This window comes from Novosphingobium sp. 9 (genome assembly GCF_025340265.1).
In the GTDB taxonomy this organism is placed as follows: domain Bacteria; phylum Pseudomonadota; class Alphaproteobacteria; order Sphingomonadales; family Sphingomonadaceae; genus Novosphingobium.
The window spans coordinates 1,017,501-1,072,900 of the sequence record NZ_CP022708.1 but is presented as its reverse complement, the minus strand read 5'-3'; the positions used below and the strand labels follow the sequence as shown (position 1 = coordinate 1,072,900).

Below are 55,400 nucleotides of genomic sequence, written 5' to 3'. Positions count from 1 at the left end.
GCGTCATCGTCCAGGGCCGCTACGACATGGCCTGCCCGGCGGAGACCGCCTGGGCGCTCCACCGCGCATGGCCCGAGGCACGCTTCGAGATGATCGAAGGCGCAGGCCACGCCTATAACGAGCCGGGCATACTGGATGCACTGATCCGCGCCACCGATGAGTTCGCGCGCTAGAGTTGATCGTCGCCCTCTGAATGCCGATCAACCCTAAGGCGGCGTGGACAAATTCCGCATCACGAAGGTTGTCCTGTAAAGCCCTTGGGGAGGCGCGAGGACGCAGGAAGAGTGGGCCTCTTTCAAGGCCGAGCAAGGCTGCTAGGCCTTAACAGGATACCCCCTTTGGGGCTGGAGGCAAAACCGCCATTTCAGTGACGGCTCGGCGCGCAATATTCTCGATATTTCGCTACCTCGACTTCTTGAACTGGCGGTTTTTGCCTCCAGCCGTGGTGATGTGGAATTTATCCGCACCGCCTAGAATCAATCTTGAGGTGGCTAACGACTTTTATTGCCGTTCAGCCACCGATCTTTTTGGTCCTCGAGAGCGTACTGATCGCTTCCCCATCATCTTTGGGCGGCCCAAGACAAGTCGCTTGCGAAGCTATTTTTTGGTAGGCCGGGTCTGACTGGTGTACGTTCCGTTAATCGCCCTATCATGACAGTTTAGATGAGTTGTTGTTGTAGAATATTGGCCGCATTGTAACAATGAAAGGCGGTCACCTTGCCGTCTTTCATATGGAATACGTCGCAACACGGTACGTCGATTCTCTTGCCGGTGGCGAGCATAGGGCCGGCGGGCGTCACTAAGGTGCCTTGATGCTCGCCACGAATAGCCAGTTCGACAACGACAAGATCATCGGTCGCAGCGATATGGAAAATCTCCCGGTGCACGTCTGGAAAGGCCTCAACCATTCCACTGGCGACCAGGGCGATGTCCTCGCCGTGAAAGTCTATCCCGGCAGGGACATTGCGCGCATAGCCGTCTGACGCAAAGCAGGCCAGGAAGCCGGGGATATCCAGACTGTTGCCTTCAGCCGCAGCATAGAGTTTTTCGATGGTCTGAATATTGCGTGTCATCCAGAGTTTCCTTCCTTGCGAGAGGCTGGCACCAGCCCTGTCCAGGCAACGTTCGAAATCCAGATAGACATTAAGTTACAATAAGGGCAGTACCTACCTAAAGGTAAGTGTGAAATCGTACGTGGACATGATGGATAGCCCCTGCGGTCTTGACGTTTCGCTGAAGGTGATGGGCGGCAAGTGGAAGCCGTTGATCCTCTATCACCTCCAAGGCGGCCCAACCCGGTTTTCCCAGGTGAAGCAGCGCGTCGCGGGCATTAGCGAGAAAGTTCTCATTCAGCAGCTGCGAGAACTGGTCGCGATGAATGTACTCATCCGCCGGGACCACCAGTGTGTGCCGCCGATGGTGGATTACGCGCTGACGCCGTTTGGCGAGACCTTGGTCGAGGCGCTGCGGCCCCTGTGCGAATGGGGAACGACAAATCGCGCGCATGTGGCGGCAACGCTGGAAGCGGGGACGACCTCGACCTCAGGCTGAACTTTTGTGCACGGCCTGGACCGATAGGGGCGCGAATCTGGCCGTCATGCCATTGGCGGTTACTCCCATCCGGCACTTATACCAGGACCTGTGGAATCTGACTCATGGAAGGTATCCGGCCGGGGCATGACGTGATTCACCATCGCAAACGGTTGGAGTTTTGCGATGGCAGCGCCGGTCAGACTTCGAGGTAATTTCAGTTCTGCGCAGGTTCGGGTCTTTGCTTGCCACGCCAAGGATGCAGACCAAGTCCGCCGTCTTCTGGCGATTGCGACGATCCTGGACGGCGGAAGTCGAAGTGACGCAGCCAAGGTTGGCGGGGTCACGCTGCAGATTGTCAGGGACTGGGCGCTGCGCTTCAACGCGCAGGGCCCTGATGGTCTGGAAACCCGCAAGGCGCCGGGGCCAGATACCATCTTGGACGACTGTCATCGGCGCGCGTTGGCAGATGCCTTTGAGGCTGGCTCCATTCCCACCGTTCATAGCGTTGTTCGTTGGCGGACCATCGACCTCGTCCAATGGCTATGGGATTACTTCGAAATCTCGATCAGCAAGCAGGCGCTGGGGCATGAACTTCGGACCATGGGCTATCGCAAACTCTCGGCCCGACCAGGCCATCAGGGGCAACGCCCTGAAGATATTGCCGCTTTTAAAAAGCCTTCCCCGCCCGTCTGGCGCAAATCCAAAGACGCCTGCCCAAAGGCACAGCAATAGAATTCTGGTGGCAAGACGAGACCCGGATCGGTCAAAAAACGCAGATCACACGGCGCTGGGCCAAGAGCGGAACAAGCCCTGTCGCGCTCCGTGATCTGCGCCGGGCATCGGCATGGATCTTTGGAGCGATTTGTCCCGCAGAAGGCAAAGGCGCCGCATTGGTCATGCCTCGTTGCAACGGCGAAGCAATGAACATGCATCTCGCCGAGACGTAGTCCAGCGCAGCTAAATCAGCAGCCAGGTCGCACCCGGCGCTCACGCCGTGCTCATGCTCGATCAGGCCGGGTGGCACATGTCCGGCAAACTCGACATCCCGGCCAACATCACCCTCTTGCCTCTGCCGCCCAAATGTTCTGAACTCAATCCGGTCGAGAACGTGCGGCAGTTCGTGCGCGACAATTGGCTGTCGAACCGCATCTTCTCCTCATACGACAACGTCGTGGACCACTGCTGCCACGCCCGGAACCGCCTCATCGATCAGCCATGGCGCATCATGTCCATCGGCTTGCGCCAGTGGGCGCATGGGGCATGATCAGAGGGGCTTGGTATTAGCCGACTGTCACGATCGAATATTCAAGCCGCACGTCATCAAGCATGCGTTCGATCACAGCGCGTTGTGTATCAGTACCACCAAGTCTGACATCCCAGTTGCAATGGGGATAGGTCTTTGTGTCTCGCACGATGATCTTGCCTAGCGCTTGCCGCCAAGTCTGCGAGGAGCCACCTTTTTCCCGGACGAGGCGAGCTATAAGCAGGTATTCGAGGTCAGATGCTGTCATGCCCTCCGTTTAGCCGCGGTAGGCGGTTAATCAAACAGAGCGTCGCACCCCGGCTTGATTGATCAACACCAGGTGTCGAGGCTCCCACTCCGGAGCGCCAATCTGCCCAGCATGGCCATTAGGGTCAGGACCCATTACTCGCACCGTCGAGGCGCCCGAATGGCGAACATATCGGGCCAAATCGCTCGCCGGAAAGGCTGGTTGCCTTTCCAAGGACGGTTTGGTTCGAGATGGAAGCCATTCGGGCGTCCCGTAGGGATTTGACCAAAATGGCCCCGCACTTCGTCGGGAAGTCTTGAAATATCGACATATTCCTGCGCTTTCCCTTCTCGTGCCGAGCCATTTTGCTTCAAACCTCGATGGTGGGAGTAATGGGTCCTGACCCTAAGCAGCCAATTTTCGCTTCTAGGTCCGATCGGTCTGGGCCTCCTTCCACTCTGCAGCCCGGACTTCAACTCGATCGAGAAGGCCTTCTTCCGACTCAAGGCCCTGCTCAAGAAAATCTGCAAGGGGAGGGCTGCGACTTTTGGAGATTCATCGTCGAATCTGCCGGTATTTGATAATTGGCAGAATGCACTAAGTAATATTGAAATTATATATGTATATATAATTTCAATTAATGAGGTGTTTCGGATGTCTTCACATGTCGCTGCGCAATCGCTTCCAGCCGATCCTGATCCCGCTGATGGAGAGGATCAGCCCCGGCAGCGACATCGCCCAGATCAGCCATTGGCGGAAAGTATCGTGCCTTGTGAGCCAACTGGCATCCCAGCGGTGCAGGAAATCGTAGAGCCAGCGATATGTGCGGTGGCGGGAGTCCAGGCGTTCGAGAATCTCCCCGGTTGCAGGGTCCAGTTCCAGCCAGGTCCTTGCAGGATCGTCGAATTTCAGGCGCAGGACGGGGAGTTGCGGGAGGCCTTCAAGCGAGTACCAATAGGCATCGGGCGCGCGCAGCCATTGCGCTTCCACCGGCTTCCCGTCCGGCACAAGTTCCGACGCAAGCCTTTCGATCTGCACGATTTTACCCGATTCAACAGCGCGATTGTCCAGCGTCAGAACCGTGCGCGTGCCATCGGGGTGAAACGCACTGAAGCGGGGTAGAGAAGCCTTGAACGTCAGTTCAACGCCGCTCATCCCGTTCGAGTCCTGCCGCCAGCGGGCGAGCGGGACACGCGGCAGGGGAGCGTTGCCGCCGCCATACCGGAACAGCGCATCAGGTGCTGTTTCGCTTCCGCTGAACACTCGCCCCGGATCGACCGAAAGCCAGCCGCTGAAGATCCATGTCAGCAGGAACAGGCCGCCCAGCATCCCTGCCGCGTGGTGCCACAGCATCCACCCGCGATAGGGGGTGACGCGCCCGCCCTTGTAGCGTCGCTGTCCCAGCCGGGTGCGCAGTACGCCTACCCAGATGCCGGTGAGCGCGGCGGCGATGCAGGGGCCGGAGACCCACATCACCACCTGCCGCCACAGCGCATTGTCCTGCCGCAGCAGCGTGGGATAGATCCAGTGCGGGATCGCGCCGAGCCAGTTCCAGAACCGCTGATGCGCAGTGGTGCGCTGGACCACCGCGCCGCTGGTCGAGGAGATGTAGAGCTGCGTGCCTGCCGCATCGGCAAGGCTGACCTTCCACAGCGGTCGGTGCCGGTCGAACCCGCTCGCGACCGTCCACTGATCACGCGCGATCTCCTCGACATCGCGTGTCTTCGCATGCCCGAAACGCGCCGCCACGCGCGCGGCATAGGCGGCATCGACCGGTGCGGGCACGCGCCCTCGTATTGCCGGGGGTGTGCGCAATGTCCCGTCCCAACCCTCGATCCGCCACACCGGTATGCCGTCGCGCATTTCCAGCCGCAGCGACTGCGGCATGGTCATGACGGGCGGCGGCACATCGATCAGCCGCGCGTCGATCGGCTGAGCGCCTGCGGCCTTCTGCGACGCCGAAAGGCTGGGTAGGGGACGTAGAGCATCACCAGCCCCGAGGCGAACCACATCGCAAACAGCAGGCAGGCGGCAATGCCGATCCAGCGATGGATCAGCATTACCCACCGCCGCACCGCCTTGTCGGTGACGAGGCCGCGAACTGCGCCGGTCTTCCTTCCGAAAGACCGGCGCACGAGGGGATCAGAAGCCCGCACGAAGCGTCACGTCCACCGAGCGCGGACGCCCCAGAATCCACTGCTCGTCGTTGTAGCTCGTCATCGCGTACGCCTTGTCGAGCAGGTTGTAGACGCGCAGGTCCAGCGCCAGCTTGGGCGTCAGTGCCCAGGACAGCGTCGTATCGACGGTGGCGTAACCGGGAATGCGGAAGGCGTTCGCATTGTCCGAATAGGTCCGCCCGACATAGCGCAGGCCCGCGCGGGCCTGAAGCTGGCGTGTGGCATTCCAGCGCAGCCACAGGTTGGCCATGCGTTCGGGCACGTTGGGCGGCGTGTTCCCGGTGTAGCTGACCCCGCCCGAAACGAAATCGTCGAAGCGGGCATCCAGCACCGAGCCGTTGGCATCGATCCCGAAGCCGCGCGGCAGGTCCAGCGAGACCGACGCCTCGATCCCCTTTGCCGAACGCTGGCCGACCTGCTCGATCGGGCTGGTCAGCGTCTGCTGGGCCAGCAGGTGCTTCTTGACGATGCGATAGGCGGCCAGCGTCGCGGTGCCGTGGCCGTTCAGGAAGCTGGCCTTGGCACCCACTTCCACCTGATCGCCGGTGGCATTGCTGAAGGCGACCTGATCGGTGGAATAGGTCGTCAGCGTTCCCAAAGGATCGACACCGGTGGCGTACTGGGCATAGAGCGAGACGGTGGAGATCGGCTGATAGACGCTGCCCACGCGCCATGTGGTGTTGTGCAGCCGCTTGTCGAGCACGAAGGTATCGCTGCGGCTGCCGTCATTCGTATAGGCAATCGTCCAGCGCTTCACCTGATCGTGTTCATAGCGCACGCCGCCGACCACTGAGAGATGCTCACCAGCGCCAGCCGGTCCTCGGCGAAGATCGCGTATTCGTTGGTGCGGGTGCGATAGCGCGGCGCGATACCCTGTGTGTCGAGGAACTGACCGGGATCGAAAGCGTAGGGATCGACCTCGCTCACCTGCACGTCCGATCCGAAATCGTTGCCGTGGGTGAAGCCGATGGTGTTGACGTCGAACCCTGTAACCAGCGTGTTCGACAGGCCTGCCGTCAGCGGGGTTTGCAGCGTCATGCTGCCCTGATCGCCCCACTGGGTCTGGTCATGGTCGATGCCGAAATTGTCGGTGCGATAGATCGTGCCCGGTGTCGCGGCCTGTGCATTGTAGCCATTGGGGCAGAAGCCGTCGGCGCCGACCCAGCAGTAGCTTTCCAGATCCTGCCAGTGCCGCTTCGTCGTCAGGCGATAAGCGGTGTTGGAGAAGGTCAGCGTGTTGGACGGGTGCCAGTCCACCCGCAGGGTGGTGCGGTTGTCGTGGAACCACACGCTGGCATCGTCCACGTTGTAGTTGCGATGGCGGATTGCGGTATCGAGCTTGCCGTCGATCAGCGGGGTGCCGAAGTATTTGGAGGGATGATTGTCGCCCCAGTCGTCACGCAGGGTCACGGTCAGGCGGTCGCTCGGTGCCCAGCGCAGCGCGCCAGACAGCGCGAGGCTGTGCGATCCGCCGCGATCGACATAGCCGTCCGAGCGGCGATAGCTGGCATCGACGCGGTAGGACAGTTGATCCGCGAGTGGCCCGCCGATCCCGGCGGCGGCGTGGAAGGTGTTCTGCGAGCCATAGCCGATCTCGGCCTGGCCCTCGGTCTTCTGCGCATCGGGCGCGCGCATCACTACGTTGACTGCACCGCCCAGCGCGGCCTGCCCATAGAGCACCGAGGCGGGGCCGGAGAGCACGTCGATCTGCTGGACCATCCACGGATCGGTGGGGAAAGTGATGGTGCCCGCGCCGGGATAGAGGCGCACGCCGTCCACCAGTTGCAGGACCGAGCCCTGACCGCTGAAGCCGCGCGCGGCGAGCGCGGTGCCGCCGTTACCGAGATTGGCGACGCTGGTGATGCCCGGCGCGCGCGATTCAGCCTCGGCGATCGACATGTCGCCACGGGCGCGTACGGTGTCCCCATCGAGCACGGCAATGCTGGCGGGGGTCTGCAACGGGGTGAGGTTCAACCGGCTGCCGGTGCCGTTGGGCGTGGTCAGCGTGGTGCGGTCCTTCGCACCCAGAACGAGGATATTTTCGGCAGAAGTATCCTGCGGCTCGGTTTGCGCGAGCGCCGGCAGCGTCGCGCCGAAAGCAGGCAGCAGAACAGCGCCCGAAAGCGCGAGACGGGTCTTGGAAAACAGCATTGGATAGTCCCCGGCGTCTGGCGAACCGGCAGGAACCCTCCGCGCGCACGGCAGCGACAAAGTCGGCACCCACGACGGCGACAGCCGTGCCCGCCGGACGCCCCTTTGCGACCGGCACGACCGTCCATGCGGTTCCTACCGCACACGTGTCGTCGCTCAGACGGATAGTACCGTGCCCTGGCCATCCCCTGGACCCAGGCAAGAGCGACCGAACGCCGGCAGGTCTCCTGGCTCGCGGGTCATCGCTCGAAACACGGCCTTCCCGGGCCTCGCAGGATTTAGCGTCCGGCCCAGTGGCTGGCGGCTCGGGGGTATGTCGCCCGTCCGCGCATGTGCATCTCGCTCACCGCTTACAGTTGCAGGGACAGCCCCGGATTCGGATGGCCGGGGCCATCCTCACCGCGTTCCCTATTAAGCCCCTTTCGGGGCACCGGCGCGATCATGCCTGCGGATGAACCGCAGGCGCTCGCTTGCTAGATCGTGGGGATCGGTCTGGCAACCGGCATTGTGCAATCCACCGATGCAGCGCTTTCCTTCTTCGCGATCCGCAGGGGGCAGCGCCGAACAGCCAGGCGCACGGCATAAAGGTTGGCAGGGTTGAGGCTGGCAGTTCTGTTTTCCAGCCCTGATCTTACGAACAGTCGGAGTCTTCCGGACATTTCGGAGGGCTCCGTTTCGTCTGGAATGACCGCTGTGTCCATGAAGGCCCGCGCAGTTTTTCCGCGACACGCGCGAGGGAAGTGATAGGCGTGAATGACGTCTTCACGCCTGCAAGAATTAATCGAGATCGTTGATGAGTTCCGCCCCTAGAGCTTCCGGCATGCACGGTTTGGCGAATCCGGCTCGTTTTTTGCGTCTGGCGCGGGTTTTGCTGCCGGTGTGCCTGATCGGCGGTGTCGTGCTGGCGGGCGGGGCGTTGGTGTTCGGGCTGTTTTGTGTTCCGCCGGAGCGGCTTCAGGGGGACACGGTGCGGATCATTTTCCTGCATGTGCCTGCGGCGTGGCTGGGCATGGCGGGGTGGTCGGGGATTGCGGCGGGGAGTTTTTCGCAGGTCGTATGGCGCCATCCGCTGGCACCGGTGGCGGCGCGGGCCTGCGCGGTGCCGGGGGCGGTGTTTACCGCCGTGTGTCTGGCGACGGGCTCGTTGTGGGGGCGTCCGGCGTGGGGTGCCTGGTGGGTGTGGGACGGTCGGCTGACCAGTATGCTGGTGCTGCTGCTGCTTTACCTTGCGTGGATTGCGCTGGCGCGGGCGAGCGATGAGGCGTCGGTGGGCGGTGAGCCGCCGCTGGCGCCTGCCCTGTTCGGGCTGGTGGGCACGGTGAACCTGCCGATCATCCACTATTCGGTGATCTGGTGGAACAGCCAGCATCAGCCGCCCAGCATCACGCTGGGCAAGTCGGCCATCGCGCCGATCTTTCTCTATCCGCTGTTCGCAGCGACGCTGGGCTTCACACTGATCTTTGCAGCCTGCGTGCTGGCGCGGATGCGCGCGATCCTGGCGGACCGGCAGGCCGATGCGCGCCTGCGCCGCATGGCGCTGGGCGAGGAGGCGGCCTGATGCGCGCGGCCTTCGATGCTTGGCCCTATGTGATCGCCGCCTATGGCGTGGCGCTGGGCGCGACGATCGCGCTGGTCGCCTGGTCGCTGTGGACGATGAAGCGGGCCGAGGCGCGCCGCGACAAGATCAAGCGCCGTCGCTGATGCGGGTATCGGCTCTGAAGGCGCGCAACCAGCGCATGGTGCTGGTGTTGCTGGCGATCGCGGCGCTGCTGGGGGCAGGGCTGCTGGCGGCCTGGGCGCTGCGCAGCGAGGCGAGCTATTTCTATCTTCCGGCAGAGATCCTTGCCCATCCGCCCAAGCCCGATCAGGAGGTTCGCCTTGGCGGCATGGTGCGGCGCGGCTCGCTGCACACGCTGGCCGATGGCGTGACGGTGGCCTTCGATGTGACCGACGGCAAGGTGCGGGTACCCGTGCGCTTCACCGGCATCGTGCCTTCGCTGTTCGTCGAGGGATCGGGCGTCGTGGCGCAAGGGCATATGGAGGCGGGAGCAGCAGGTCATGACCTGTTCGTGGCGACGCAACTGCTGGCCAAGCATGACGAGAAGTACGTGCCGCGCGAGATGGCGAGCATGAGCGCGAAGGAGGCACACGACCTCGTGGAACACACGCAATGATCGCCGAACTGGGCCTTGCTGCCCTGTGGATGGCCGCCGCGCTGGCGCTGCTGCAACTGCTGGCGGGCGTGCTGTCGGCGCGGGGCGGTGACAATGAGGAGAGTGCAGCCTTCGGCGCGCTCGCCCGTCCGGCAGCGGTCGTGCAGGGGGTGCTGGTGCTGGCGGCCTTTGCCTGCCTTGCCTGGTGCTTCGTTCAGACGGACCTCTCGGTGGCGCTGGTCGCCAGCGATTCGAGCGCGGACAAGCCGCTGATCTTCCGGCTTGCCTCGACCTGGGGCAACCACGAGGGCTCGATGCTGCTGTGGGTCTCGGTGATGGGCCTTGCCGGCGCGCTGGTCGCGCTGCTGGAGCATCGCCTGCCCGAACGCACGATGCGCATGACGCTGGCGGCGCAGGCCTTCGTCAGCCTTGGCTTCTATGCCTTCCTGCTGCTGGCCTCGAACCCGTTCGCCCGGCTCGATCCGGCGCCGCCTGCGGGCATGGGGCTCAACCCGCTGTTGCAGGACATGGGCCTCGCGTTCCATCCGCCCACGCTGTACCTCGGTTATGTCGGGCTCTCGATCGCCTTCAGCTTTGCGGTGGGCGCGTTGGCGAGCGGGGAGGCGGGGCGCGCCTTTGCCGTGGCGATGCGGCCCTGGGTGCTGGGCGCGTGGATCTTCCTGACGCTGGGCATCACCTTCGGCTCGTACTGGGCCTATTACGAGCTGGGCTGGGGCGGCTGGTGGTTCTGGGACCCGGTGGAGAACGCCTCGCTGATGCCATGGCTCGCGGCGACCGCGCTGTTCCACTCGGTGAATGTGCTGGCCTCGCGCGATGCGCTGCGGGTGTGGACGGTGATGCTGGGGGTGATCGCCTTCTCGATGTCGATGATCGGCACGTTCCTGGTGCGCTCGGGCATCCTGACCAGCGTCCATGCCTTTGCCGTCGATCCGACGCGCGGCACCTTCATCCTCGCCTTGCTGGCGCTCTATATCGGCGGCGCGCTGCTGCTGTTCGCCCTGCGCGCCGTGCGCATCCACGAAGGTGCGCGCTTCGAGCCGGTGAGCCGCGAGGGCGCGCTGGTGCTCAACAATGTGCTCTTGACGGCGATCCTGGCGATCGTGCTGTTCGGTACGCTCTATCCGCTGGTGGCCGAGGCCATGGGCGAGCGGGTCTCGGTGGGGCCGCCCTACTTCAACCCGGTCTCGGCACTGTTCGCGGTGCCGATGCTGGTGGTGCTGATGGTCGGGCCGCTGCTGCGCTGGCGCCGCGACACATTGCCGCGCGTGCTGCCGCTGCTGACCGGCGCGGCGATCATGATCGCGCTGGCCGTCATCGCCGTGCTGGTGTGGGGCGGGGCGAGCGTGCTGCCGTTCCTCGTGCTGGTGCTGGGGGCAGGGCTTGCCGTGGCTTCGTGGATGCCGCTGGTCTCGCGTCGCCGCCTGAAGGCGCCGCTGCCGCTGTGGGGCATGGTGATCGCGCACTTCGGGATCGGCGTCGCGCTGATCGGCATGGGCTGCGAGAGCACCTGGACCATCGAGCGTCTCGTTGCCCTGAAGCCCGGACAGAGTACGCAAGTAGGCCCGTGGAGCGTGCGGCTTGCCGCCATTGAGCCGCAGGCCGGGCCGAACTGGACCGCGCTGGAGGCCGAACTCGACGCACGCTATCGCGGCGGGGCGCCTGTTCACCTCCAACCGCAGGCGCGCATGTTCTGGGCGCCACCACAAGGCACCAGCGAGACGGCGCTCCATACCCGTTGGAACGGGCAGCTCTATACCGTGCTGGGTGAGCAGACCGACGATGGCCGCTGGCAGCTGCGGCTGTGGTGGAAGCCGTTCGTGTCGCTGATCTGGCTGGGCGGGGTGCTGGTCGCGCTCGGCGGTCTGCTGGCCTTGGCCGGACGCGTGGGGAGCGGATGGCGGCGCGGCCGGATCGTGCGACGGATCGAGGAACGCCGGGAAGAGATGGGGCGATGACGACGCCTTCGACACCCTCCGCGCGCGTCTCGAACTGGGTGATCTGGCTGCCGCTGGCGCTGTTCGCAGGCGTTGCCGCGCTGGCGCTGGCAGCGCTGCTGCGGCCGCAGGACACGGCGGTGCGCAGCGCGATGGTCGGCAAGCCGCTGCCCGCTTTCTCGCTGCCCGCAGGCTTACCTAAAGGGCCGAGTGCCGGAACCGGCCTCGACAGCCGCGCGCTCGCCGATGGCCATGTCCATGTGGTGAACGTCTTCGCCTCGTGGTGCCTGCCGTGCCGGGTGGAGGCGCCGCAACTGGCGGCCCTGCGTGCCGCAGGCGTGTCGCTCGTCGGCATCGCGGTGCGCGACGAGCCTGGCGATCTGGCGAAGTTCCTGGCTACCAACGGCAACCCGTTCGAGACGATCGGGCGCGACGACAGCGGGCAGGTGCAGCTTGCGCTCGGCTCTTCGGGCGTACCGGAAAGCTACATCGTCGATGGGCACGGGGTGATCCGCTACCAGCATATCGGCGAGATCCGGACAGAGGACATGCCGGGTCTGCTGGCACAGATCCGCGAGGCCGGGCGATGAGGCGGACACTTGCCCTGATGGCGATCACCGCAGCGCTCGGACTGGCTGCGCCCTCACTGGCGCAGGAGCTTCAGGGCACCGCGCCCTATGCCTGGCGCCAGCTCGACGACCCGCAGCAGGAGGCCAGGGCCAGGGCGCTGATGGCAACCTTGCGCTGCCTGCAGTGTCAGGGGCAGTCGATCGCCGATTCCGATGCGCCGATCGCAGGCGCGATGCGATCGCTGGTGCGTGAGCGGATCGCGCAAGGACAGACGCCCGCGCAGATCCGCAGCTGGCTGATCGGGCGCTATGGCGATTACGTCAGCTATGCCCCGCCGCTCGATGGTGCGGGCTGGCCGCTCTATGCGCTGCCGGTGGTGCTGGTGGTTCTGGGCACACTGATAGCCCGCACGCGTCTGGGCAGGAGAGCATCATGATCTGGCTGGCGGTTCTGATCCTTGCAGGCGCGATCTTCGCCCTTGCGGTCTGGCGCCTGCGGGTGCCGCGCAGTGCATACGGCGCGCTGGCGGCAGCGCTGGCGGTGGGGCTTGCAGGCTATGCCGTGCAGGGCCGACCCGACCTGCCAGACCGTCCTACCGATCCCGTGCAAGCCGATGCCGACAATCCGGGACTGCTGGTCGATCTGCGCCGCAAGGTGACGAACAGTACGATCCCGCCGCTCAACCGCTGGGTGATCGTCTCCGACGCGCTGGCCCGCAACGGCGACTATGTGAGCGCAGCGGGCATCCTGCGAGGCGCCATCGAGGAAGACCCGAAGAACAGCGAGGCCTGGCTGGCGCTGGGCAATGCCCTGCTGATGCACGCCCACGGCTTCCCTCACCGGCCGCCTTCTACGCCTATCGCCGCGCAGGACAGGCCGATCCCAAGGCGCCCGGCCCACCGTTCTTCACAGCCCTCGCCCTCGCAACCTCGGGAAAACTGCCGCAAGCCGCAAAGATCTGGGCCGATCTCCTCACCCACGCACCCCACGACGCCGCCTGGAAACCCCTCGTCCAGCTCCAGCTCGCCCACATCGAAAGCAGCCTTACGACACAGCCCCCCACGCAACCCGAAAGCTGACAAGGGCGCACATCGTGCATCTTGGGACAAGGGTGACTCCGAAAGTTCCCACATATGCAGGTCTTTCCGGCGATGCCGGAAACGTTTCCTGCAGCGGGGCGAATGGACTGGAGTGTAGCCGGAGTGATCGCGTGCCTCTGAGAAGGCTGGCCTTGGCGCTGAAACCCGGCGCGGCGGTGCACCTGATTGCTGTGAATGGAATAAGAAAATTCAGTATGTTGCGTATTCTGGTGAGGTTGGTGAAGCCGATGGCCGGAACATTGAAGGTCAAAGGTCAGATCGGGCTGCTCGACGGCAAGACTATGCTCGATAGTAATCTTTCCGCGCCCCGGTCGCTGACATTCTGGAGGCGATTGGACAATGCCCCTCCAGCAATGATGAGTCTGCACTGATATGTATGGGGTTCGATGTCCTGCGTGACGTGTCTATCGGTTATCTTTCACTGGGCAGGCACGTCGCACCTGCTGAACTTGCACAGACTATGCTAGCGGAGCTTTTGCGCAGGCGGACCGCTGCCGACCAGGTCGGGACCGAGAAGGCGCGGCAGGTCAAAGCCAGGTTCGCCGCCATGGCCAGCCACTATCTGTTCGAGCCCGATTTCTGCAATCCGCCTTCTGGCTGAGAGAAAGGGCAGGTTGAGAAGAGCGTTCAGAACGCTCGACGCCGGTTGTGGCAACCGATGCCCAGCTTCCGCGATCTGGCTGAGTTGAACGCTTGGCTGGAAGAGCAATGCATTGCCCAAAAGACCTTGAACCGGTCCGGCCAACTGACAGAACGCCTGCTACGCCTTGACCTGCTCATCCTCGATGAGCTGGGCGACCTGCCCTTCAGCCCATCGGGTGGCGCCATGCTATTCCATCAGCACAGCAAGCTGTACGAGCGCACCAGCGTCGTCATCACCACCAACCTGAGCTTCAGCGAATGGGCTGGCGTGTTTGGCGATGCCAAGATGACCACTGCGCTGCTCGATCGGCTAAGTCACCACTGCCACATCCTGGAAACCGAAACCAATCGCTTCCGCGCCAGCACCGCTGCTCTCATATCCATATTCGACGCGAACCTACTTTTTCATGCTTCGCTTAAACCCCAGAGCAATGTCTGCCGGGCATGGGCGATACGTGGCTCACGCAAGGCGCTGGGTGCCCAAATCAGGAAATACTGCTGAAGGATATGGCCGACCGGCGCGCGTATCTGCGCCAGTTCGCCCCGATCCAGATAACGCCGGCATAGATACTCCGGCATCACTGACCACCCGAAGCCATCCCGCAATATGCGACACAATCCGCGCAGGTCCTGCCCGGCAATGGCGGGCGGGGGCAGCTTGATGGCCTGCATGCCGTTATGGCGCAGCCAGTCGTCGAGGACCGGACGTTCCACACCATAGGCGACTGCCGGTTCCCGACCGAGCGCTGCTCCGAGATTGTCCGCCGCGTTGAGCCTGTCCGCCACGGCAGGTGCAGCGACCGCCATCATGGCGACATCCCGAACGTGCTCGCCGCGCAGGCGTCGATCATGGACTGGATAGGCGGCAATGCCCAGGTCGCATTGGCCGTCGAGGACCATTTCCTCGATCCGTGAGCGATTGCCCCATGCAGGCGAATGCGCATGCCGCGATCCAGCAGCGGGCGGAACAATGGGCCTACGACTTCGGCGAGGAAGTCCAGATGTCCGGCGATCTGAATGGCGCCTGCCAGTTCCTCGGAGCGTGCCCGCACGGCAGCAAGCGCGGCTTCCGCAATATCCAGACTGTCACCCAGTTGTGCTGCCAGTTCTTCTGCCGCGACAGTTGGCAACACCCCGGTTGCGGTGCGCTCGAACAACTGGCGACCGATCGTCGCCTCCAGCCCTGCAAGATGTTGCGATGCAGCGGGTTGGGTAATCCCCAGCGAACGCGCAGCGGCGCTGATGGAGCGCTGTCGATAGACTTCGATAAACGTGTGCAGACGCTGGAGCATCATAAATGGCCCATAATTAATTTTATGGGCACTGGTCGTAAGGCTTTGAGGCCCTGCGGGCAACACAGGTCTATACGCCTGATCACGGCGCTGAGGCGCGGCACAGGCTGGAGATAGGCCATGATCAGCAAAATACTTTACGAAACCGAAGCAACCGCCACCGGTGGACGCGATGGACGCGCACGTACCACCGATGGCGCGCTCAACGTCTGGCTGGATATGCCGGTCGAACTGGGCGGAAAGGGCCATGGGAACAACCCGGAGCAGCTCTTCGCTGCCGGCTATGCGGCCTGCTTCCTGTCCGCGATGAAGGCTATCGCCCACGCTCCGCACCCTGCGGTTCCGCACGATGCGAACGTGACGGCTCGTGTGGCTATTGGCCCGCGCGAAGGGGGCGGGTTCGGTCTTGCCATCGATCTCGCGATCAGCCTGCCGGGCATTGAAGCGGACGCCGGAGAAGCTCTCATCTCTGCCGCGCATGCCGTCTGCCCGTATTCGAATGCCGTTCGCGGCAACATCGACGTCACGCTCGAACTGCGCTGACGTCGCCTTTCTCTACGTTGCAAAGGAACCGTCATGCCCCAAGGCACCGATAGCGTTACGCTGAACGGCATCGTCCAGTCGATGCGCCAGACCATGATCCAGACCGGCCCGGCAGATGCCGCGCTGCGGCGGGATCGCCTGACCCGCTCCATGCGCCTGATCCTCGATAACCGCGATGCGCTTGCAACTGCGATGAGCGCGGATTTTGGCCATCGTAGCCTCTACCAGACGCTTGCAGCCGACGCTGCCACAACCGCCAAGTCACTGGCGTATGCTTCGCAGAACGTGGATGTCTGGATGCAGGCCGAAGCGGTCGGCACCGGCATGGATGGGGTCACTGCCTCGATCGTGCCGCAGCCGCTGGGGGTGGTCGGTGTGATCGCCCCGTGGAATTTTCCGATCAATCTGTCTTTCGGCCCGCTGGCGGGCGTTTTTGCAGCCGGAAATGTGGCCTTGCTAAAGCCGTCCGAATTGACGCCGCGCACGTCTGAACTGATCGCGGAACTGGTCGGCAGGTATTTCTCGCCGATGGAACTGGGTGTGGTGCTCGGCGATGCAAGCGTTGGCACGGCGTTTTCCGCCCTGCCTTTCGATCATCTGGTCTTTACCGGCAGCACAACCGTAGGTCGGCACGTGATGCGTGCGGCCGCCGAAAACCTTGTTCCGGTAACGCTGGAACTGGGCGGCAAAAGCCCGGTGGTCATCGACCGTGACGCGGATATTGCCATGGCGGCCGAGCGCACGCTTACGGTGAAGACTTTCAACGCAGGTCAAATCTGCCTCTCGCCCGACTATGTGATGCTGGCCAAAGACCGGATCGGGGCTTTCGTTGAGGCAGCCCGCACGTTCATGCAATCGGCGTTCCCTACCGTTCAGAGCAACGCCGATTATACGTCGATTGTCAGCGAGCGTCATTTCGACCGCCTCATTGCAATGATCGCAGATGCCGAAGCCAAAGGCGCACAGGTCATTTCGCTGGCACCGTCAGGCGAACCTGGGCACGATCGCACGACGCGCAAGATCGCGCCGACGCTCATCATAGGCGGCAGGGACGATATGATGGCGATGCAGGAGGAAATCTTCGGTCCAGTCCTGCCGATCCGAACCACGACGGACCTGGCTGAGGCGCTGGCGTATATCAACGCCCATCCGCGTCCGCTGGCGGCGTATTACTTTGGCCACGATGCTGATCGGCAACAGCAGTTCGCCCGCGGCACGACCTCCGGCGCGCTGGTCATCAACGATGTCATGACCCACGCCTCGATCGAGAGCCTACCTTTCGGCGGTGTTGGAGCCTCCGGTATCGGGGCCTATCATGGCGTTCATGGCTTCCGTCGCTTCAGCCACGCCCGCCCGGTTGTATGGCAGGCCCCGGAGGGTGCCAGCGGTCTGCGCCTTCGTGCGCCCTATGCCGAAAAGTTGCCGGTGCTTCAGGCCATGCTCTCAAACTGAGCTTCAATTTCAGGAGAATAATCATGAAGATACTGATGGTTCTGACGTCTCATGACGCGTTGGGCGACACCGGCAAGAAGACCGGTTTCTGGCTGGAGGAATTCGCGGCCCCTTACTATACTTTCAAGGATGCCGGCGCGCAGATCACCGTGGCGTCACCGGCGGGCGGGCAACCCCCGCTCGATCCCAAAAGCGATCTGCCTGACTTCCAGACCGATCTCACGCACCGCTTCAAGGCCGACGCCGATGCACAGGCCGTCCTCGCCAACACGGTAAAGCTGGCCGACATGAGGGCGGATAACTTCGATGCCGTGTTTTATCCTGGCGGCCACGGACCGCTCTGGGATCTGGCAGAATCCGACGTGTCGATTGCTCTCATCGAAGCCTTTGAGCGGACGGGCAAGATCACCGGCTTTGTCTGCCATGCGCCCGGCGTGCTGCGTCACGTCATGGCTGCGGATGGCAAGCCGCTGATCGCCGGGCGGCGCGTAACCGGGTTCACCAACGGCGAGGAAGACGCTGTCGAGCTGACCGACGTTGTTCCCTTCCTCATCGAGGATGAATTCAAGGCGCTTGGCGGCCTTTATGAAAAGGGTCCGGACTGGGCGCCTTACATCGTCGAGGACGGGCGCCTGATTACCGGGCAGAACCCTGCAAGCAGCGAAGGCGTTGCCAAGGCCATCCTGGCAGCAGCCTGATCGATGTGAAACACGGGCGAGACAAGACTGGCACGGGATGCCGGCTTGGCTCGCCATGTGGAGAGAAGAAGAGAGGCAGCTTCTGGGACCTAGACGTACGACGATGTAAATTCGTCGCTCCAGATTTTATGGGGAAGATGGTGGCGTGTTCGATGCAGGTTTCGAATTAGAGGAAAGAATTTCTATACAACAACATTAATCGTCTCTATTTTATTGTTTATATAGTGATAATATCATTATCCATCTATGATAATAGAATTCAAAAAAGCTAAAAATAAATAATTATTATTTTTAATTCATTAATGTGAAATTTCATTTCAGATGCGGATATGTTTGCTGTGTAATTCTATCGCTCTCCATGGCTCCACGTCTCGGCAATGTTGCCAACAGCGCGGATATTATGGGTTGGATCCGCGGAAAGAACAACAAGGTCCGCGCGCTTGCCCGGAGCGATTGTTCCTCGGTCAGGCAGTTCCATAAGAGCGGCAGCATCGCGCGTCGCGATGGTAATCGCCTGCAACGGGGTAAGGCCGGCTTGTACAAGCAAGACCAGTTCACGATGTTCCTCCACGCCTGGAACACGGAGGGGAACTGCGCCGCTGTCGGTTCCAAAGCCGATCTTGACCCCGGCCTTGTACAGCGTGGCCAGGTTGCGCAGGTTCATCGCCAGCGAGGCCTCGGCGGCGGGGGCCTGCGGCGAGGCCAGAGTCTTCGCGCGCCATGCGGGATCGTCGATCTCGTGGGCGAGTTCCGGCGAAAGGCCTGCCCGTGCCATGGGGGTCAGGGTCCATGGCTCCTGCTTGGCCCATGCCACAGTGGCTTCGTCGAGCGACAGGGTCGGGATATACCAGATGCCCTTCGCCTTGAGTTCCGCCACGAAAGCGGGTGGCACCGGCTGATCGCGCACGCCGTGGGCAAGGATATCGACACCGGCATCGATCACGCCCTGGGCATCGTCCAGATCGTGGATATGGGCCGCGACGCGTACGCCCAGCCGATGGCTTTCGTCGATCACCGCGCGGTAGATTTCCGGCGACATCTTGGCGGGCAAGCTGCCGCCGAAGTTATCGACCCAGATTTTCACAAGATCGGTATGTTCCGCCACCATCTTGCGGACCGCCTCGCGGGCCTCCTCAGGCGTGGTGGGGCGGAACAGCTGATCGGGAGCGCTGTGAAAAACCGCCTGAGGCAGCGCCCCGTTCGGCACGCCGATGCCCTGGTCTACGCCATACAGATCGGTAGGCAGCAGGCCAGCATGGGCATCGGCCCGCAGTGTGTCGAACAGTGGCCGGTTATCGCCCAGTGCCACCACGGTCAGCACGCCGTACTTACGGTACTGGGCCAGCTGGGCCACGATACTCGCGCGGGTGTAGGCGGCGGGGCCTTCGGTCACGCCCTGATACTGGCCGATGTGACTGTGATCGGTGATAAGGCCTGGAATGATCGTGCGGCCATGTTCGTCGATGCGCTGGGCGCCCTTGGGAATCGCGACATTGGTGCCGACCGCAACGATGCGGGAACCATCGATCAGGATCGTGCCATTCTCGATCGGCGTGCCGCCGTTGCCGTCGATGATGCGTGCGCCAACAAGTGCAATGGGCGCGGCGACTGCCGGACTTGCGGCGAGAACGGACGCAACGGCAAGGGCTGAGAGAAATTTCACGGCACAGATCCTCATGTTTGATCGGGCTGGGATGGAGATTATCGGTCGATGATACGTGCGGACGAACTCAACCATGGCGGCTGGAGGGGGGAGAACGATGGGCTTTTGGGAACGATCTGGGCCGCATTGTTATTGGGCCGCAACTGTCATGCCGTACACGATATGGCATCGTGCAGGGCATGACATAGGGCCAGACGCGTCTTTGTCCGAACGGCCTCCCGGAGTTTAATTCCGGGCTTGCCTGTTGATCCCGAATAGAAGGTTATCCCTGATTAACCGGGGTCACGACCTGTTTGTCGCTGAACCAGCCGCAGATATTGGCAATGACCAGATCGGCCATCGCGCCGCGCGTGGGTTCGCTTGCAGAGCCGACATGCGGCAGGAGTACCACATTGTCCGCTTCGATCAGGGCGGCGGGCACGTTCGGCTCACGCTCGAAGACATCCAGACCGGCTGCCAGAATGGTCCCGTCGGCAAGCGCCTTGATCAAGGCCTGCTCGTCGACCACGATGCCGCGTGCGACGTTGATGAGGATGCCGTTCGGTCCCAGTTTTTCGAGCAGGGCGGCATCGACGAGGTGGCGTGTTTCCGCAGTGCCGGGCACGATCAGGATCAGGACATCGACCGCCTCGGCCAAAGCACCAGGGCTGTCGTAATATCGATAGGATACGTCCGTGCGCTGGCGGCGGCTGTGATACGCAATCCCGACATCGAAACCGCTCAGGCGACGTGCAATCGCAAGGCCGATATTGCCTAGGCCGAGAATGCCCACCGTTCTGCCGCGCAGGCTGGCAGACAGTGGAAAGGACGATTTGAGCCACTGCCCGTCCCGCAGATAACGATCGGCTTGGGGTATCCGGCGAACCGTCGCCAGAAGCAGCCCCAGCGCAAGATCGGCGACCTCTTCGTCGAGCACACTGGGGGTGTTCGTCACCACCACGCCATGCCGGGTTGCTGCATCAACGTCGATCTGATCGTATCCGACCCCGAAATTGGAGACGATTTCAACGTTTGGAAGCCTGTTGAACAGGGCTTCGTTGATCGGAGTCGGGCGGCTGGCAATCACCCCGCGCACCCGCTCCCCGATCTGGGCGATAAAGGCGTCGGGATCGGCTGCCTCCCACAGCTTGTGCAGAACGAACCCGTCAAGTTCGCCTTGGCGAGGTGAGGAGGGGAGGGGATGAGTCAGCAGAAGTTCAATGGGCTGCATCAGATATTCCAGACAATCAGGCACTTAGTCGAGCGGATTCAGGACCAGAATGGATAGCGGGGCATCGAGATGGGGTTCGAGACCATCGACCATCGCCAGAAAGTGCGGGGTCGTCTTGTGAACATCGAGCGCGCCTGTGTCCGTCCACCGTTCGATGAAGACGAAACGGTCCGGGAAATCCTGATCGCGATGCACGTTGTAGAGGAGGCAACCCGGCTCCTTGCGCGTTTCGCCAATACAAGGACGAATGACCGCTTCGACAGCAGTAGCTGTGCCGGGCTTTGCTTCGGCAATGGCGACCACTGAGATTTCTGTGCTCATTTTCAGATACCTTGTATGAAATCGGTTTCGAAAGGGAGCGTATCGGAACGCGCTTTTCTTGGGCGCGCGCGGCTTTTGTGCGGCGCGCCTCCCAAACAGGTCACATCCTCAGAACTTGAGGCGACCAAAGGCGGCCTTGCCGGCGTAGCGGGCGGCCGAGCCCAGTTCTTCCTCGATGCGGATAAGCTGGTTGTACTTGGCGAGCCGGTCCGAACGCGCGAGCGAGCCGGTCTTGATCTGGCCGCAGTTGGTGGCAACGGCGAGGTCGGCAATGGTCGCATCCTCGGTTTCGCCCGAACGGTGCGACATGACCGCGGTGTAGCTGGCGCGATTGGCGATCGAGACGGCTTCCAGCGTCTCGGTCAGCGTGCCGATCTGGTTGACCTTCACCAGTAGCGAGTTGGCCAGGCCCTGCTCGATGCCCATGGTCAGGCGCTTGGGGTTGGTGACGAACAGATCGTCGCCCACCAGCTGGACCTTGTTGCCGATCTTGTCGGTCAGCGCCTTCCAGCCCTCGAAATCGTCCTCGCCCATGCCGTCTTCGATCGAGATGATCGAATAGTCCTGCGTCAGCTTGGCAAGGTAGTCGGCAAACTCGATCGGCGACAGCGAGAGGCCCTCACCGCTGATCTCGTACTTGCCGCTCTTGAAGAACTCGGTCGCGGCGCAGTCCAGCGCCAGATAGACATCGCTGCCCAGCTTGAAGCCCGCCTTTTCCACCGAGGCGCCGATGAAGTCGAGCGCGGCCCGCGTGCTGGCGATATTGGGCGCAAAGCCGCCCTCATCGCCCACGGCCGTCGCGAGACCCTTCTCGGCAAGGCCCTTCTTGAGGGTATGGAAGATTTCCGAACCCCAGCGCACCGCTTCGGCAAGCGAAACGGCGCCCACCGGCATGACCATGAATTCCTGGAAGTCGATCGGGTTGTCGGCATGTTCGCCGCCGTTGATGATGTTCATCATCGGCACCGGCAGGACATGCGCCGAAACGCCGCCGATGTACGAATAGAGCGGCAGGCCGCGCGCGTTGGCAGCAGCCTTGGCCACCGCCATCGACACGCCGAGGATGGCGTTGGCGCCCAGACGGCCCTTGTTCTCGGTGCCGTCCAGATCGATCATGGCAAGGTCCACGTCGCGCTGGTCTTCGGCGTCGCGGTCGACGAGCAGTTCGGCGATCTCGCCGTTCACCGCGTCGACGGCCTTGAGCACGCCCTTGCCCATGTAGCGGCTCTTGTCGCCATCGCGCAGTTCGACGGCCTCGTGCGCGCCGGTCGAGGCGCCCGAGGGAACGGCGGCGCGGCCGAAGCTGCCGTCTTCGAGCAGCACGTCGACTTCAACCGTGGGATTGCCGCGGCTGTCCAGGATTTCGCGGCCGTGGATGTCGATGATCGCGGTCATTGTCTCGGTGTCTCCTCTAGGGCGCTCTGAAGGCGCGGTCCTGCGCGGTTTGTGTGCTGGTACGATCAGCCCCGGCATCGTCGCAGGGTGCAACCATGCCGGGAGCCTAACTCGTCAGTATTCGGGTTTCTGGCCGGGCTCGGCCTTGAACGTCGGCACGCCGGGCGTGCCGGAGTACGTGATAATCAGAATGGTCGGCGTCGGGCCGCTGACGCCGCGATGGACGTCATCGACCGATTCTGTGAAAGCCTGTCCGGTGTGGAAAGTCTCTTTCTTGCCGCTCGCCCGGTCCTCGATGGTCAACTGGCCCTGCAGGACGTACCCGGCGTTCGGGTAGGGGTGCTTGTGCCAGGGCAGGGCGGTATTCGCAGGGATGGTCATCTTGAGCATGGTGAGCTCAGGCTGGCCTTTGGGGTAGGCGGTGTAGCGCTTCCCGTTCCACGATTTCGTACTCTTGGCCAGCACGTCGACATGGGCCGACGATACCGACTGGGCATGGGCTGCGGTCACAAGGGTACCAAGGCTGGCGGCGGCGGCCATCAGGGTGAGCGAAAACTTGCCAGACATTGCTAGGGGCCTTCCGGTTGGGGAACAGTCAAACACGATTGGGGAGATCAGCGCTCGCAATAGGGGACGCCGCCGCGTGCCTTGCTGTCGGCGGCAGATTCAACGATCTGCACGATCACGTTGTCGACAGGGACTTCGAAGTGGGTGACGACGGCATCAGTGATGGCTTTCATCAGCGCCTTCTTCTGCGCTGGGCTACGGCCGGATACGGCGTGAACGACGATTTCAGGCATGAACTTTCCTTTCAGAGATCGCGTCAGAGGTCGCGCGCGACCTGAAAGCCCGCAAAGGACTGGCTGACGGGCATGGTCTCCAGCGTATTGATGTTGACGTGCGGGGGAAGGCTGGCAGTCCAGTAGATCATGTCGGCAATGTCATCGCCGGTCAGCGGGTGCGATCCGGCATAGAGGTCGTCCGAGGCCGCCTTGTTGCCCTTCGTGCGAACCACGGTGAACTCGGTCTCGACCATGCCGGGCTCGATCGAGGTGACGCGCACGCCCGTGCCGTGCAGATCCGAACGCAGGCCGAGGCTGAACTGGTGAACGAACGCCTTGGTCCCGGCGTAGACGTTGCCGCCCGTGTAGGGATAGGTAGCCGCCGTAGAGGACAGGTTTATGATCATGCCCTTGCGCTCGATCAGCCGGGGAAGCAGGCGATGGGTGATCGAAACGAGGGCGGTGATGTTCGTTTCGATCATCAGCTGCCAGTCTTCCACGCTGGCCTGTTGAGCGGGAACCGTGCCCAGCGCCAGTCCGGCATTGTTCAACAGAACATCGATGTCTGCAAATTCAGCGGGCAGGGCATTCAGCGCGGCTTCGGTCGACGAACGGTCGCAGACATCGAATGCGGCACCATAGAACGTACCTTCCGGCAGTTCGCTGGCGAGGGCATCCAGACGATCCTTGCGGCGACCGGTGCCCACCACCTTCCATCCCTCCGAGACGAAACGACGCGCGGCGGCGGCGCCGATGCCGGACGTGGCGCCGGTGATGAGGACGGTTCTGGTCATTGAATTCTCCGATCGCTTGAGACGAGGGCATTGCATCGCGTCCGCATCGGGGAATTAAGCCAAAGGTCCCGGCCTTCAATTGGCTATTTATTATATATTAAATGTAAATAAATTTGCATTTTCCTACTTGCATCAAGCAGTTGAGGCATATCTATCAAGATTGCCTTCGAGCGTCGCCATAAGCGCATCGACAAGGCGGTTCTGGTCGCCTTGCAGCCACATGGCGGCGAGCGGCAAAGTGATGCTGCGCGTCGAAAGGGCCAGCGTTCGATAGATCACGCCTTGCTCGTTACTGGTGGCGCTCCACCGGGGAACAATCGCGGCGCCGATGCCAGCCGACACCATGCGTAGAATGGTGTGCTTCTCTTCGGCCTCTTGCCCGACCGTCATGGTGACGCCGGCCTCTTCGAACAGTTTAACGGCCAGATCATGGCTGTGGGGGCGAGCGCGTCGATTTGGAAGGATCATCGGCACACCGGCAAGTGCGCTCATCGGGACAATATCGAGTGAAGCCAAAGCGTGATCGACAGGCAATGCGAGAATGGGATGCTCTTGAAGTAGCATTTTTGCCTGCAGGCTCCTGTCAAATCGCTCCGGCGGCCGGACGAGAGCTATATCCAGCGCTCCGCTTATGAGTTGAGGGAGCAGGCGAATGGTTTTGTCTTCTACCAGAATGACTTCTATTTCCGGAAACTCTTGGTGAATGTCCTGAAGAAGTTTTGGAATTAGGCCAGATGCGGCGCTGTCTATTGCGCCAACGCGTAGCAATCTGGGGTTTGAAACGGCCAGTTCACGCAAGTGCAGGACTATGTCGTCCGCGTCGGAAACCAGATCACGAGCCCGCGGCAGTAGTTTCTTGCCGGCATCCGTCAGTGTGACTTGCCGAGTGGAGCGCGCGAACAGGCGAACGCGCAGTTCCGATTCCAGCATCTGTATTTGCCGCCCAAGGACGGCGGGAAGAATGCCCAGCTCCAGCGCAGCCTTGCCGAAGTGCAAAGTGTCCGATGCTGCCAGGAAACAGCGAAGCTGTCGCAATTCCATATCACCACCTCAATAATATACTTTTAATATATAATACAATGAAGATTGCGACTCAAGATGGATTCTACGTAAACACTCTTCACGTCAGCGGAACGGCTGATCAGCGATATTATATAAATGGAAGAGGAAGTGGATAGTGCTTGACGTTGAAAAACGCACTGTTGCGCGCATTTCCTGGCGCCTTGTTCCCTATATCATGATTATGTATTTCGTTGCATTCTTGGATAGGGTTAATCTTGGCTTTGCATCATTAGAGATGAACAAAGATCTCGGTTTCTCATCAACCGTATTTGGATTTGGAGCAGGAATTTTTTTTGTAGGATACTTTCTGTTTGAGGTTCCATCAAATCTTATTCTTCATAAGGTGGGTGCAAGGCTCTGGATAGCACGAGTCATGGTCACCTGGGGGCTCGTCTCTGGAGGCATGGCCTTTGTAAAAGGAGAAACCAGCTTCTACATTCTGCGATTCTTGCTGGGTGTGGCTGAGGCTGGTTTCTTTCCTGGCATCATTCTTTATCTAAGCTACTGGTTTCCTGCGAAGAATCGTGCGTCGGTGACGGCTTTGTTCATGGCTGCCGCGCCGATTTCAACAGCCCTCGGGTCGCCAATTTCCGGAGCACTTCTTCAGATGCACGGTATGGCGGGCCTTGCCGGGTGGCAGTGGATGTTCCTGATCGAGGCTGTCCCGGCTGTTATTCTCGGCGTGGTGACATTTTTCTTCCTCACGGATCGCCCTGCGCAAGCCAAATGGCTGGCTGAGGACGAGCGGGAATGGCTGGTCGCCACGATGACGGCTGAAGAGGCTACGCGGGTTCCGTCGAAGGGCTCGCACAACCCGCTCAAGGCGCTTGCGGACTTGCGTGTTCTTGCCCTGGCGCTGGTGTATTTCGGCACCTCGGCCGGTTTGTACACGCTGGGGATCTGGTCACCGCAGATTATCCGGTCGTTTGGACTATCGTCCTTCGATACCGGGTTCGTGAATGCCCTCCCGGCCGTGATCGCGGTCGTGGGAATGGTGATATGGGCCCGTCATTCGGATCGCACCGGAGAGCGGACCTGGCATGTGGTTCTTGCCTGCCTTGTCGCCGTTGGCGGTCTGGCGTTCGCAGCGCAGTCGACGACGCTGGTTGCCGTCGTTGCAGCCCTGATTATCGTCAATATCGGCATCTCTTCGGCCAAGCCGCCCTTGTGGTCGATGCCGACGATGTTCCTGGGCGGTTCGAGTGCCGCCGCCGGTATCGCGGCGATCAATTCGATCGGCAACCTCGGTGGTTTCGCCGGTCCTGCGATCATCGGCTGGATCAAGGACGAGACGGGCAGTTTTGCAGGCGGCCTCTATTTCGTCGCAGCCTGTGTGATGCTGTCAGCGGTTCTGATTCTGATCCTTTCCCGCACCCAGAAGAAAGCGGCAGCGGCCACGACTGCCACTCCGTCGGTAAAATAATTTCGATATTGAAGTCTGGAGTTCAAGAAAATGCGTCATTATAAAATCGCTGCCATTCCTGCTGATGGTATTGGTCCCGAAGTTATCGATGCTGGTGTCGAGGTTCTCGAAGCTCTCGCACAGCGTGATGGTGACCTGAAGTTCGATATTACGACTTTCGACTGGGGTTCGGACTATTACAAGAAGCACGGCGAGATGATGCCGGCCAATGGTCCGGAACAGCTCAAGCCGTTCGATGCGATCTATTTCGGTGCCGTAGGCGCGCCGGACGTGCCGGATCACATCACGCTGTGGGGCCTTCGTCTGCCGATCTGCCAAGGCTTCGACCAGTACGCCAATGTCCGCCCCACCAAGATCCTTCCGGGCATCAAGTCGCCACTGCGCGATTGCGAGCCCGGCGATCTGGACTGGGTGATCGTGCGCGAGAATTCGGAAGGCGAATATTCGGGCGTGGGCGGTCGTGCGCACCGTGGACTTCCCGAGGAAGTCGCCACCGAAGTGGCGATCTTCACCCGCGTCGGGGTGGAGCGGATCATGCGCTACGCGTTCAAGCTGGCCCAGTCGCGCCCTCGCAAGCTGCTGACCGTTGTCACCAAGTCGAACGCGCAGCGTCACGGCATGGTGATGTGGGACGAGATCGCCGCCGAAGTCTCGCAGGACTTCCCGGACGTCACCTGGGACAAGATGCTGGTCGATGCGATGACCGTGCGCATGACGCTCAATCCCAAGAGCCTCGACACTATCGTTGCCACCAATCTGCATGCAGACATCCTGTCCGATCTGGCCGGCGCGCTGGCAGGGTCGCTGGGCGTTGCTCCCACCGGCAACATCGATCCGGAAGGCCGCTATCCGTCGATGTTCGAGCCCATCCATGGATCGGCGTTCGACATCACCGGCAAGGGTATCGCCAATCCGGTCGCAACCTTCTGGACCGCTGCGCAGATGCTCGATTATCTGGGTGAGGGTGAAGCTGCGGCGCGTCTGATGACTGCGGTCGAGCAGGTGTGCGCAGACGGAGTGCTGACCCCCGATGTCGGTGGCACTGCCACAACCAAGGAAGTCACGGCAGCCGTGATCGCCGCCATCAGCGGCCGGAACAGCTGACCATGGCCCCCGGTCCCATCACCGATACGTCTGCCCGTGCATTGCTCAGGCAATTGTTCGAGGCTGCCGTTGAACGCGCTGCTCCGGGCGGGGCCATCGCGCCTCTTCTCCCGACTAAGCCCAAGGGGCGGTGCGTGGTGATCGGGGCCGGTAAGGCCTCCGCTGCGATGGCTGCCGCCGTGGATGCGGCATGGCCGGATGTGGAACTGACCGGTCTGGTCGTCACGCGTGACGGCTATGCCGTTCCCGCAGGCCGGATCGAGATCATCGAGGCATCGCACCCTGTCCCGGATGCGCGCAGCGAAGAGGCTGCGCATCGTATCCTTGCTATGGTCCAGGGACTGGAACCGGACGATCTGGTGCTGGCGCTCATTTCCGGAGGCGGTTCTGCGCTGATGGTGTTTCCCGCGCCCGGCATCACGCTGGCCGACAAGCAGGAGATCAACCGTCAACTGCTGGCAAGCGGTGCCACGATCCAGGAGATGAACACGGTTCGCAAGCATCTCTCGGCCATCAAGGGCGGACGTCTGGCTGCTGCTGCCGCGCCCGCGCGGGTCGTTTCGCTGGTGATCTCGGATATTCCAGGAGACGATCCGGGCTCTATCGCATCCGGGCCGACCGTTGCCGATACGAGCACTATCGATGATGTGCGTGCCATTCTGGCGCGGCGCTCCATCGTCTTGCCCGCATCGGCGCAGGCGGTGATCGATTCCGGTGCGGAAACGCCCAAGCCGGGTGAGATCGCGGAGGATATCCGAATGGTCGCGGCGCCTGCATTGTCGCTGGCCCACGCCGCGGATGTCGCGCGTGCGGCGGGAATCAATGTGCTGGTCCTTGGCGATGCCATCGAGGGTGAAGCCCGCGAGGCCGGGATCGTCATGGCCGGAATTGCGCGCTCTGTGCGGGAGCATGGCGTTCCCGTCGCCGCGCCTGCGGTGCTGCTGTCCGGTGGCGAGACCACGGTGACAATCGGTGCTGGCGGTGCCGGCCGCGGCGGGCGCAATACCGAATTCCAGCTTGCGCTGGCACTGGCGCTGTCCGGCATGGATGGCGTCTGGGCACTGTCCGGCGATACCGACGGCATCGACGGCACCGAAGATGCGGCGGGTTCCATCACTACGCCCGATACTCTGGAGCGGGGAAGGGAAGCGGGCCTCGATGCCCGCGCCTTTCTGGCCGAACACGACAGCTACACCTACTTCGACGCCATCGGCGATTTGGTCCTGACCGGACCCACCATGACGAACGTCAACGACTTTCGCGCAATTCTGGTAGCCTGACCTTGCCACGCATAGAACCCATCTTTCGTAATCGTTGCACCAAGATCGTCGCCACTCTGGGCCCGGCAAGCACGGCCCCTGCGGTCATCGAATCGCTGTTTCGTGCCGGTGTGGACGTTTTCCGCCTGAACTTCAGCCACGGCGATCATGCCGATCACGCCGCCCGCCTCAAGACGCTGCGTGAACTCGAAGCGAAGTATCGCCGCCCGATCGGCGTTCTGGCCGACATCCAGGGCCCGAAGCTTCGCATCGGAACTATCCGGGGCGGCTATATCAATCTGGAACGCGGCAAGATGCTTCGGCTCGATATGCGCGATATTCCGGGTGACCTGGAGCGTGTTCGACTGCCGCATCCCGAGATCATTGAGGCCGCGACGCCCGGCACACGCCTGCTGCTGGACGATGGAAAGATCCGCCTTGGCGTCAAGCGCGTGGGCGACGGCTATCTCGATACCGAAGTGCTCGTCGGCGGCCGCCTGTCGGATCGCAAGGGCGTGAACGTCCCCGACATGATCCTGCCGATCCCGGCGCTGACAGAAAAGGACCGGCGCGATCTGGCCTTTGCGCTTGAGCATAACGTGGATTTCGTCGGCCTGTCGTTCGTGCAGACGGTGAGGGACGTGCTTGAGGCACGCGAACTGATCGGTGATCGTGCCTGGATTGTCTCCAAGATCGAGAAGCCGCAGGCCGTCACGGACATCGAGGCGATCGTCGAAGCCTCCGATGGCATCATGGTCGCGCGTGGCGATCTTGGGGTCGAACTGCCGCCAGAGGATGTGCCGCTGGTGCAGAAGGAGGTGGTGGCCTTGTGCAATCGCCTTGGCCGCCCGGTGATTGTCGCGACGCAGATGCTCGAAAGCATGATCAGCGCCCCGACGCCGACCCGCGCAGAAGCGTCCGACGTCGCGACTGCCGTGTTCGACGGTGCCGATGCGGTGATGCTGTCGGCGGAGACTGCGGCAGGCCAGTATCCGGAGGAGGCGGTGAGCATCATGAGCCGTATCCTCGCCCGCGTGGAGAACAGTTCGGACTGGCAGAGCCGGACCGGTGAACGGCGCCTGCCGCCGGATCAGTCGGCTGCGGAGGCCATCGCCTCATCGGCCCGCCATGTCGCGGACACGATCCCTGCAAAGGCGATTGTCGCTTACACCCAGAGCGGCACAACCGCGCTTCGCATCGCACGGCATCGCCCCGCAGCCCCGTTGCTGGCAGCCACCCCGCTTTCCACTGTGGCGCGCCGTCTCGCGCTGGTCTGGGGTGTGGAGGCCGCCGTCGTGGATGCGGTCGAACGGATGAACGATGCGGTGGCAGAGGCCGCAAGCATCTGTCGCAGGATGGTGGGTGCGAAGGGTGACGATGCCTTCGTGGTGGTCGCAGGAACGCCCTTCGGTCGCTCGGGCGCCACCAACGCCCTTCGCGTCGCTACGATGGAGGATGCGAAGGAGCGGTAAATTTCGACGGTCTTCAAGAAGGGCAAAAGACCCTTGTAAAAGTGAGGAGAGGATACATGAGGGCAGATGCAGGTTTGGTGGTGACGGCCTTGGCGGCGCTTTGTGCGCTGCCAGCCGAAACGCAGGCTCAAGTTTTGACGTCGAGCCCGACAGCGCCGGGCACGGCATCCGACAGAACCGCTTCAAGATCAGCGGAAGACGGCAAGGTCGATGCCCTTATCGCCCTATTGGTCAGCGAGGGCATCATTACCCAGGCAAAGGCGGATGGGCTGAAGCAGGCCGTTGCGGCAGCACCTGTCGCTGCGACGGTTGCGCAGGCGCCCAGTGGACCGCCTGCGGCACAGCCAGCACGTCCCAGCATGGCTGCGGTCGAAAATCAGAGCGCGATCCGCCAGCCCGAAGCGCCGCGCCCGGTCGAGGCCGCGCCGCCGCAGGCCTATGCCTTTCCGAACAATCGCGATCCTTCGGTCGATCCCTCTGCGCCGGTGGTCCGTAACGCGGCCTTCGCCATGCAGGACCAGAGTTGGGCCGATCGCATCCGCATCGACGGCGATATTCGTCTTCGCTGGCAGGGCGAGTACTTCAATAATAAAAGTTCCGCGACGATTCCGAACTGGGCGGGCCTTTCGACGGGTGGTTCCGCTGTTCCGGTCACCAATTACCTGCCCAACAACGACCGGGCGCGCCTGCGGTATCGCGCGCGGCTCAGCTTCACCGCTCGGGTCGACGATCATTTTACCGCCGTGATCCGTCTGGCGGCGGGAAATCTGACCGAGCCGACCTCCACCGACCAGACTTATGGCGATTTTTTCAATCGCGACGGTGTGGGGATCGATCGTGCCTATCTTCAGTGGAAGCCGACGAAGGATATCGTCGTGACTGGCGGGCGCATGCCGAACCCGTTCTACACGACGAATTTGCTGTGGGATGGCGATGTCAATCCAGAAGGGTTTGCCGCCTCGTTCAGGCGCAAGCTGAACTCCGGGTATGTCTTCGCGACCGGCGCTGTCTTCTATCTTCAGGAAAATGCGGGCACTACGCCTGACCGCTTCGTATATGCCGGGCAGGTCGGCGTGGCTGGTGTGCCGCTGTCTTCCAGCACGCACCTGCGGCTTGCGGTAACCTATTACGACTGGAGCCATTATCGCGGCGTCGTCGGTAATTCTGCCACGGCCTCGACCGTGCTGGGCGTCGGCAATACCCTTGTCGACCTTGACCCTCTGGCGAACAGGGTATTGCCCGGCGTCGCTTCGTCTTTTCGGATTGCCGAAGTCCTTGGCGCCGTGTCGCAGCGTCTTGGCAATCGCTATGCGATTTCAGGCGCCTTCGACTATGCCGTCAATCTGGCCTATGATCGCAGCGCGCTGGAAGCGTTGCCGTTGCTCACGCAGCCCAATGGCAACAAGGCCTGGATGGGCGCCATCACGATTGGTGATCCCAACGTGTCCGAATTCGGGCAGTGGCAGGTCACGGGATCCTATCGGCGCCTGGAAACGGATTCCGTCATCGCCGCCTTTACCGAGGGCGATTACAATCCCGGCGGCACCAATCGTACTGTGTTGGCGCTGGAAGGGCTGATTGGCCTCGATCACAATGCCTGGCTGCAACTCAGCTATTTTCGTAATCGTTTCTTATCAGGGCCGTATTACGAATATGACGGCATTCGCACGCAGCTGAATGTTAGGTTCTAGGTATCTGATACTGGACTAACGAGCGGTGGTCTGGACAATTTGTATACTGAGATAATTGGATTTTCTGCCTCAGTGCAGCTAGGTAGGCTATGAGACAGGGGTAGAGAATGAGCCGGGCTTTCTCCCCACGTTCGCCGACGACTTAGCTGGCTGCGATTTCTGGATGAGAATATCATCCAGAAAGTGGGAGCGTAAGAAGAACGGATTTGGATTCAGGTGACCCGAAATTATTTTTAGGTGACGGGAGCCTTTTGAGGTGACGCCGCCAAATTATGCGATCCATATCGCAATATTATTGTATTTCAAGTGGTTACAGATCAAACATCAGTCCGATCCATAACCTATCGACATCTTATGCCGGACGCGACATCTTCGCTGCCGCCAGCGCGGCGTCGCTGGCCAGCTTGTCCACGCGCTCGTTCTCGACGTGGCCGTTGTGGCCGCGCACCCATTGCCAGTCGACCTTGTGGCGTCCTGCGGCCTCGATCAGGTCGTGCCACAGGTCGGCATTGCGCACCGGCTGCTTGCTGGCATTGACCCAGCCCTTCTTCTTCCAGCCGTGAACCCACTTGGTGATGCCGTCGATCACGTACTTGCTGTCGGTGTGGAGCGTCACATCGCACGGCTCGGTCAGGGCGTTGAGCGCCTTGATCGTTGCAGTCATTTCCATGCGGTTGTTGGTGGTATCCGCTTCGCCTCCGGACATTTCCTTCTCGTGCTCGCCCATGCGCAGCAGCACGCCCCAGCCGCCGGGGCCGGGATTGCCCTTGCAGGCGCCGTCCGTGAAAATGTCGATCTTCTTCATGCAAAGATTCCTGCGTTTGCGGAATCGGCGTAGAATTCCAGACGGCGCGCGAAGGCCATCGGGTCCTTGGGCGTCACCAGCGCATCGGCAGGCGTGTTGAGCCAGTCATAGGCGCGGGTCGACAGGAACCGCAGCGCGGCCCCCTGCGCCAGCAGCGGCAGCGCCGCGCGTTCCTCTGCGGAGAGCGGACGCACCGCCTCGTAACCCTCGATCAGCGCGGCGGAGAGCGCAGGGTAGAACTCGCGCCCGTCGTCGCTGAAACACCACGCCGCGTGCGTGACGACCACGTCGTAGGCGAGGAGGTCGGTGCAGGCGAAGTAGAAGTCGATAAGGCCGGTGACGCTATCGCCCAGCATCAGCACGTTGTCGGGGAACAGGTCGGCATGGACGATCCCGCGCGGCAGATGTTCGGGCCAGCCGCGTTCGAGCGCTGCCAGTTCGCGGGCAACCAGCGCGCCGAGATCGGGGTCGATCGAATCGAGTCCCTGCCGGGTGCAGGCATCGAGCAGTTCGCGCCATGCCACCGGGCCCAGTGTGTTGACGCGTGCGCCCTCGAAGCTGGCGGCGGCAAGGTGCAACTGCGCCAGCGCGCCGCCGACCGCGCGGGCCTGTTCGGAGGTCGGCTCGCTAACCGAGACGCCGGGAAGGAACTCGATCAGCGCCAGCGGCTTGCGGCCGTCGGGTGCCTCGATCCACAAGTGGCTGGCGCCCTCGCGGTCGTGGATCGTGCGCGGCACCGGGCACCCTGCGGCGGCGAGGTAATCGAGCAGGTCGAGGAAGAACGGCAGCTCTGCCGTGTCGGTCCGGCTTTCGTAGACGGTCAGGATGAAGCGGCGCGAGGTGCCCGCGTCATCGGTCTCGATCAGCCAGTTGGAATTCGATACGCCCTCGGCAATGCCCTTGGCTGAGGTCAGTGTGCCGACCGCGAAACGCTCGATCAGCGCGCCGAGGTCTTCGGCGCCGAGGCGGGTATAGACGGCCATGCTGCTTACTCCGTCAGCTGGCGCGGCAGCTTGAAGGTCATCCGCTCCTGTGCGGTGACGATCTCCTCGGCCTCGACCGCGCGCAGTTCGCGCAGGCGGGCGAGCACTTCGTTGACCAGTTCCTCGGGCGCCGAGGCACCTGCGGTGACGCCCACGGTCGCCACGCCGTCGAGCCATTCCGGCTCGATCTCGCTGGCGCGCTGGATCATCCGCCCGACCGAGCCCGAACGCTCGGCCACTTCGACAAGGCGCAGCGAGTTGGAGCTCTTGGGCGAGCCGATCACCAGCACCAGATCGCAGTCGGGCGCGATCTGCTTGACGGCGGCCTGTCGGTTCGAGGTGGCGTAGCAGATGTCCTCGGCCTTGGGCACGCGCACTTCGGGGAAGCGCTCGCGGATGGCGGCGATGATATCTGCGGTGTCGTCGACCGAGAGCGTGGTCTGCGACAGATAGGAAAGCTGCGCGTCCGCCGGGAAGTTCAGACCGGCGACGTCTGCCACGGTTTCAACCAGCGTCATGCCGCCTTCGGGCACCTGTCCGAATGTGCCGATAACTTCGGGGTGTCCGGCATGGCCGATGAACAGGATGTGGCGCCCGGCCTCGACCTGGCGCTCGGCCTGGCGGTGAACCTTGCTGACCAGCGGGCAGGTGGCATCGAGCCATTCGAGGCCGCGCTCGGTCGCGGCGGCAGGCACCGACTTGGGCACGCCGTGGGCGCTGAAGATAACCGGCACGCCATCGGGCACTTCGTCCAGTTCCTCGACGAAGATCGCGCCCTTGGCCTTCAGGCTGTCGACCACGTACTTGTTGTGGACGATCTCATGGCGGACGTAGACCGGTGCGCCGTAGCGGTCGATCGCGCGTTCGACGATCTCGATGGCGCGGTCCACCCCGGCGCAGAAGCCGCGCGGGGCGGCAATCATCAGCCGCAGCGGGATCTTGGCCGTGCCTGTGGCCGCGGTGTCGGTCGAAACCGGGTTCGAAGTCGGAAAGGACGCGTTCATGAATGCGCCTCTAGCGCTTTGGCGCGCGCGCCGCTAGGGCAAGCACAAGCGAACCTTGAGGATCTGACGATGAATGCACGGCGCCTGACTGCCATTGCCATGACCACCGCCGCCACGGCGACGCTGCTGAGCGGCTGCGCGAAGAAGGGCGAAATCGTGGTGGATTCGGGCGTGGGCATCACCGCTGTGCGCAGCCATTGTCCGGCTGTCGGCATTCCCGACTATACCGGCGACATGACGCTGTTCCGCGATCCGGCAGGCCCCAAGACCGAATCGAATCTCGATCTGGTCGCCACGATGACCGATGTGCGCTCGACGTGCGACGAGGCCTCGGTGACGCCGAAGGTCAATTCTCAGGTGACCTTCAAGGTCGAGGCGATCCGTCGTGATACGCACGGTGCGCGCCAGGTGACGCTGCCGTATTATTTCTCGGTTCTGCAGGGCGGTACGTCGGTCGTGTCCAAGCGCGTCGGTCAGGTGACGCTCAACTTCGCCGACGGTGCCGCGCGCGCTACCGCGACGGGACAGGGCACGGCTTATGTCGATCGCGCGGCTGCCACGCTGCCCGAGGACATTCGCGCCAAGATCACCGAAAAGCGCAAGGCTGGCGATGCCGATGCGGCGGTCGATCCTCTGACCGACCCCAAGGTGAAGGCGGCCGTTGCCACTGCGACCTTCGAGGTTCTGCTGGGTTTCCAGCTCAACAACGACCAGTTGGCCTACAACGTTACCCGCTGATCGCAGCGAACACGGCTCGGAGCGCTATCGTAATCGGGCGATCGTCCCGGCGATGGCGCTCTGGGTGGTGAAGGCCATGGTCTTGCGGGAGCTGCGCTGCGTTGCCTCCAGCGGCTTCAGGAAATGCACCGTCAGGCGTACCGGTCGCCAGCGCGCGAGTATGCGCAGCGCATTGCGAAGGCCCGATTCGGTGCCGGTCCATGCAACTTTGGGCAGATCGCCCTCGTAATCGAGGCATACCGGCTGGATCGCGGTTTCCGCGCATGCATCGCCTTCCAGTGCCGAGAGCAGCGAGGACTTGAAAGGCAGCAGGATCTCGCTGGTCGTGCCTTCGGGAAAGATGGCGAGGGCTTCATTCCGGGCGATGGCGCTGCGGATCTGCGCGACCTGCCCGGCGACGCCTGCGCGTTCGTGCCGGGCCACGAAGACTGTCCGGTTCATCTCGCACAGCTTGCGCAAGGGGCGGAAGTCGGCAAGCCCGTCATGCGCGACAAAGGCCGCGCCGCTGGTGCGAGCCAAAGCCAGGATATCCAGCCAGCTGACGTGATTTGCCAGAAGTACCCGTGGACCGGAGACTTCCTCGCCGAACACCTCGATGCGCAGCCCGCAGATTGCGCCGACGCTGGCGAGAAACGCGCGCGGCACCGGATTGCGGCGCACGAGAGGTGTCGCGATATAGTAGGCGACGACGGCGAGGGGTAGCAGGGCGCCGAGCGCGGCAATGCGCAAGATCACCAGCGGCCACCCCCGCCAGGGTACGGCCGCCGGAGCAGTATCCTTCATCCGATCACTTGCGCTTGTCTGCATCCTCGCGGTCGAGCCGTACGCCGTAGAGCTCCATGCGGTGATCAACGAGACGGAAGCCTAGCTTTTCGGCGATATCGCGCTGGAGCTGTTCGAGTTCGGGATCGACGAATTCGATGACGGCGCCGCTTTCGACGTCGATCATGTGATCGTGATGCGCCTCGGGCGCCGCTTCGTAGCGGGCTCGGCCATCGCCGAAATCGTGACGGTCAAGGATGCCCGCCTCCTCGAACAGGCGCACGGTGCGATAGACAGTGGCGATCGAGATGCCGGGATCGAGCGCCATGGCGCGCTCGTGCAGTTTCTCGACGTCGGGATGGTCGGTGCTCTCCGAGAGAACCCGAGCGATCACGCGGCGCTGTTCGGTGATGCGAAGTCCGCGTTCGGCGCAGAGGGCTTCAAGATCGATCGGTTGGTTCACTGGGGACCTGTATTTGAGAATGGCAGTCGCATCTACTTAGGAGCGTCTGTCGTCGATCTCAACTGTCCATCGCCTCTTGCGGGCGGTTCGCAGTGGGTATCCGGTGTCATGGGTGCCGGTGACGGCAGAGTCAGGCAGGGCAGCTGTCAGGCGTTAAGGAATCGACCGGGGAGAGGCGATGGTCGCCGCTCCCCGGTCGGGCGATCTATCAGGCGGCAGCCTTGGGCTTGCGACCGCGACGCACGTTGGGCTTGCGACCCAGGCCGATCTTCTTGGCCAGCTCGCGGCGCTTCTCGGCGTAGTTGGGGGCGACCATCGGATAGTCTGCGGGCAGGTTCCAGCGCACGCGATACTCTTCCGGGGTCATGTTGTAGTGCGTCATCAGGTGGCGCTTGAGCATCTTGAGCTTCTTGCCGTCTTCCAGACAGACGATGTAGTCGGGCTTGACCGACGCGCGTACCGAAACGGCGGGCTCAGGCTTTTCTTCTTCGACCGTGACAGTCGTGCCAAGGCCGGCGAGGGCGCCGTAGACGTTGGAGATCAGCGAAGGAAGGTCGTCGACCGAAACCGAATTGTTGCTGACATGCGCGGCGACGATATCCGACGTCAGGGTGATGAGCGTTTCGCTCATGTCGTTCTGAATGATGTCCATTTGTCTGTCCTTTGGCGACCTGTCTGTGCAGGATGACTCAACGCTTCATCGGCGTTGTGGTTTCACCATTGAACCAGTTGTCGCAATTGTGCAAGTATCAACATGTATTAGTCAAAAATGATACTGTGCATTGCGTTGCGACAAGAATTGACGGTCGACAGTGTTACGCAAGCGCACTCAGGAAATGTCACATGCGAAGGTAATGGCATCCAGCCTGTCACCTTCCGACGTGCGGTAATAATTCGGGCGCTCGCCGATCTTGTAGAAACCGAAGGCTGCATACAGTGCTTCAGCGGGGTTTCCCCGACGCATTTCCAGCAGCAGGCGCTGTGCGCCGCGTGCGCCGGCATCCCGGCGTAATGTATCCAGAAGCTTACGCCCCAGTCCATAACGTCGAAATTCAGGTTTTACTGCAAGCAGCAGCAGTTCTTCCTCGTGGAAGGCATTGCGCGACATGAAGAAACCGGCTGCGGGAACATCTCCGGCGCAGGGTAGACCTTCGGCAGCGATAACCCCGTAATGGCAATGGCCGAGCGACAGCGAATCTTCCACCTGTCGCCGGTTCCAGGCTTCGCCGTAGAGCGGGTCGAAGGCGGCCTGCATGACCGCCATGATCCGATCTACGTCGTCGATCATGCGGCGCTCGCGGGTTTTATCCCGCCGGGCAGCAGCGCATCGGGTGCGCGGCCGTAGATCGGGGTGACATCCATGGTCAGGGCCATCGGCGAGAGTAGCGCAAAGCGTCTGGCATCGGGCCACAGGACCAGCGCCTCGCCGCCGGTCGCAGGCACACGTCTGGCGAGCAGGGCTTGCGCCTGGCTGCCGGCAATCAGCGACTGCGGGCAGGTCTCGACCGCCTGTTCGGGGTGCAGCGAGGAGAGCGGCATATCTATCGCGCTATCCGCGTCGTAGGTCTGGACGAACCATTCGCCATGGCCGCCGGTCATGGCTACCGCGAGCGGCAGGCCGGGGCGTTCTGCCGCTGCCATTGCCGCGATCATGTCGAGCGTCGAATAGCCGACGATATCCGCGTGCCATGCCAGCGCCAGCGCGCGGGCGGCAGCAAGGCCGACGCGCACGCCGGTAAAGCTGCCGGGGCCAAGTGCGACGGCAATGCGATCCGCACGCCCGTTGTCGGGCAGCGCTGCGATCATGGGCACGAGGCTCTCGGCATGGCCGCGCCCCAGCATTCGCCAATCGCCCGCGAGCAGGGTGCCGTCTTCGTCAAGAAGCGCGACCGAACAGGCTTCGGTGGCACTGTCGACCACCAGCGTGCGCTGCGCCGGAAAAGCTTGCGCGCAGGAGGTTCCAGTCACGCTCACGTCAGGCAGCGCGGACCTCGGTGACTTCGGGAACATAATGCTTCAGCAGGCTCTCGATGCCGTGCTTGAGCGTCGCGCTCGACGAGGGGCAGCCGGAGCAGGCCCCCTGCATCGAGAGATAGACGATCCCTTCGCGAAAGCCGCGGTAGGTGATGTCGCCGCCATCGTTGGCGACGGCCGGGCGCACGCGGGTCTCGATCAGGTCCCGGATCTGCGCGACGATATCGGCATCGGCAGGGTCATCACCGAAATCCTCGTCCTCAGGCGGAACCGAGAAGCCCGAGGCGTCGCCGCCCGCGAACAGCGGGGCCTGCGAAACGAAATGATCCAGCAGGATAGAGACGACTTGCGGCTTGAGGCCGCTCCACTCAACGCCGGGCGCGGCCGTCACCGCGATGAACGACTGCCCGAAGAACACGCCGATCACGTCGCCAAGGCCGAACAGTGCTTCAGCAAGCGGCGATGCAGTAGCATCCTCGGGATCAAGGAACTCGCGCGTGCCTGCAGGCATTACCTGCTGGCCGGGCAGGAATTTCAGCGTGGCAGGATTCGGCGTGGTTTCGGTCTCGATATACATAGGCGCGAGATAGGACGATCCCGCGCGGGGTCAAGATGTGGCGTGCGACGAGCAGTATCGCGAACCGAAGCCGCGAACAGTAAAGGTCGTGAAAAGCGCTGGGCCTGAGAGTCCGTTTGAGAAATCGCGAAAGAGCGATTTCAGAGGCGGCAACGGCCCACGCCCCCACGATGCGACGTCAGACGCGTTCTCAAACGGTCTCTGACTGGAACTTCGCTTTGCGAGAATTTCGAGGCAGGCCCTTGGTGGATTTCAATACCCGAAGAACCGCTTGAGGCCGAGGGCCTTGAGTCCGCGTCGGTAGGTCATCGAACTCATGTCGGCGGGGATATGCCCTTCATCGCCGGGGTCGAGCGGGAGCCATTCGGGCATCTGCGCCTCGACGATGATCTTGTCCTCGTCGAAGATGCGCTGGTTGAAGTCGTAGACGTCCTGCACCGGCAGGTCGGTATCGAAATTGCGCGCGATCGGCGCGAACAGGCGGGTCATACGGGCGGATACCGGTGAGGCGGCGTTCATGATGACCAGCCGGTCGCTACCGGGGAAGTGGATCTCCAGTGTCGCGGTGAACGGCAGGTGGCAGCGGAAATGACGTAGCCACTGGAAGCCGGGAACACCGCGCTGCGAAACCCCGATCGGGTAGTTGCCCACGCTGCTCCAGTACTCGGCCTCGAACCCGTAATCGGTGCGTTTGGGGGAATACGCGGGCACTTCGGCATTGTCGGGATCGGCGAAGGTCTCGGTATGGACGAAGGCGAAGTGCGCGACGTCGAGGAACCCTTCGAGCTGGCGCCCGGCAAAGCCTGCGATATCGGTCGAGGGGCAGGTGATCTGCTGGAAGCCGTCCTCGTCCCAGTGCGGCATGTCGGGAATGTCGCCCGGCGCCGGGGCCTCTCCTACGGGATCGAGGCAGGTCCAGATCAGGCCATAGCGCTCGATGGCGGGAAACGTGCGCAAGTTCAGCCGGGCGGGAATGTCGCGCGCGGGATGGGCGGGGACATGCACGCACTTGCCGCCTGCACCGAAGCGCAGGCCGTGATAGGGGCAGACGACCGTGTCGTCCGCCTGCGTGCCCATGCTGAGCGGCACCCCGCGATGCGGGCAGACATCGGTGGCGACGACGACCTCGCCGCCCGAACGATAGACCACCAGCGGCTGATCGAGCAGCTTGGTGCCGATCGGCTTCTCGGCCACATCGCGAACCAGCGCGACCGGATACCAGAACCGCCCGAGTACGTACCAATCCTCGGCATCAAAAGTGCAGCCGTGCGGTAAGGGCGGGCGCCGGGTGTCCGGGGTGGTGTCGAGAACGGGGGCAGTGGCCATGGAGCTATATCCGTTGGGGAATATCGTTCCAGCCTTGTCGCAAGTGCAGGCCGCTCTATCAAACGCAATGAATAGGCCGCATCATTGCATAAAATAGAGCGCCCATCCTTGCAGCGCACTATCACCCCAGCGCCACGTTGACGATGCGCGCCTGCGTGAAGTCCTCCAGTCCCTCGATCCCCTGCTGGCGACCGATGCCGGACTGCTTGGCACCGCCGAAGGGCACGTCGAAGGGTAGTTCGAGGTGTTTGTTCACCCATACCGTGCCGCTTTCGATCCGCGCTGCCAGCTCCGCACCGCGCGCTGCGTCGCCGGTCCAGATGCTGGCGCCGAGGCCATAGTCGCTGTCGTTGATCCGCGCGATGGCCTGATCGAGATCGTTATAGGCCAGCACCGGCAGCACCGGGCCGAACTGTTCCTCGCGCACGAGGCGGGCATCGTCCGGCAGGTCGCGCACAATCGTTGGCGCGATGAAGTAGCCGCCGGTTCCGGTAACGTCCTCGTTCGGCGCGCGCCCTGCGACGAGCGTGCCCTGCGTGCGGGCCTCTTCGATGAAACCGAGCACCTTTTCGTACTGCGCGCGGTTCTGGATCGGGCCGATGGTGGTGCCCTGTTCCATGCCGTCGCCCACCACGGCCTCGTCCGCCAGCCGCGCCAGCTCGTCGCACAGCGCATCCATCATCGCGCGGGGCGCATAGACGCGCTTGATCGCGAGGCAGATCTGCCCGGCGTTGGCGGTGGCACCGGCGAAGATGCGCGCGGCGACCTTGGCAACATCGGCATCGTCGAGGATCAGCGCGGGGTCATTACCGCCCAGTTCCAGCGTGAACCGCTTGAGCGTGTCGGCAGCGCTTGCCAGCACTTTCTTGCCGGTGGGCGTGGAGCCGGTGAAGCTGACATGCGCCACGTCCGGGTGGCGGCTCAGCCAGGCACCGAGGTCGTTCCGGTCGACCAGCGTCTGGAACACGCCGGGGGGCAGGATGTCGGCAGCGATCCTGCCCAGCCGCAGTGTGGTGAGCGGGGTCGAGGGCGCCGGTTTGGCAATCACCGCGTTGCCGGTGATGAGCGCTGGCGCCAGCTTCACCATTAGCAGCAGCAGCGGGTAGTTCCATGGCGTGATCGCCGCGACGACCCCCAGCGGATAGCGCTGCTCGACAATGCGTTCTTTGGCAGTGTCGCGCAGCACGCGCGGCTCTAGCGTCATCGCGGCGAAGTGGCGCAGCGCAGCGACGGAGAAGAACACTTCCTCGCGCGCTTCCGTCAGCGGCTTGCCCTGTTCGCGCGTCAGCAGGCGAGCCATGGTCTCCAGATCCGCCTCCAGCCCGTCGGCGAGTGCTTCCAGACGCCGACGCCGCTCGCCGAAACCCAGCGCCGCCCAGTCCGGAAAGGCCCGTCGGGCCGCAGCCACGGCAACAGCCGCCTGCGCTTCGTCGGCGCGCGGGGCTTGCGCGAAGGGCGCGCCGGTGGCCGGATTGATGACGGGAAAATCGCTGGCGCCGTCGACCAGATGGCCGTCGATCAGAAGCATGTGAGGGGCGTGTTCCATATGACGTCCCTAGCCCGGATTGCGCGGAATCGGCCAGTAGCTTTCCTTTGGCAAATTCACCGCATCATCAATCCTGATGATGATCGCGCTGCGCCGGGCATGGCAAGAGATTACGCGAAGGCGGGACGGACAGGCATCGGGGGGCGGTGCCGCGTTGTCCTTGCCACGAGGGGGAAAGCATGCAGTTTCGTGGCCTTATCGCGGCAGCCTCGATGGGAATTCTGGCGTTCGGCAGCAGCGCTGCCCATGCCGGATCGAACAAGCGTGGCACGCAGGCGATGGAGATCGATCCGTCGAGCAAGGGGGCGGTGTTCGGGCAATCGATCGAATCGGCGGATATTCAGCGAATGGCCGACGAGGTGGTGCGCGATCTCATGTCGCGGCCCGATATTGTCGGCACCCCTGTGCCGCCGCGCATCGTCGTGGATAGCGAGAAGTTCTATAACAATTCGATCCAGCGCATCGACCGGGACATGATTACCTCGATGCTGCGTGCCGAACTGAACCGCGCGGCGAAGGGACGCATCCGTTTCGTCAGTCGCGAGGCGATGGACATCGTCATGCGTGAGCGTGAACTCAAGCGTTCGGGGGTTGCCGATGTGGGTACGCGCGGGATGACCAAGGGTGTCTCGGGCGTCGACTATCAGTTGATCGGCCGCGTCACTTCGCTGGATTCGCGCGATACCCGCTCGGGACTTGTCCAGCGCCGCACGCAAGTGGTGTTCGAGCTGGTCGACATGGAAACCGGTGATCTGCCGTGGAGCGGAGAGCCCTATGTGATCGTCCGGGCAGCCGGGGACGACGTCGTCTACCGCTGAGTTTTCCAAAAGCTTGCGTTCGCTCACGGGTTTGCAGGGGGCAATCGCGTGCCGCGCTCATCCAGAAGGGGGAATTTCCATGCGTATTCGCGTTGTCATCACCGTCCTGCTGTCCACCACGCTGGTTGCCGCACCGCTTCGCGCGCAGACCGGAGCGATAGTGCCGGCCGCTTCGTCCGATGTTGCACCGGTGGCCGATGCAAAGGCTGCAAAAGCGGCCGCCAAGGCCGAGGCGAAGCGCCAGCGCGATCTGGTCGCGAAGTATGGCATGGGGCCTTACCCGGACGAGATCACCGCTTACGTCAATGCCAAACCGGAGGCGCTGCGTCCGCTTTATCGCGCGCTTTACACAGGCGGGGAGCGCAATGCGGTGCTCAACTTCGAGCGGCTGGGGCTGGCAGCCTATCAGGCGGGACAGTTCAAGGACGCGGGCTGGGCTTTCGATCAGGCGTTGAACCGGATCGAGACGATCTATGCCGACAACCCGCAGGCGGCGACCGCGCGATCGGTATTCCACAATGAGGCCAACAAGGACTTCAAGGGCGAGCCCTACGAACGCGCCATGGCCTATTACTATCGCGGGCTGATCTATCTGCAGCAGGGCAATTACCCCGATGCAACGGTGTCGTTCAAGAATGCCGAGTATCAGGATACGCTGTCCGAGGAAGAGAGCTTCCAGAGCGACTTTGCGGTGATGAACTACTTGCGCGGCTGGAGCCAGAAGTGTGCGGGCGACACGACCTCTGCCAGGGAATCGTTCGATCTGGCGATGAAGGCGCAAAAGGGCCTGACAGCGCCCGCACCGGGAGACAACGTGCTGTTCGTGGCGGAGCTCGGCAATGGGCCGGTCAAGGCGCGCGATGCCGCGCAGGCGCAGAAACTCGTGTTCCAGCCGGGCGCGGCCTACGATGAAAATGCGGCGGCGGTGACGCTGGTCGATGGCAAGAAGACCAGCGCGGTTCCACTCCGGCTGGCCAGCAGCGTGCAGTATCAGGCGACCACGCGCGGCGGGCGCGCCATCGACGGACTGATGAACGGCAAGGCCAACTGGAAGGAAGGCACCGATGCCGTGGGCACCGCGCTGGCGATGCAGGGACTGATGGGCAACGGCGGCGTCTATTCGCAGCTCGCCGGAAGCATGTTCAAGATGTTCTCGGGCGCGATGAAGACCAATGCCGATATTCGCGCCTGGGAAGGGCTGCCCGATCTGATCCTGGTGGGCTCCGCCACCGCGAAGTCCCCTTCGTGGAAGTCCGAGGGTAAGTATCTCAAGGACACTGCTGCGGTGGATGGCCTGAAGGACAGCGATACCCTGCGCGGCGGGGCCAAGGCCTGTTCGATCGTGTGGATGCGCTCGCGTCCCGGCGTGTTCGGCGACGATATCGTCGGCGAGGATGCAGGCGTTGCCGCCGCGCAGAATCGCAAGAAGCCGGTGCAGGTCAAGAACAAGGCCTTCCGCACCACTCTGGAAGGATCGACCCTGTGAAGTTTCAACGTTTCCTGATCGGCGGTGTGCTGTTGGCCGCGCTTGGCACCGGCCTGGTTCCGGCACCGCTGCCCGCTCCGGCTCTTGCGCGTGAAAACCGCCCGCTGAAATGCAATATCGGTGCTGCGCGCAAGGACCCGCCGCATGGCGGCCCGGCGCTGGTCGCCAACATGCCGCGTGCGATGACGCCTGTGGATCTCAACGCGGTGCAGATGAATGACCGCGAGACGTGGAAGAAGGTGGTCGTCGAAGGGCTATTCGCCCGGCGGACCGAGGCGAATACGCTGGAAGTGACCGCGCGGCTCGTCAACTGCACCAAGCAGCCGCTGGTGGTGCAGGCCCGCTCTTCGTTCCTGGACGCCTCGCAGGCGCCGGCGGAAAAAGCCTCGGTGTGGAAGCCGGTCTATCTCTCTCCGCTTTCGACCAGCGTCTATCAGGAACGCTCGATCAGTCCCGATGGCGTCGAGTTCTACCTGATCGAACTGAGGGCCGACCAGTGAAGACGGCGCTGTTGGCCATGACGATATTCGCCGCTGTATCGGGGAGCGATGCGGCGGCGCAGGAAGGTCCCCAGCGCGAAGGCCAGCCCGGCGTGACAGCAGGCTGGTCTTCGCCACCGGGCACGCGCGAGGGGCTGCCCGCGACACTGGATGCGCCCTATGCCCCGCCCCGGCGCGATGGCTCGGAGGGTTTTTCGTTTGCCTATGCGCGGGTGCATTCGCCACGGGTGGCGGTGTTCTGGAACCGCGTGCTGACCGATGAGATCGAGACCGGGCGCGAGGATGTGACGACATTCTCCTTGCATGGTTCGGGCACCGAGGCGGCCGATCTCGACACGCGCGGCACCCGGCGCGGCACGCACAGTCGCCTCGATGCGCGCACGGAGCGCGATGTCGATGCGACCTTGCGCTCCGTCACCAATCGTCTGGATAACGCGCGACGTGACACGCCGTTCTCCGAGGCGGTCGATTTCGATCTCGAACGCGGCTTTATGCAGGGGCTGGCGGATGCGGGGGTGAAACTGGTCGATCGCACCACGATCGTTCGCGCCGCCGCGCTCGATGGCGATACTGCGAACGGGCAGGCGGTGGAGATGAAGGCGCTGCTTGGCCGCGCGGACTGGGTGGTGGAAGTCACGCCGCTGGCGCGCGCCGAGGGTGACAGCGCGTTCAAGGTCGTGGTGCGCGATCTGCGATCAGGCAGCGTGATCGCGATGACCTCCAGCGAGGGGCAGCCTTCTGCCGGACCGATGCCCTATGTCGCCGGGGCTGCCGGTTTCGTGCGGGCGACGCCCGAGCCGGCAACGCCGCTCGCCGCAGGTCGGCAGGTTGCGATCGACACGCTGAGGGCGATTGCCCGCAACGTGCGCTAGCGGGGGCTTCCCGCAACGCGGCGTCTACGGCAGGCTGCGGATCAGGACGACGAGACGCGTGACCGTCTCGCAGCCGGTCTTTTGCAGAATCTGGCGAACCTGCGTGCGCACGGTGTTGAGGCTGACACGGCGTTGCTGTGCGATGTCATCGGGCGCGAGCCCGGCCGACAGGGCCTGCGCCACCGAAACTTCGGCGGCGGTCAGGCCGAAATGGCGGGTCAGCCACGTTCCGGTATGGCACCCGCTCGATGCTTCTGTGCGCAGGCGGATCACGCAGCCGCTTTGCATGCCCCTCTTCGTAGGCAGAACCAGCAGGCGTGCCGTATATGTGGCGTCGGCAGTCTCGCAGGCAAATGTCACCTGCGGTGTCGCACGGCGGTGGAGGGTGTCCTCCACCGCTCGGCGCAGCATGGTTTCAAGGCGAGCGTCGCCCAGGCGGACATGGCCATCGCGCACGCGCGCGCCCATCGCATCCAGCACGGCGAGGGCCGCAGGCGTCGCTTCGATCACCCGCAGGCGTGGACCGACCAGCAGAAGCCCCTCTTCTCCGGCGTCGAGCAACTGCGATAGGCCATCGATCCGCTGCTCGTGCGCGCCGATCAGGTTGCGGGCGAGATAGATGCGCTGGAGATCGACGATCAGCCCGTCGAGCCGCGCGGTCTCCTCTTTGGAATAGACGCCGCCCCAATTGCTGCCCGATGCATGGCGGCTGGCGATGGGGCGCTGGATCGCGGTGCACAGCATCGCGCCTTCCATGCGATGGACGATCCCCATGCAATGTCCGGTGTCGTCGCCCAGCGGGCGAACCACCTCGTTCCAGAATGCCGAGTGACGGAATTCCGCTTCCGGCAGCAGGTCGTCCAGTGCAATGCTTCGCCCGGTAATGCCCGAGGCGAAGCCGATATTGCCCCAGGTATCGAGCCGGCGATCCGGGTCGGCGAGAATCCCGGCGATCACCTCGTCGGGGAAATGCGAATACTGCAGATCCGTCAGATGCCCGGCGCTATCGAACCGATAGAGCGTGGCGGATCGTCCGCCCGCGAGCAGGGCAAGCCGTGTCGGCAGTTCGGCAAACGCCGTCTCGTCGTGAATGGCATCGTACAATGCACCCCTGTCCATCGGCCCCCCGTGAACATATCGCCCCGATCGTGCGCGTTGCCCCAAGCGCCAAGTCAGGGGCCGCGCACAAGCCCCCCTTGTATCATGAACGTCCGTTCATAAAGTAAAGAATGCATCCCGTATCGGGACGCTATCCAACAATGGGCAGGGCGCGGATCGGGATCAGGCGAGCGTCGTCTGTGCCTTTGTCGGGAGTTCGGCGATGTCTGCGAAATCGGCCACCTCTGCCGGTTGCATCGCCACGAAACGCGTCGGGTCCAGGCCGCGACGGATCATGTCCGCGCGTAGCCGCTCTGCGGGTTCGTCGCGCGCCTCGTCGGTCAGCTTGAACGAGCCCCAGTGCATGCCGAGCGCGGCCTGCGCTTCCAGATCCAGCATGATCTGGACGGCCTCTTCCGGATCGGTGTGCTGGGCGGCCATGAACCAGCGCGGATCGTAGGCGCCGATCGGCAGGATGGCGAGGTCACAGGGACCGAACCGCTCTCGCAAAGCGCGGAAGATATTGCCGGTGCCATAGCCGGTATCTCCCGCAAAATAGACGAACTTGTTGGCTGCCTCGACCATGAACCCGCCCCACAGGGCCATGCGCCGGTCGCGCGGCCCGCGTGAGGACCAGTGCAGGGCAGGTGTGATGTGTACGCGGGCGAAGGTGCCGTTCGGGGCGGCCAGCGCGAACACGGCACCCCAGTCTCCTGCATAGACGCGTGCCTGTGGGATATGCTTGTGGATGATGCTGTCGTTACCCAGCGGCGTGACGATCAGGGGATCGTGCCGCGCGACCAGCGCCTTCAGCGTCGCCACGTCGAGATGGTCGTAATGGTTGTGCGAGAGCAGCACGGCGTCGATCGGAGGGAGCGCCTCCAGCGCTACGCCCGGCGCGGTGATCCGTCTGGGACCGGCGAAAGTGACCGGGCTTGCGCGATCCGACCAGACCGGATCGGTCAGCAGGTTCAGTCCTGCGATCTGGATCAGCACGGTCGCGTGCCCGATCATGGTGACGCGCAAGGTCTCGACACGCGGTTCGGGCACGATCGGGGTGACCGGCACTGAGGCGGGCCATGGATTCGACGGCGCGGTGCGGCGCCAGCGCCAGACATCGCTCAGGCTGCGGTCGGTCTCCGGCTCCCCCGGTGGATTGAGGAAGCGCGTGCCGTCGAAATGATCGGTGATGGGGCCGGTATAATAGCGATTTCGACGAGGCATGCAGGAGACCTTTCACCCGCCATGTAGGAAGCGGACCCGAATCCCGCGAGGGCGGCATTGCGCTTTTTCGCCGGGTGTTGCGATGATGCCGGATGGGCGTGCCGCGGCTGTCCTACAGGTGTGGCGCCAAGGTAGAAGAGGGAATGCCGGTTCTCCCCGCCTCTTCTATCGTCTTCTATCTTCCGCAAAGGATGCCGCCCGTGGCACTTCACCCGGCTGCGAGGGTGTCCGGCGTGTCACTTTACACGCTGCAAGGTGACACCGGGTGTCAACATGCAAGCGCTTTTGCGACGGAAAATGGCGGATTTCCGGAGGCGAAGATCGCTCTGGACCGTGTAAACCGTGTCAACCAAGGCCTGTCAGGCAGAGCGTGCCAGCGAGGGGGTGTCTGCGTGCCGCCCGGAGGCAGGGCACGCAGACGGGGAGAGAGGTTACTTGGTCAGCCAGCGACGCAGCAGGGCGGCGGTCTCTTCGGGGCGTTCGAGCGCGGGCAGGTGGCCGCAATCGGCGATCTCGGCATAGTCGGCCCCCGGAATGCGATCGCGCATGAAGCGCGCGGCATCGGGAGGTGTGACGCGGTCGTTCTTGCCGACCGCCACCAGTGTCGGAATACGGAAGCTGTGCAGGATGTCCGCTGCGCTGGCGCGGTTCATGATCGCTTCCTGCTGGCGGATATAGGCATCACCGCCGACGCGCGAGGCCATGCCGCGCAAGGCATCGGCGACCGCGCCTTCACGATGGCTCTCGTCGACCAGCAGGTCGAGCAGCGGGCGGGTGATACCCACGAAGCGTCCACGCTTGAGCGATTCGATGTTCCGGCGGCGATTGGCGCTCTGCTCTTCGCTGTCGGGGAGCGCGCTGGTGCTGAACAGCGCAAGGCGAGTCACACGCTCGGGTGCCTGACGCATGATCTCCAGCGCGACATAGCCGCCCATCGAAAGGCCGACGAGGGCAAATCGCGCAGGTGCTGCTGCCAGTACACGGGCCGCCATCCGCGATACATCGTTGTCGAGCGTGAGATCGGCGACACTTGGCGCCACGACGTCGGCAAGACGCGAGATCTGCGGGCGCCACAAGGACTGGTCGCACAACAGGCCGGGAAGAAAGACCACGGGCTCCAGCGTCTGTGCGCTGGGTGCGTAGACCGTACCATGACTGTCATGGGCGTTGTCAAAATGGGAAAACGGGCGGTCTTCGTCGAGCAGCATTGTCTATCTCCGTGGAGATGTAATGGCGTGGCATCGACCTGATGTCCAATATATGGCAGTGGCGTTCGTCATAGCTTTTGGAGATAGCGCATGGAGCTGCGTCACATCCGGTACTTCCTTGCCGTGGCCGAGGAGGGCAATTTCACCCGCGCGGCCCGGCGGATCGGCATCGGTCAGCCGCCGCTCAGCCAGCAGATCCGCGATCTGGAGGACGAGGTTGGCGTCGCGCTGTTCCGCCGGGTGCCGCATGGCGCTGAGCTGACCGATGCCGGGCGGGCCTTTCTGGCTTCGGTGCGCCACATTCCCGAGCAGGCGGGAGCGGCAACGGTCGCCGCACAGCGGGCCGCGCGCGGCGAGACCGGCTCGGTGCGGATCGGGTTTACCGGGTCGGCAGCGTTCAATCACCGTGTCCCCGCCTCGATTCGCACTTTCCGTCGTCAGCATCCCGATGTCGTGCTGGCGCTGGAAGAAGCGAACTCGAATCTTCTGGCGACGGCGCTGCGCGAAGGGCGGCTGGATGCGGTCTTCCTGCGACCCGAGGCGATCGACCGCAGCGACCTCGATATTCACGTTCTGGAAAAGGAACCGTTGATCGCGGCGCTGGCCTCTTCACGCATGCCCAATGAGGACGGTATCCAGCTGGCGAGTCTTGCCGAAGACCTGTTCATCGTGACGCCCAAGCCCTTGGGCCCCACGATTTTCGATGCGACCATCCAGGCCTGTCGCAATGCCGGTTTCGAACCCAAGCTGGGGCAATCGGCGCCGCAGATCGCTTCGGTGATCGCGCTGGTCGCGGCGGAAATGGGCGTTGCGCTCGTCCCCGCCGCGATGAGCGAAGTGACGGTAAAGGGCGTGAACTATCACGCGATTGTCGATGATCTGCCCAGCGTGGAGCTCGCGATCGCGGTGCGCCGCGGAGAGCGCTCGGCCGCGGTTCTGGCGTTCCTGAAGCAGGCGCGCTCGGTAAACTGAGGTGGGACAGACCGGGGTGGAAAACGATATAGACCTGGCAGAGAATGGGGAGAGACAAGATGCAGGCGGCAAGAGAGCGCATGAAAATTCGCCGGAGCGGTATGGCGCTTTGGGGCGCTGTGATGCTGGGTATTGGCGCGATGCCGGCCCCGGCGGTTTCGCAGGCTTCGTCGACGCCTGGCGTGAGGCAGGCAGGCCCACGCCAACTGGCGATCGTCACCACGTTGCCCAAGGCACACCCGAAAACGCCGAAGGCGGCGGCGCGCATGTCCTATTTGTTGGTGTACTTCAAGGACGAGGATCACTCGCTCCATTTCGCGGTGTCGCCCGATGGCTATACCTTCACCGATGTGAACGGCGGCACGGCGGTGCTGTCCGGCCGGGACATTGCCGAGCAGAAGGGCATCCGCGATCCGCACATTTCGCGCGGGCCGGACGGGGCGTTCTATATCGCCATGACCGACCTGCACATCTATGCCCAGCGCGAGGGGCTTCGCGATACCGAATGGCAGCGCCCTGCCGACAAGTGGGGCTGGGGCAACAACCGCGCGCTGATCTTCATGAAGTCCTACGATCTGATCCACTGGACGCACCACATCGTGCGGATCGACAAGCTGTTCCCCGAGACCACGAACATCGGCACCGCCTGGGCGCCCGAGACGATCTATGACCCCGCCCGGCGCCGGATGATGGTCTATTACACCACGCACGATTTCGCGCAGACCGACCACATGGTCTATTCCTATGCCGATCCCGATTTCACCACGCTGACCGATGTGCCCAAATCGCTGTTCACCTATCCCAAGGCGGGCATCAACACGATCGACGGCGACATCACCAAGGTGGGTGACAAGTATCACCTGTTCTACGTTGCGCATGACAAGCCGGGCCACTTGCGACAGGCGATCTCGACGAGCATCAACGGCGGTTATGCCTATGATCCCACGCCCGTCGATCCCGAGAAGGTCGGCACCGAGGCACCGACGCTGTGGCGCCGCGCGGGCACATCGACCTATGTGCTGATGTACGATGTGTTCGGTGCCAAGCCCAACAACATGGGCTTTTCCGAAACCACCGACTTCGTCCACTTCCGCAATCTGGGCCGCTTCAACGATCCCGGCTCGCCGATGAAGACCACCAACTTCACCGGCCCCAAGCACGGTGCAGTGATCGCGGTGAGCCCTGCGGAAACCAAGCGGCTGCTCGATTACTTCCGCTGAGAGTGTTGCCGTCGCGGTGAAGGCAGGAACGCGCTGCCGCTGGGCCTGGCTTCGTTCGGATCGCAGTCGCCGATACGCTGTCCGTCAATATCCATGTGGGCCTCCGGATCGATCAGTGCGCTGGTCGTCTGTATGGCATGCAGGTACATGACGCGCTGCAGATGGATCTCGTCCGCCGAGACATGGCCTTTCAACTCGCCTTTCATGCGGACATTTTTGCCCACCCAGCAGCGCTGATCGCCGGTGATCGTATCGTCGGCGGCAAGCGCCACGTTCCAGCGCTGGCACCAGGAAGGAACGTCCGGACTGAAGAACGAGCGTTGGATCATATCGTCTATGGTATAGTGCAAGGCGCCATCCGTGATGCATACGAACCACGTTCGCCCCAGCGTTCTGACATTGGTATCCGTCAGCAGATAGCCGGTCTGCTCGAACTGCCATTGCCCTGCCGTGATCGGATTGCGGTTGCCGGTGACGACGATGGGCGGTGGCTCAGGTGTGACCGCCTCGGGTGACGGAGAGGGAGGGGAGCCATTACGTCCGGCCGCCAGCGTGGCCAATTTCTCTCGTTCGGCCTGATCCGGCGCGAATTGAACGTCGAAGTCGCGGGAGTATTGCCCTGTCAGCCCAGCCAGATCGCGTTTCCCCTTTCGGAAGTCTGCGATGGCATCGTTGAGGCAGCTTTTCGCATCGAACGGCTTGGTGTGCCCTTCGCGGAGGCAAGTGTCGAGGATGGTGCAGACCGTGACGTCCACTTCGCGCACTCCGCTCGATTTTGTAATCGTGCAGGACGACAGTCTGCGGTCGCGCAGCGAATAGGTGAGATCCACAAGCCGCATCCGGCTGGCCGTGACGAGAATTTCGTCGCTGGAAAGGGGCTTTGTGGATGCGGGGGCGGATGGCGGCGCGGAATCGAAGGGCGGCACGTTGGAGGGAGCACTGGCCAGTGCAGCATGAAGCAGCGCACTGGATACGACAGCACTGGCGCGGACCAGCGGCAGAACAAGAGCCCTCAGCATGTTCTCTCCCCTTTTGGTGGGAGCATGCCTGATAAGTGTGTGGCTGCCAATATCGCGGGTTGTACGGTGTGGCCGGGGTGTGTGGCGCGTTTAAATTGGCTGGTTTGGAAGCGTCCCATTGCTGACAGTCAAACTCGGCGATAGCTTAGCAGTGATGGATTATCTGATGACACGCTGTGCTATTGGCGGAAGGAAGGATTGCCTCGCTGTCACTGTGTTCCCAAGCCTTCCGGCTCTCCCGCAGGCGGGGGAGGGCGGAAGGCTTGCAGAGCCGCAGGCGATGCTAGTCGCAGCGGAGTGGGCCGGCGCGACGGCAATGCCCGATCCATCGCACCACTTGCCGCCCTGCAACGCGTGATCCGGATGCGACAACGGCGGAAGCATTGCTGCTCCCGCCGTTGCCTGTTGTTCTGCTATCCTGTCGGGCCTTACGCCCTTACAGATCAGTAGGAATACTGAAGGGTCAGACCGACCGTGCGCGGCTGGAAGCTCTGGTCGTAGTAGAGCGACGCGCCGATCGAGTCGTGGCCGCGCGACAGGACGTCGTGCGAGTTCAGCAGGTTGTCGACGAAGAACGACAGATCGACCCCGCTGAAGCGGGCGCCCGCGCGCATCGCGACATAGTTGGTGCCCGGCAGGTCGGTCAGGCCCGAATCGTAGCCATAGGCGCCCGAGACGGCGGTCTGGTAGGTATGGCTGGAGAAGGTGTAGTCGCCACGGACATAGGCCTTCACGTCTTCGCCCACCGGCATTTCGTAGGACGAGTAGACGTGGCCGGTCCAGGCGGGGCCACCGATGTGCTGACCGGCGGCTTTCAGCAGCAGACCGTTGCCGCCGAACGCGTCATGATCGTAGGTCAGGTGGACGTAGGCGAGGTTGGCGCCGAGGTTGAAGCCCTGGAAGGGGCGCACTTCGGCCGAGAGTTCGCCGCCCTTGCCGGTGGCATTGCCCAGGTTCGAGATGAACGAGAACGAGCAGGTGGGCAGGCGCACCGACTGCTGGATGTTCGTCCACTTCATCAGGTAGATGCTGGCGCCCAGGCTTACCTTGCCGCCGAAGAAGGTGTTCTTCGAACCGGCCTCGTAAGACCACAGCGAGTCCGACTTGTAGGCGGTGGGGCTGGTGGTCAGGCCCAGCGTCGCAAGGTCGCCCGCGCACAGATCGCTGGCGATCGCCGCCTGCGCGCCGCCGGGGCGGAAGCCCTTGGTGGCTGAGACGTAGAGCATGTTGTTGGGCGTCGCCTTGTAAGTCACGCCGAACTTGGGCGTCCAGGCACCTTCCTTCATGTTGGCGGTGGTGACCGTGCGCACGTTGGCAGTGGTCGGTCCATCGCCGACATTGGTGAAGTCGAAGGTGTCGTGGCTGTAGCGCACGGCGGCGGTGACGGTCAGCTTGTCGGTGGGCTTCACATCGACGCTGGCGTAGCCGGCGATCTGCTCGTCCTTGGCATGGACGAGGTTCACGTAGCTGAATTGGCCATCATACTGCGTATAGCCGTTGACCAGCACGCCCGGCGTGCGACCCGAGGCGGTGTAGTTGCTGAAGTCCTGCTTGGTGTGCGAATAGAACACACCGGCGGTCCAGTCGATCAGCTGGTTGCCGTAGGACTGCAAACGCGCTTCCTGGATGAAGTTCTTCTGCTTCATCGTCAGGTAGTCGTTCATGTTGTCCAGATCCTTGTTCGCATAAGTCCCGAAGGCGCTGCCCGAACGAAGGGTGGAGAAGTACGTCGCGTAGTTGAGCGTCTGCTCCTGCTTGCGCGCGAAGTACGAGGTGTTGGAAATGAAGTCGATATTCGGTGCGACCTTCCACTCGACCTTCATCGAGGGGAGGTAGAACGTGTCGGTGCTGGGCTCCAGCGCATAGACGCCCGAGTGATAGTCGGCATCCGACGTGACGCCGTAGCCTTCCCAGTAATCGTTGCGCGAATCCTGATGGGTGCGCTGGTAGTAGAAGGCCGGGGTGATCGTCAGCGTATCGGTCGGCTTCCAGCCCAGCGAGGCGCGGAAGACCTTGGAGTTGCCCGAGTTGATGTCCTTCTTGATGACATCGTCGGTGCCCTGCGCCACCTGATCGATGTAACCGCCCTGGTGCTGATACCAACCACTGACGCGGAAGGCGAGGTTGTCGGTGATCGGCGCGCCGACCGCCAGACCGGTCTCGTAGGAGGGCGAGCCTTCCTGCGTGAACGACACCTGATCGCGGGTGTAGAGGTGCATGCCGTCATAGTCCGGCCCCGGCGTGATGAAGCGCACCGCACCGCCTTCGGCACTGGCGCCGAACAGCGTGCCTTGCGGGCCGTAGAGCACTTCCACGCGGTCGAGATCGAAGACCTTGGGATAGGGGTTGCCGCCGTAGTAGCCGACGTTGCGGATCTGGATCGGCGTGTCGTCGATGTAGATCGCGGTCGTCGCCGAGCCCACGTCCGAGGCCATGCCGCGGATCGAGATGTTCGAGCCGTTGTTCGCCGACACGCCCGAGGACGGCGCGAAGTTCAACGCCGGGGTCATCCGCGAAAGGTCGGAGATGCTGCGGATGCCCTGCTGGTCCATCTCCTTGCGGTCGGTGACGGCGACCGAAAGCGGCACGTCGTTGACCGACTGCGCGCGGCGCTGGGCGGTGACGACGATGGCGCCGTTGTTGTCGTCCGCAGCGGCGGCAGCGCCGCTGGCGGCGGCTCCATCGGCGGCAAAGGTGGCCTGCGAGGCGCCTGCCAGCGCGAGAACGGCGCAGGACGAGGCGAGAAACCGGCGATGACTCCGGCTGCCGCTCCGGTTGCCGGCGGCGAAGGTGTTCATGGTATTGCTATGCCCTGACATGACGCGAAGCCCTCATTGAATGACCAAATCCCCAGTCGCCGGCATGGCGCCGAC

At 62.9% G+C, this 55,400-nt stretch carries 57 protein-coding genes, 3 pseudogenes and 1 riboswitch (1 of these 61 only partly in view); of the genes and pseudogenes, 28 read left to right on the top strand and 32 right to left on the bottom strand.

Annotation, left to right across the window (positions count from 1 at the left end):
• Positions 1–173 carry the 3' portion of a prolyl aminopeptidase gene (pip, locus tag CI805_RS19470; protein ID WP_260928372.1) on the top strand. The gene continues 769 nt to the left of window position 1, outside the view, so only the last 173 of its 942 coding nucleotides appear in the window; its start codon lies off the left edge, out of view; its stop codon occupies positions 171–173.
• A gap of 486 nt (positions 174–659) precedes the next feature.
• Here pip and CI805_RS19465 read toward each other — a convergent pair whose 3' ends face one another.
• Positions 660–1,073, bottom strand: a complete 414-nt coding sequence (locus CI805_RS19465) for a nuclear transport factor 2 family protein (protein ID WP_260928371.1) — start codon at positions 1,071–1,073, stop codon at positions 660–662.
• Positions 1,074–1,200: 127 nt separating this feature from the next.
• On the opposite strand from CI805_RS19465, the gene CI805_RS19460 reads away from it, so the two are divergent.
• On the top strand, positions 1,201–1,551 hold the full coding sequence (locus tag CI805_RS19460; protein WP_260928370.1) for a winged helix-turn-helix transcriptional regulator: 351 nt from the start codon (positions 1,201–1,203) through the stop codon (positions 1,549–1,551).
• Positions 1,552–1,716: 165 nt separating this feature from the next.
• Positions 1,717–2,797: pseudogene (locus CI805_RS19455) on the top strand (IS630 family transposase).
• Positions 2,798–2,813: 16 nt separating this feature from the next.
• Here CI805_RS19455 and CI805_RS19450 read toward each other — a convergent pair.
• The 5 genes from CI805_RS19450 to CI805_RS19430 form a co-directional block, all read right to left on the bottom strand.
• Positions 2,814–3,044, bottom strand: coding sequence for a hypothetical protein (locus CI805_RS19450; protein ID WP_260928369.1), 231 nt, complete (start codon positions 3,042–3,044; stop codon positions 2,814–2,816).
• A 639-nt stretch (positions 3,045–3,683) separates the two neighbouring features.
• Positions 3,684–4,916 carry a hypothetical protein gene (locus tag CI805_RS19445; RefSeq protein ID WP_260928367.1) on the bottom strand — a complete coding sequence of 411 codons (1,233 nt, stop codon included), beginning with the start codon at positions 4,914–4,916 and terminating at the stop codon, positions 3,684–3,686.
• Between the two features lie 20 nt (positions 4,917–4,936).
• Positions 4,937–5,158, bottom strand: coding sequence for a hypothetical protein (locus tag CI805_RS19440; RefSeq protein WP_260928366.1), 222 nt, complete (start codon positions 5,156–5,158; stop codon positions 4,937–4,939).
• 7 nt (positions 5,159–5,165) lie between these two features.
• Positions 5,166–5,978, bottom strand: coding sequence for a TonB-dependent receptor (locus CI805_RS19435; protein ID WP_260928365.1), 813 nt, complete (start codon positions 5,976–5,978; stop codon positions 5,166–5,168).
• Positions 5,954–7,351: a TonB-dependent siderophore receptor gene (locus CI805_RS19430; RefSeq protein WP_260928364.1), complete on the bottom strand. Its 1,398-nt coding sequence runs from the start codon at positions 7,349–7,351 to the stop codon at positions 5,954–5,956. Before CI805_RS19430 ends, CI805_RS19435 begins: the two co-directional genes overlap by 25 nt.
• Before the next feature lie 199 nt (positions 7,352–7,550).
• Positions 7,551–7,801, bottom strand: a riboswitch (cobalamin riboswitch).
• A 370-nt stretch (positions 7,802–8,171) separates the two neighbouring features.
• On the opposite strand from CI805_RS19430, the gene ccmC reads away from it, so the two are divergent.
• From ccmC to CI805_RS19380, 10 genes and pseudogenes are all read left to right on the top strand, one after another.
• Positions 8,172–8,909 (top strand): heme ABC transporter permease CcmC, encoded by a 738-nt coding sequence (gene ccmC, locus CI805_RS19425; RefSeq protein ID WP_260928363.1) that lies wholly within the window; start codon positions 8,172–8,174, stop codon positions 8,907–8,909.
• Complete coding sequence (gene ccmD / locus CI805_RS19420) at positions 8,909–9,052, top strand: heme exporter protein CcmD (protein ID WP_260928362.1); 144 nt, start codon at positions 8,909–8,911, stop codon at positions 9,050–9,052. Before ccmC ends, ccmD begins: the two co-directional genes overlap by 1 nt.
• Entirely contained in the window at positions 9,052–9,525 is a 474-nt protein-coding gene (gene ccmE, locus CI805_RS19415; protein ID WP_260928361.1) for a cytochrome c maturation protein CcmE, read from the top strand. Before ccmD ends, ccmE begins: the two co-directional genes overlap by 1 nt.
• On the top strand, positions 9,522–11,480 hold the full coding sequence (locus tag CI805_RS19410; protein WP_260928360.1) for a heme lyase CcmF/NrfE family subunit: 1,959 nt from the start codon (positions 9,522–9,524) through the stop codon (positions 11,478–11,480). The genes ccmE and CI805_RS19410 overlap by 4 nt, the downstream gene beginning before the upstream one ends.
• Positions 11,477–12,049 carry a DsbE family thiol:disulfide interchange protein gene (locus tag CI805_RS19405; RefSeq protein WP_260928358.1) on the top strand — a complete coding sequence of 191 codons (573 nt, stop codon included), beginning with the start codon at positions 11,477–11,479 and terminating at the stop codon, positions 12,047–12,049. Before CI805_RS19410 ends, CI805_RS19405 begins: the two co-directional genes overlap by 4 nt.
• Positions 12,050–12,066: 17 nt before the next feature.
• A complete protein-coding gene (locus CI805_RS19400) occupies positions 12,067–12,465 on the top strand; it encodes a cytochrome c-type biogenesis protein CcmH (RefSeq protein ID WP_260928357.1) in 399 nt (132 codons plus the stop codon).
• Positions 12,462–13,226, top strand: coding sequence for a tetratricopeptide repeat protein (locus CI805_RS19395; RefSeq protein WP_260928354.1), 765 nt, complete (start codon positions 12,462–12,464; stop codon positions 13,224–13,226). Before CI805_RS19400 ends, CI805_RS19395 begins: the two co-directional genes overlap by 4 nt.
• A gap of 34 nt (positions 13,227–13,260) precedes the next feature.
• On the top strand, positions 13,261–13,500 hold the full coding sequence (locus CI805_RS19390; RefSeq protein ID WP_260928352.1) for a hypothetical protein: 240 nt from the start codon (positions 13,261–13,263) through the stop codon (positions 13,498–13,500).
• 140 nt (positions 13,501–13,640) lie between these two features.
• Positions 13,641–13,850 (top strand): annotated as a pseudogene (locus CI805_RS19385) (IS21 family transposase); the annotation flags it as partial.
• 9 nt (positions 13,851–13,859) lie between these two features.
• A pseudogene (locus CI805_RS19380) lies at positions 13,860–14,273 on the top strand (ATP-binding protein); the annotation flags it as partial.
• Here the strand turns inward: CI805_RS19380 and CI805_RS19375 are convergent.
• Positions 14,177–14,671, bottom strand: coding sequence for a substrate-binding domain-containing protein (locus CI805_RS19375; protein ID WP_260928350.1), 495 nt, complete (start codon positions 14,669–14,671; stop codon positions 14,177–14,179). The pseudogene CI805_RS19380 and the gene CI805_RS19375 sit on opposite strands and share 97 nt — an antisense overlap.
• A complete protein-coding gene (locus tag CI805_RS19370) occupies positions 14,578–15,066 on the bottom strand; it encodes a LysR family transcriptional regulator (RefSeq protein ID WP_260928348.1) in 489 nt (162 codons plus the stop codon). The genes CI805_RS19375 and CI805_RS19370 overlap by 94 nt, the downstream gene beginning before the upstream one ends.
• Positions 15,067–15,183: 117 nt before the next feature.
• On the opposite strand from CI805_RS19370, the gene CI805_RS19365 reads away from it, so the two are divergent.
• The 3 genes from CI805_RS19365 to CI805_RS19355 are packed head-to-tail and all read left to right on the top strand — an operon-like array spanning position 15,184 to position 17,756.
• Complete coding sequence (locus CI805_RS19365; protein ID WP_260928345.1) at positions 15,184–15,606, top strand: organic hydroperoxide resistance protein; 423 nt, start codon at positions 15,184–15,186, stop codon at positions 15,604–15,606.
• A gap of 33 nt (positions 15,607–15,639) precedes the next feature.
• The gene (locus tag CI805_RS19360; protein ID WP_260928342.1) at positions 15,640–17,058 is read left to right on the top strand and encodes a coniferyl aldehyde dehydrogenase; all 1,419 of its coding nucleotides are present in this window, start codon (positions 15,640–15,642) and stop codon (positions 17,056–17,058) included.
• Positions 17,059–17,081: 23 nt separating this feature from the next.
• Entirely contained in the window at positions 17,082–17,756 is a 675-nt protein-coding gene (locus CI805_RS19355; protein WP_260928339.1) for a type 1 glutamine amidotransferase domain-containing protein, read from the top strand.
• A 346-nt stretch (positions 17,757–18,102) separates the two neighbouring features.
• On the opposite strand, the gene CI805_RS19350 is transcribed toward CI805_RS19355, so the two are convergent.
• From CI805_RS19350 to CI805_RS19315, 8 genes are all read right to left on the bottom strand, one after another.
• A complete protein-coding gene (locus CI805_RS19350) occupies positions 18,103–19,419 on the bottom strand; it encodes an amidohydrolase family protein (protein WP_260928337.1) in 1,317 nt (438 codons plus the stop codon).
• Positions 19,420–19,681: 262 nt separating this feature from the next.
• A complete protein-coding gene (locus CI805_RS19345) occupies positions 19,682–20,629 on the bottom strand; it encodes a 2-hydroxyacid dehydrogenase (RefSeq protein WP_260928335.1) in 948 nt (315 codons plus the stop codon).
• A 24-nt stretch (positions 20,630–20,653) separates the two neighbouring features.
• Positions 20,654–20,950, bottom strand: coding sequence for a putative quinol monooxygenase (locus CI805_RS19340; protein ID WP_260928334.1), 297 nt, complete (start codon positions 20,948–20,950; stop codon positions 20,654–20,656).
• A 108-nt stretch (positions 20,951–21,058) separates the two neighbouring features.
• The gene (gene eno, locus CI805_RS19335; protein WP_260928332.1) at positions 21,059–22,345 is read right to left on the bottom strand and encodes a phosphopyruvate hydratase; all 1,287 of its coding nucleotides are present in this window, start codon (positions 22,343–22,345) and stop codon (positions 21,059–21,061) included.
• Positions 22,346–22,459: 114 nt separating this feature from the next.
• Entirely contained in the window at positions 22,460–22,912 is a 453-nt protein-coding gene (locus tag CI805_RS19330; RefSeq protein ID WP_260928330.1) for a cupin domain-containing protein, read from the bottom strand.
• 47 nt (positions 22,913–22,959) lie between these two features.
• Complete coding sequence (locus CI805_RS19325) at positions 22,960–23,145, bottom strand: tautomerase family protein (RefSeq protein WP_260928328.1); 186 nt, start codon at positions 23,143–23,145, stop codon at positions 22,960–22,962.
• Positions 23,146–23,168: 23 nt separating this feature from the next.
• Positions 23,169–23,921, bottom strand: coding sequence for an SDR family NAD(P)-dependent oxidoreductase (locus CI805_RS19320; RefSeq protein WP_260928326.1), 753 nt, complete (start codon positions 23,919–23,921; stop codon positions 23,169–23,171).
• 132 nt (positions 23,922–24,053) lie between these two features.
• Positions 24,054–24,962 carry a LysR family transcriptional regulator gene (locus CI805_RS19315; protein WP_260928325.1) on the bottom strand — a complete coding sequence of 303 codons (909 nt, stop codon included), beginning with the start codon at positions 24,960–24,962 and terminating at the stop codon, positions 24,054–24,056.
• 136 nt (positions 24,963–25,098) lie between these two features.
• Between CI805_RS19315 and CI805_RS19310 the strand changes: the two genes are divergently transcribed.
• Genes CI805_RS19310 through CI805_RS19290 form a run of 5 tightly spaced genes read left to right on the top strand, consistent with a single transcriptional unit; the run spans position 25,099 to position 31,932 of the window.
• Positions 25,099–26,406, top strand: a complete 1,308-nt coding sequence (locus CI805_RS19310; RefSeq protein WP_260928324.1) for an MFS transporter — start codon at positions 25,099–25,101, stop codon at positions 26,404–26,406.
• Positions 26,407–26,436: 30 nt separating this feature from the next.
• Positions 26,437–27,510 carry a tartrate dehydrogenase gene (locus CI805_RS19305; RefSeq protein ID WP_260928322.1) on the top strand — a complete coding sequence of 358 codons (1,074 nt, stop codon included), beginning with the start codon at positions 26,437–26,439 and terminating at the stop codon, positions 27,508–27,510.
• A gap of 2 nt (positions 27,511–27,512) precedes the next feature.
• Entirely contained in the window at positions 27,513–28,790 is a 1,278-nt protein-coding gene (locus tag CI805_RS19300; RefSeq protein ID WP_260928319.1) for a glycerate kinase, read from the top strand.
• 2 nt (positions 28,791–28,792) lie between these two features.
• Positions 28,793–30,241, top strand: coding sequence for a pyruvate kinase (pyk, locus tag CI805_RS19295; RefSeq protein ID WP_260928317.1), 1,449 nt, complete (start codon positions 28,793–28,795; stop codon positions 30,239–30,241).
• Between the two features lie 56 nt (positions 30,242–30,297).
• Positions 30,298–31,932 (top strand): putative porin, encoded by a 1,635-nt coding sequence (locus CI805_RS19290; protein WP_260928316.1) that lies wholly within the window; start codon positions 30,298–30,300, stop codon positions 31,930–31,932.
• Between the two features lie 352 nt (positions 31,933–32,284).
• Here CI805_RS19290 and rnhA read toward each other — a convergent pair whose 3' ends face one another.
• From rnhA to ispH, 3 genes are read right to left on the bottom strand one after another with little or no spacing between them, the layout of a single operon-like run.
• Entirely contained in the window at positions 32,285–32,737 is a 453-nt protein-coding gene (gene rnhA / locus CI805_RS19285) for a ribonuclease HI (RefSeq protein ID WP_260928315.1), read from the bottom strand.
• Positions 32,734–33,720 (bottom strand): homoserine kinase, encoded by a 987-nt coding sequence (gene thrB / locus CI805_RS19280; protein ID WP_260928311.1) that lies wholly within the window; start codon positions 33,718–33,720, stop codon positions 32,734–32,736. Before thrB ends, rnhA begins: the two co-directional genes overlap by 4 nt.
• 5 nt (positions 33,721–33,725) lie before the next feature.
• Positions 33,726–34,724 (bottom strand): 4-hydroxy-3-methylbut-2-enyl diphosphate reductase, encoded by a 999-nt coding sequence (ispH, locus tag CI805_RS19275; RefSeq protein ID WP_260928309.1) that lies wholly within the window; start codon positions 34,722–34,724, stop codon positions 33,726–33,728.
• A 69-nt stretch (positions 34,725–34,793) separates the two neighbouring features.
• Here ispH and CI805_RS19270 point away from each other — a divergent pair, with 69 nt between their 5' ends.
• Positions 34,794–35,462 (top strand): hypothetical protein, encoded by a 669-nt coding sequence (locus CI805_RS19270; protein ID WP_260928308.1) that lies wholly within the window; start codon positions 34,794–34,796, stop codon positions 35,460–35,462.
• A 24-nt stretch (positions 35,463–35,486) separates the two neighbouring features.
• Here CI805_RS19270 and CI805_RS19265 read toward each other — a convergent pair whose 3' ends face one another.
• From CI805_RS19265 to CI805_RS19230, 8 genes are all read right to left on the bottom strand, one after another.
• Positions 35,487–36,245: a lysophospholipid acyltransferase family protein gene (locus CI805_RS19265; protein WP_260928307.1), complete on the bottom strand. Its 759-nt coding sequence runs from the start codon at positions 36,243–36,245 to the stop codon at positions 35,487–35,489.
• 4 nt (positions 36,246–36,249) lie between these two features.
• The gene (locus CI805_RS19260) at positions 36,250–36,687 is read right to left on the bottom strand and encodes a Fur family transcriptional regulator (protein WP_260928306.1); all 438 of its coding nucleotides are present in this window, start codon (positions 36,685–36,687) and stop codon (positions 36,250–36,252) included.
• A gap of 208 nt (positions 36,688–36,895) precedes the next feature.
• Entirely contained in the window at positions 36,896–37,339 is a 444-nt protein-coding gene (locus tag CI805_RS19255) for a MucR family transcriptional regulator (RefSeq protein ID WP_260928305.1), read from the bottom strand.
• A gap of 177 nt (positions 37,340–37,516) precedes the next feature.
• On the bottom strand, positions 37,517–37,975 hold the full coding sequence (locus CI805_RS19250; RefSeq protein WP_260928304.1) for a GNAT family N-acetyltransferase: 459 nt from the start codon (positions 37,973–37,975) through the stop codon (positions 37,517–37,519).
• On the bottom strand, positions 37,972–38,655 hold the full coding sequence (gene tsaB / locus CI805_RS19245) for a tRNA (adenosine(37)-N6)-threonylcarbamoyltransferase complex dimerization subunit type 1 TsaB (protein ID WP_260928303.1): 684 nt from the start codon (positions 38,653–38,655) through the stop codon (positions 37,972–37,974). Before tsaB ends, CI805_RS19250 begins: the two co-directional genes overlap by 4 nt.
• A gap of 7 nt (positions 38,656–38,662) precedes the next feature.
• A complete protein-coding gene (locus CI805_RS19240; protein WP_260928302.1) occupies positions 38,663–39,238 on the bottom strand; it encodes a NifU family protein in 576 nt (191 codons plus the stop codon).
• Between the two features lie 252 nt (positions 39,239–39,490).
• The gene (locus tag CI805_RS19235; protein WP_260928301.1) at positions 39,491–40,564 is read right to left on the bottom strand and encodes an aromatic ring-hydroxylating oxygenase subunit alpha; all 1,074 of its coding nucleotides are present in this window, start codon (positions 40,562–40,564) and stop codon (positions 39,491–39,493) included.
• 121 nt (positions 40,565–40,685) lie between these two features.
• Positions 40,686–42,092 carry an aldehyde dehydrogenase family protein gene (locus CI805_RS19230; protein ID WP_409934967.1) on the bottom strand — a complete coding sequence of 469 codons (1,407 nt, stop codon included), beginning with the start codon at positions 42,090–42,092 and terminating at the stop codon, positions 40,686–40,688.
• Positions 42,093–42,289: 197 nt separating this feature from the next.
• Between CI805_RS19230 and CI805_RS19225 the strand changes: the two genes are divergently transcribed.
• The 4 genes from CI805_RS19225 (at position 42,290) to CI805_RS19210 (ending at position 45,786) form a co-directional block, all read left to right on the top strand.
• Complete coding sequence (locus CI805_RS19225) at positions 42,290–42,928, top strand: penicillin-binding protein activator LpoB (protein WP_260928297.1); 639 nt, start codon at positions 42,290–42,292, stop codon at positions 42,926–42,928.
• Between the two features lie 79 nt (positions 42,929–43,007).
• Positions 43,008–44,414, top strand: coding sequence for a hypothetical protein (locus CI805_RS19220; protein WP_260928295.1), 1,407 nt, complete (start codon positions 43,008–43,010; stop codon positions 44,412–44,414).
• Positions 44,411–44,914: a hypothetical protein gene (locus tag CI805_RS19215; protein ID WP_260928293.1), complete on the top strand. Its 504-nt coding sequence runs from the start codon at positions 44,411–44,413 to the stop codon at positions 44,912–44,914. The genes CI805_RS19220 and CI805_RS19215 overlap by 4 nt, the downstream gene beginning before the upstream one ends.
• 17 nt (positions 44,915–44,931) lie before the next feature.
• Positions 44,932–45,786 carry a hypothetical protein gene (locus CI805_RS19210; RefSeq protein WP_260928291.1) on the top strand — a complete coding sequence of 285 codons (855 nt, stop codon included), beginning with the start codon at positions 44,932–44,934 and terminating at the stop codon, positions 45,784–45,786.
• 24 nt (positions 45,787–45,810) lie between these two features.
• Here the strand turns inward: CI805_RS19210 and CI805_RS19205 are convergent, their stop codons facing one another.
• The 3 genes from CI805_RS19205 to CI805_RS19195 all read right to left on the bottom strand — a co-directional run bounded on the left by CI805_RS19205 (position 45,811) and on the right by CI805_RS19195 (position 49,316).
• Entirely contained in the window at positions 45,811–46,905 is a 1,095-nt protein-coding gene (locus tag CI805_RS19205; protein ID WP_260928290.1) for a helix-turn-helix transcriptional regulator, read from the bottom strand.
• 162 nt (positions 46,906–47,067) lie between these two features.
• Positions 47,068–48,108 (bottom strand): MBL fold metallo-hydrolase, encoded by a 1,041-nt coding sequence (locus CI805_RS19200; RefSeq protein WP_260928288.1) that lies wholly within the window; start codon positions 48,106–48,108, stop codon positions 47,068–47,070.
• A gap of 431 nt (positions 48,109–48,539) precedes the next feature.
• Positions 48,540–49,316, bottom strand: coding sequence for an alpha/beta fold hydrolase (locus CI805_RS19195; protein WP_260928284.1), 777 nt, complete (start codon positions 49,314–49,316; stop codon positions 48,540–48,542).
• Between the two features lie 90 nt (positions 49,317–49,406).
• Here CI805_RS19195 and CI805_RS19190 point away from each other — a divergent pair, with 90 nt between their 5' ends.
• Together CI805_RS19190 and CI805_RS19185 are read left to right on the top strand one after the other, a co-directional pair.
• Positions 49,407–50,288 (top strand): LysR family transcriptional regulator, encoded by an 882-nt coding sequence (locus CI805_RS19190; protein ID WP_260928282.1) that lies wholly within the window; start codon positions 49,407–49,409, stop codon positions 50,286–50,288.
• A gap of 266 nt (positions 50,289–50,554) precedes the next feature.
• Positions 50,555–51,508: a glycoside hydrolase family 43 protein gene (locus tag CI805_RS19185; protein WP_260928280.1), complete on the top strand. Its 954-nt coding sequence runs from the start codon at positions 50,555–50,557 to the stop codon at positions 51,506–51,508.
• Here CI805_RS19185 and CI805_RS19180 read toward each other — a convergent pair.
• Together CI805_RS19180 and CI805_RS19175 are read right to left on the bottom strand one after the other, a co-directional pair.
• The gene (locus CI805_RS19180; RefSeq protein WP_260928278.1) at positions 51,496–52,527 is read right to left on the bottom strand and encodes a hypothetical protein; all 1,032 of its coding nucleotides are present in this window, start codon (positions 52,525–52,527) and stop codon (positions 51,496–51,498) included. The two genes, CI805_RS19185 and CI805_RS19180, sit on opposite strands and share 13 nt — an antisense overlap.
• 443 nt (positions 52,528–52,970) lie before the next feature.
• Positions 52,971–55,325 carry a TonB-dependent receptor gene (locus CI805_RS19175; RefSeq protein WP_260928276.1) on the bottom strand — a complete coding sequence of 785 codons (2,355 nt, stop codon included), beginning with the start codon at positions 55,323–55,325 and terminating at the stop codon, positions 52,971–52,973.
• Positions 55,326–55,400 lie beyond the last annotated feature (75 nt).

Excerpts from the sequence above, each read along its gene's own strand:
- CI805_RS19465 (WP_260928371.1), bottom strand. The coding sequence starts at position 1,073 with ATGACACGCAATATTCAGACCATCGAAAAACTCTATGCTGCGGCTGAA.
- CI805_RS19460 (WP_260928370.1), top strand. The coding sequence starts at position 1,201 with ATGATGGATAGCCCCTGCGGTCTTGACGTTTCGCTGAAGGTGATGGGC.
- CI805_RS19450 (WP_260928369.1), bottom strand. The coding sequence starts at position 3,044 with ATGACAGCATCTGACCTCGAATACCTGCTTATAGCTCGCCTCGTCCGG.
- CI805_RS19445 (WP_260928367.1), bottom strand. The coding sequence starts at position 4,916 with ATGACCATGCCGCAGTCGCTGCGGCTGGAAATGCGCGACGGCATACCG.
- CI805_RS19430 (WP_260928364.1), bottom strand. The coding sequence starts at position 7,351 with ATGCTGTTTTCCAAGACCCGTCTCGCGCTTTCGGGCGCTGTTCTGCTG.
- ccmC (WP_260928363.1), top strand. The coding sequence starts at position 8,172 with ATGCACGGTTTGGCGAATCCGGCTCGTTTTTTGCGTCTGGCGCGGGTT.
- ccmD (WP_260928362.1), top strand. The coding sequence starts at position 8,909 with ATGCGCGCGGCCTTCGATGCTTGGCCCTATGTGATCGCCGCCTATGGC.
- ccmE (WP_260928361.1), top strand. The coding sequence starts at position 9,052 with ATGCGGGTATCGGCTCTGAAGGCGCGCAACCAGCGCATGGTGCTGGTG.
- CI805_RS19410 (WP_260928360.1), top strand. The coding sequence starts at position 9,522 with ATGATCGCCGAACTGGGCCTTGCTGCCCTGTGGATGGCCGCCGCGCTG.
- CI805_RS19405 (WP_260928358.1), top strand. The coding sequence starts at position 11,477 with ATGACGACGCCTTCGACACCCTCCGCGCGCGTCTCGAACTGGGTGATC.
- CI805_RS19400 (WP_260928357.1), top strand. The coding sequence starts at position 12,067 with ATGGCGATCACCGCAGCGCTCGGACTGGCTGCGCCCTCACTGGCGCAG.
- CI805_RS19395 (WP_260928354.1), top strand. The coding sequence starts at position 12,462 with ATGATCTGGCTGGCGGTTCTGATCCTTGCAGGCGCGATCTTCGCCCTT.
- CI805_RS19375 (WP_260928350.1), bottom strand. The coding sequence starts at position 14,671 with ATGGTCCTCGACGGCCAATGCGACCTGGGCATTGCCGCCTATCCAGTC.
- CI805_RS19370 (WP_260928348.1), bottom strand. The coding sequence starts at position 15,066 with ATGATGCTCCAGCGTCTGCACACGTTTATCGAAGTCTATCGACAGCGC.
- CI805_RS19365 (WP_260928345.1), top strand. The coding sequence starts at position 15,184 with ATGATCAGCAAAATACTTTACGAAACCGAAGCAACCGCCACCGGTGGA.
- CI805_RS19360 (WP_260928342.1), top strand. The coding sequence starts at position 15,640 with ATGCCCCAAGGCACCGATAGCGTTACGCTGAACGGCATCGTCCAGTCG.
- CI805_RS19355 (WP_260928339.1), top strand. The coding sequence starts at position 17,082 with ATGAAGATACTGATGGTTCTGACGTCTCATGACGCGTTGGGCGACACC.
- CI805_RS19345 (WP_260928335.1), bottom strand. The coding sequence starts at position 20,629 with ATGCAGCCCATTGAACTTCTGCTGACTCATCCCCTCCCCTCCTCACCT.
- CI805_RS19340 (WP_260928334.1), bottom strand. The coding sequence starts at position 20,950 with ATGAGCACAGAAATCTCAGTGGTCGCCATTGCCGAAGCAAAGCCCGGC.
- eno (WP_260928332.1), bottom strand. The coding sequence starts at position 22,345 with ATGACCGCGATCATCGACATCCACGGCCGCGAAATCCTGGACAGCCGC.
- CI805_RS19330 (WP_260928330.1), bottom strand. The coding sequence starts at position 22,912 with ATGTCTGGCAAGTTTTCGCTCACCCTGATGGCCGCCGCCGCCAGCCTT.
- CI805_RS19325 (WP_260928328.1), bottom strand. The coding sequence starts at position 23,145 with ATGCCTGAAATCGTCGTTCACGCCGTATCCGGCCGTAGCCCAGCGCAG.
- CI805_RS19320 (WP_260928326.1), bottom strand. The coding sequence starts at position 23,921 with ATGACCAGAACCGTCCTCATCACCGGCGCCACGTCCGGCATCGGCGCC.
- CI805_RS19315 (WP_260928325.1), bottom strand. The coding sequence starts at position 24,962 with ATGGAATTGCGACAGCTTCGCTGTTTCCTGGCAGCATCGGACACTTTG.
- CI805_RS19305 (WP_260928322.1), top strand. The coding sequence starts at position 26,437 with ATGCGTCATTATAAAATCGCTGCCATTCCTGCTGATGGTATTGGTCCC.
- CI805_RS19300 (WP_260928319.1), top strand. The coding sequence starts at position 27,513 with ATGGCCCCCGGTCCCATCACCGATACGTCTGCCCGTGCATTGCTCAGG.
- CI805_RS19290 (WP_260928316.1), top strand. The coding sequence starts at position 30,298 with ATGAGGGCAGATGCAGGTTTGGTGGTGACGGCCTTGGCGGCGCTTTGT.
- rnhA (WP_260928315.1), bottom strand. The coding sequence starts at position 32,737 with ATGAAGAAGATCGACATTTTCACGGACGGCGCCTGCAAGGGCAATCCC.
- thrB (WP_260928311.1), bottom strand. The coding sequence starts at position 33,720 with ATGGCCGTCTATACCCGCCTCGGCGCCGAAGACCTCGGCGCGCTGATC.
- ispH (WP_260928309.1), bottom strand. The coding sequence starts at position 34,724 with ATGAACGCGTCCTTTCCGACTTCGAACCCGGTTTCGACCGACACCGCG.
- CI805_RS19270 (WP_260928308.1), top strand. The coding sequence starts at position 34,794 with ATGAATGCACGGCGCCTGACTGCCATTGCCATGACCACCGCCGCCACG.
- CI805_RS19265 (WP_260928307.1), bottom strand. The coding sequence starts at position 36,245 with ATGAAGGATACTGCTCCGGCGGCCGTACCCTGGCGGGGGTGGCCGCTG.
- CI805_RS19255 (WP_260928305.1), bottom strand. The coding sequence starts at position 37,339 with ATGGACATCATTCAGAACGACATGAGCGAAACGCTCATCACCCTGACG.
- CI805_RS19250 (WP_260928304.1), bottom strand. The coding sequence starts at position 37,975 with ATGATCGACGACGTAGATCGGATCATGGCGGTCATGCAGGCCGCCTTC.
- CI805_RS19240 (WP_260928302.1), bottom strand. The coding sequence starts at position 39,238 with ATGTATATCGAGACCGAAACCACGCCGAATCCTGCCACGCTGAAATTC.
- CI805_RS19235 (WP_260928301.1), bottom strand. The coding sequence starts at position 40,564 with ATGGCCACTGCCCCCGTTCTCGACACCACCCCGGACACCCGGCGCCCG.
- CI805_RS19230 (WP_409934967.1), bottom strand. The coding sequence starts at position 42,092 with ATGCTTCTGATCGACGGCCATCTGGTCGACGGCGCCAGCGATTTTCCC.
- CI805_RS19225 (WP_260928297.1), top strand. The coding sequence starts at position 42,290 with ATGCAGTTTCGTGGCCTTATCGCGGCAGCCTCGATGGGAATTCTGGCG.
- CI805_RS19220 (WP_260928295.1), top strand. The coding sequence starts at position 43,008 with ATGCGTATTCGCGTTGTCATCACCGTCCTGCTGTCCACCACGCTGGTT.
- CI805_RS19210 (WP_260928291.1), top strand. The coding sequence starts at position 44,932 with ATGACGATATTCGCCGCTGTATCGGGGAGCGATGCGGCGGCGCAGGAA.
- CI805_RS19205 (WP_260928290.1), bottom strand. The coding sequence starts at position 46,905 with ATGGACAGGGGTGCATTGTACGATGCCATTCACGACGAGACGGCGTTT.
- CI805_RS19200 (WP_260928288.1), bottom strand. The coding sequence starts at position 48,108 with ATGCCTCGTCGAAATCGCTATTATACCGGCCCCATCACCGATCATTTC.
- CI805_RS19195 (WP_260928284.1), bottom strand. The coding sequence starts at position 49,316 with ATGCTGCTCGACGAAGACCGCCCGTTTTCCCATTTTGACAACGCCCAT.
- CI805_RS19190 (WP_260928282.1), top strand. The coding sequence starts at position 49,407 with ATGGAGCTGCGTCACATCCGGTACTTCCTTGCCGTGGCCGAGGAGGGC.
- CI805_RS19185 (WP_260928280.1), top strand. The coding sequence starts at position 50,555 with ATGTCCTATTTGTTGGTGTACTTCAAGGACGAGGATCACTCGCTCCAT.
- CI805_RS19180 (WP_260928278.1), bottom strand. The coding sequence starts at position 52,527 with ATGCTGAGGGCTCTTGTTCTGCCGCTGGTCCGCGCCAGTGCTGTCGTA.
- CI805_RS19175 (WP_260928276.1), bottom strand. The coding sequence starts at position 55,325 with ATGAACACCTTCGCCGCCGGCAACCGGAGCGGCAGCCGGAGTCATCGC.